The organism is Paraburkholderia sp. J94, from assembly GCF_905220285.1.
Lineage (GTDB): Bacteria > Pseudomonadota > Gammaproteobacteria > Burkholderiales > Burkholderiaceae > Paraburkholderia > Paraburkholderia tropica_A.
In genome coordinates this window covers 57,214-111,000 of sequence record NZ_CAJMZH010000018.1, presented here as the reverse complement: position 1 = coordinate 111,000, position 53,787 = coordinate 57,214, and the positions used below count along the sequence as shown (strand labels likewise).

Sequence of the window (53,787 nt, the reverse complement as noted above, 5' to 3'; positions counted from 1 at the left end):
GGCGGCCGCCATGACGCAGCCCGAGCCGCATCCCCATTGCGCGAGGATGTAGCGGCCCGCGAAGTTGACGGGGCCGCGTGCGGCTTGTGCGATCACGGTGCGATACGGGCGCGAGCGGGTGTCGAACGACAAACGCGGTGCGCCATGCTTTGCCTGTACCGTTGCGGGGCAATCTGCGAAGGCCGGGGGCTGCTGCGCGTGCGTGACGCTGGAAACAGTCAGGAGCGCGGACAGCGCCATCAAGAGTATGCGCATCGCTTAGTACCAGTGGTGAGACTGCCAGAATGTGCGGGCATGGCGCGCCGAGTGGTAGCGCCCGTAAATGTAGTGGATTCCGCCCTGGCATTCTTCGACGGCGTTCCCGAAAGAGGCTTCGCCGCGCGGATTCAGATCGTATTGCGCCTGAAGCAGTTGAAACAGGCCGCGCGCCGTCGATGCGCCGTTCCTCGCGTTGACCCTGCCGCCCGATTCCTGGGCCATGATCCAGAGTAAGTCGTTGAAGTCCGACGGCGATACGCCTTCACGGTCCATTGCTTCGCGCAAGGCCACTCGTGAGGGGAGCGGAATGGAATCGGCCGATTTCTCAACCCATCCATGCTTTTTCGATTTCACCGGGCGGTGCGAGTGGGTATGTGCACTGGGCATCTGGACAACTCCGTGATGAGTGGAGTCGCTAACCTGGCACGATCGCGTTTCGAACGGTCTGTGCGCAATCAACCTGCATGAGGTTCTGCTTGCGAGCGGAGCGAAGGGAAAAGGCGGGAGGGGAAAAACAAAAAAGGGTTACACGCGAATGCGTTGTAACCCTTGCTTGCTTCTGACGAATAAGCGTAAAGCTTATTGGTTGCGGGGACAGGATTTGAACCTGTGACCTTCGGGTTATGAGCCCGACGAGCTGCCAGACTGCTCCACCCCGCGTCCGTCAGAGAAAGCTATTATGAAGGCACATCGGCTTGCTGTCAACAGCAAATAACGAAAAGCCTGCTAAACGATTGCAGAAAGTTTGCGTCGCCTCGTCGGCGGATCGGCGAGAGGGCGCATCCAGACAAGTCCAGGTGCCTTCAGGCACAGCCGGCGCCCCAAACCGCCAGGCTAGAATCAGGGCTCAATTCCCTCTGCCTGACACGCCACACATGGACATCGCACACGATCTGCAATCGGTTGCCGCGCAAGAGCGCGCGCTGGTGTTTCCCCGTTTCGACGCCGATCGCGCCTGGCAGCTCGGCGCCTATTTGCGCGAGCTTGCCGTCGCGCGTTCGCACGCGGTCGCCATCGACGTGCGCACGTTCGGCCACACGCTGTTCTTCTGCGCGCTGGCCGGCACTTCGCCCGATAACGCCGATTGGGTGCGCCGCAAGTCGCGCGTCGTCGAGCACTTCCGCCGCAGTTCGTATGCGATCGGCCTGCGCATGCAGCAATCGGGCACGACGCTCGCCGAAAAGCACGGTCTGCCGCTCGCCGAATTCGCGACGCACGGCGGCGCGTTTCCGCTGACTGTGGACGGCGTGGGCGTGATCGGTTCGGTGACTGTCTCGGGGCTGCCGCAGCGCATGGATCATGAACTCGTCGTCGAGGCGCTGTGCGCGCAGCTCGGCGCCGACTACAGCCAGCTCGCGCTCGCGAAGGCCTGATGCGATGCGCTCGTCTCCCTGGTTTCTGCTCGCGATCGCCATCGTCGCCGAAGTGATCGCCACGTCCGCGCTGCGCGCCTCGAACGGTTTTTCGCGGCTCGTGCCGTCGGCCGTGGTGGTGGTGGGGTATGGCGTGTCGTTCTACTGCCTCTCGCTCACGCTCAAGAGCTTGCCCGTGGGCATCGTCTATGCGGTCTGGTCGGGCGTCGGCATCGTGCTGATCACGCTCGTCGCGATGCTGTTCTTCAAGCAGGTGCCCGATTTGCCCGCGCTGCTCGGCCTCGGTCTGATCGTGTCCGGCGTGCTCGTGCTGAATCTGTTTTCGAAGATGCAGGCGCACTGATCCGCGCTTTTTTTCCCATCGCGCGCCGCTCAGACTTCGGGCGGCTCGATGCGGATCCCACATCCCGCCACGGTCGCGCGGCTCGTTTCGCCTTCGAGCGTGGCGGCGTCCTCCCAGACGCTGATCGCGCGCGCCACGTCGATGCCGTGCTGCTGCGCGTAGCTGAACCAGCGGTTCGCCGCCTGCGGTTCGGGGATCTCGTGGTCGTCCACGAAGTATCGGCCGTTCAGATGCGGTGTCATGTGTAAGCTCGCCTGCTTGCGAAAATGAAAGGGCGCGAGCGGCGGGGCGCTTGCGCCGACACCGCAAATCGCGCGGATTTTTCGCGATTCTCGCACGCGTACCGTGCATCCAGGCGTCGAATCTGCTGTGCCGCGAGTAACATGAAGCGCTCTTCCGTTTTCCGCCGGAGCGGGTTTTCTTCTGCAAAATCGTCGAGCGGGGCCGCATATGGATATTCGATTTCCCGGTGACGCGCCAGTCTGGCGCGACGCCAATCTCACCGTGGTGTTTCCCGCGCTGGTCGACGGCGCGCGCGTGCCGTGCGCGATCTCCGTCGAGGCGCTCGAGGACCATTTCGGCGCGAACGCCGCCGTTCGCGGCGCGTGGATCGAGGCCTTCGACGCGGGCCGTCCGCGCATCGAAGCCGTGGCGCGCGCGCATCTCGAACTGAGCAACGGCACGCCCGTGCTACTTAAAAGCGGGCATTTCCCGCCGGGCAGTCTGTTGTCCTGATCGTTTTCCCGCATCGTCTCACGTGCCGCGAATCGGGCAGATGGCCCTCACCGAACCGAAACATCGCCGCGCCGCCGCGCAGCGCCTCGAACTGCGCGAACGCATTCTCGACGCCGCGCGCCGCATCGTGTTGCGCGAGGGCGTCGCTGCGCTGTCGATGCGCAAGATCGCCGAGGCGATCGGCTATTCGCCCGCGTCGCTCTATCTGCATTTCGCGAGCCGGGACGATATCGTCCGCGCGCTGGGCCGCGAAGGCTACGCGAAATTGCTGGCCCATCTCGCGCACCTCGCGCCGCGTATCGACCCTCGCGACGATCCGCATAACGACGATCCGCGCGCGCGTCTGCAGGCGCTCGCGCACGGCTATGTGAGTTACGGCTGCGGGCATCCGCAGGCGTACCGGCTGATGTTCATCGAGCCGGATCATGCGCCCGCGCGCGATTCGAGCCGCGATGCGCCGGCGGCTGGCGACGCCGATCCGCACGTCGAGCGCGCCGCGTCCGTTTTTGCGGTGCCGCTTCGGGCCTTGACCGAAGGCGCGCATCCCCATGTCGATCCCGCGCCGCTCGCGAGCGCGCTCTGGGCGATGCTGCACGGCGTGGTCGCGCTCGCGTCGCGCGATCCGGCGTTCGCGAGCGAGGCGTGGCGCAGGCAAACGGTCGATGCGGCGCTCGACGCCTGGTTCGGTCCGCAGGTTGCGGCGGGTGCGCGTCATCGCGATGGCGCTGATGTTCCGGAAGGCGCCGATAATTCCGACACCCCCGAAACGCCAGTCGCCGCGCCAGCCCGCAAGCCGACGAAAACCGGCGCGCCGTGATAGCCTCGCGAGGCGCAGTCGCGTGCCCGCGCGCCTCATTTCATCGTGCTTTCCGTGTTGCCGATCGCCATGTCCCAGCCCGCCTCGTCGTCGTCCCGTGATTTCGCCGATAACGATCGACACGTGCTCACGCGCGTCGCGAACCGCATCGGCTATATCGAACTCGACCGCCCGCAGGCGCTCAACGCGCTCACGACCGCGATGGTCGACGCCATGCAGGACGCGCTCGACCACTGGCGCGACGATCCGAACGTGCTCGCGGTCGTCGTGCGCACGGCGCATCCGCGCGCGTTCTGTGCGGGCGGCGATATCCGCTTTCTCTACGAGTCGTATCGCGCGGGCGATCAGGCCGCGCTCGACACATTCTTCATCGACGAATATCGGCTCGATCACGCGATCTTCAGCTATCCGAAGCCCTATATCGCGCTGCTCAACGGCGTCGTGATGGGCGGCGGCATGGGCATTTCGCAGGGCGCGCATCGCACGGGCGGCCTGCGCCTCGTCGGCGCGGCCACGCGCATGGCGATGCCTGAAACGCGCATCGGCCTGTTTCCCGATGTGGGCGTGAGCTGGATGCTCGCGCGCACGCCGGGCGCACTCGGCCGCTACCTCGCCGTGACGGGCGAGACGATCGACGCGGCCAGCGCGCTCTACGCGGGGCTCGCCGATGTGTTTCTCGACGAATCCGCGTGGCCCGCGCTGCTCGACACCTTGCAGAGCGAGACTTTCGTGACGGGCGCCGAGGTGGTCGAGCGGATCCGGCGCGCGGCGCTGCCCGCGCAGGAGGCGCAGCGGCGGGCGGCGGAATCGGCGCTGGCGAGCGCGCGTGCCTGGATCGACCGGCATTTCTCGCAGCCGGACGTGGCCGCGATCCTTGCCTCGCTCGAAGCGGTCAAGGACGCGAACACAGAAGCAGGAAAGGGCGCCGAAAGCGAATGGGCCGAGCAGACGATCGGGGCGATGCGCGAGCGCTCGCCGTTATCGATGGCGGTATCGCTGGAAGCGGTGTCGCGCGCCGAAGGGTCGATGGCCGACGTGCTGCGCCGCGATCTCGATCTGACGCGTTCGAGTTTCGCGCGCGGCGACGTGATGGAAGGCATCCGCGCGCGCATCATCGACAAGGACAATCATCCGCAATGGCGTTTCGGGCGTATCGAGGACGTGCGGGCCGCGGAGGTAAACGCGATGTTCGAGAGCCCGTGGAGTGTGACGGATCATCCGTTGCGCGCGTTGCCGGATTGAGGCCGGCACGCACGCAGCGTTGCCGTGAGACGCGCGGCGCGCGAGGCGCCGCTGACTTCACATACGTCGTATGAGGCTCAGTCCTCGTCGGTTTCGCTCATGAAAGCGCGCATGAACACGAGCGCGCCCCATCCCCAGACCGCATTCGACGCAAAGCCGGTGGCGAGGCGCGGCAGCATGTTGCCGCTCGGCCAGATGCCGCGCAGCGGATCGATTGCGAACACCATCGCGGCGGTCAGCACGAGGCCGCCGAACACGAAGGCCTGCACCCACGGTGCGGGCCGCGACGGCGAGACGCGCAGCAGCCACGCCATCAGGATCGCCCACAACGCGCTCAAGATCGCATTGACGAGGAACTCGGGCAGGCCGAGCGGCGCGAACGGCTCGGTCGAGAAGCCGGTGATGTCGACGACCTGCGCCGCGTGCAGCAGCGCGAGGGTGGCTTCGCGGAAGAACAGCGACGCGAGAAAGCCGGAGACGAACGGCAAAATCAGTTTTTGCATGTGAACGGGCGAGAGTGGCTGAGGCCGCGCGCGGCGCGCATGGGGCGCGCACCGGTGACGCCGGGCACGAATAAGGAACCCATAAGGAACCCGTAAGGGCGCGCCGGACGGCCTGAATCGTTGTCGCGCCATTATATCGGCGCGCGCCGCGCGTCCGTATGCCGCGTACGCTAAAGCGTCGCGTAAAGCACGAAAGTGGAAAACCTAAGCTCAAAAAAATCGTTCGCAACCCCAGGGCCGATCCCTAGACTGAGTTCCCATGTAGACGGCGCGGCCGTCGTAATCCCTTTCGACTCACGTCTCGAACGATTAGCAGGAGCTTCGCATGAATGTGTTCTGGTTCATCCCGACCCACGGTGACAGCCGCTATCTCGGCACCACCGCCGGCGCGCGCGCAACGGATCTCGCTTACTTCCAGCAGGTTGCGGTGGCGGCCGATTCGCTCGGCTACGAAGGCGTGCTGCTGCCGACGGGACGTTCGTGCGAAGACGCGTGGGTCGTGGCATCGAGCCTGATCGCGGCCACGCGGCGCCTGAAGTTTCTCGTCGCCGTGCGTCCGGGCCTGTCGTCGCCGGGGCTGGCGGCGCGCATGGCCGCCACGTTCGACCGTCTGTCGAACGGGCGTCTGCTGATCAATGTGGTGACGGGCGGCGACACGGCCGAGCTCGAAGGCGATGGCGTGTTCGTCGATCACGACACGCGCTATGAGATCACCGACGAATATCTGCATATCTGGCGCAAGCTGCTCGAAGCCTCGCATACCAATGAGGCGATCGATTTCGAGGGCAAGCATCTGCAATCGAAGGGCGGCAAGGCGCTTTATCCGCCGGTCCAGCATCCGCATCCGCCGCTGTGGTTCGGCGGCTCGTCGCCGGCCGCGCACGAGATCGCGGGCGAGCACATCGACACCTATCTGACGTGGGGCGAGCCGCCCGAGGCAGTCGCGAAGAAGATCGCCGACATTCGTGCGCGCGCGGCGGAGAAGGGCCGCACGATCCGCTTCGGCATTCGCCTGCACGTGATCGTGCGCGAGACCGAAGAGGAAGCGTGGGCGGCCGCCGACAAGCTCATCAGCCATCTCGACGACGAGACCGTGGCGCGCGCCCAGGCCGCGTTCGGCCGCATGGATTCGGAAGGGCAGCGCCGCATGGCTGCGCTGCACGGCGGCAAGCGCGGCTCGCGCAAGGAACTCGAGGTCTACCCGAACCTGTGGGCGGGCGTCGGCCTCGTGCGCGGCGGCGCGGGCACGGCGCTGGTCGGCAATCCCGAACAGGTCGCGGCGCGCATGAAGGAATATGCGGATCTCGGTATCGAGACCTTCATTCTTTCTGGTTACCCGCATCTTGAGGAATCCTACCGTTTCGCCGAGCTGGTGTTCCCGCTGCTGCCGGGCCGCCAGGCGAAGCAGGTGGACGGTCCGCTGTCGGGTCCGTTCGGCGAGGTCGTCGGCAATCACTATCTGCCGAAGGCGAGCCAGAGCTGAGGCTCGATTCCCGCGTGTTTGACCCGCGCCGCGCGGCGGCGCGATGCAACAAGGAGGACCTTCCGATGACTCAATCTGCTGCAAGCGCCGCGGTTTCCGCGAGCGTGGCGCCGCGCGGCGCGCGCGCCAATACGGCGCTGCTGCGCAAGGCGTTCGCGCGTCTCGCGCCGTGGCTCCTGCCGCTCGCAATCCTCGCGGCCTGGGAACTGGCCGCGCGCGTTGGCGTGCTGTCGACGCGTGTGCTGCCCGAACCGCTCGCCGTCGTGAAGGCCGCATGGTCGCTGATCGAGTCGGGCGAGATGTGGCAGGACGTGCGCGTGAGTACGTGGCGCGCGGTCTCGGGTTTCGCGATCGGAGGCGGCATCGGGCTCGCGCTCGGGCTGGCCACGGGCTTGTTCAAGCCGGTCGAAACCGCGCTCGATTCGACCATCCAGATGATCCGCAACATTCCCGCGCTCGCGATGATTCCGCTCGTGATCCTCTGGTTCGGTATCGAAGAGGAAGCGAAGGTGTTTCTCGTCGCGCTGGGCGTGTTCTTTCCGGTGTACGTGAACACGTTTCATGGCATCCGCTCGGTCGACCAGAATCTCGTCGAGATGGCGCGCAGTTATGGCCTCAAGGGTTTCGCGCTGTATCGCGAAGTGATTCTGCCCGGCGCGCTGCCGTCGATTCTCGTCGGCGTGCGCTTCGCGCTCGGCCTGATGTGGGTCACGCTGATCGTCGCCGAAACCATTTCCGCGCAGTCGGGCATCGGCTACATGACGATGAACGCGCGTGAGTTCCTGCAAACCGATGTGGTGGTGGTCGGCATTCTGCTCTACGCGGCGCTCGGCAAGCTCGCCGACTGGCTCGCCAAATGGCTCGAGCGCGTGGCGCTGCGCTGGCACCCCGCCTATCAACGAGGAAGCGACGCATGAACGCAAGTACCTTGACGTCCGGTCTGAGCGGTATCGCGGGCCGCGATCTCGAAGCGGAGATCGAACAGCCGCGCGTGCAGGCGCGCGAGGCGAACGAAACGACGCGTGAATTGGCGCGTCACCATGAGCGAGAAGCCGTGGCGACGGCGCGCACGCAGGCGCAGCCGCATGATCCGTCGGTCGAACTGCGCGGTGTGGGCAAGCGCTACGGCGATCGCGTCGTGCTCGACGATTTCAATCTCTCCATCGAGCGCGGCAGCTTCGTCGCGATCGTGGGCCGCAGCGGTTGCGGCAAGTCCACGCTGCTGCGCCTCGTCGCCGGGCTGGAGCAGCCCGACGCGGGCCAGCTGACGCGCCGCGGCGAAGCGGGCGCGGCGCTCGACACGCGCATCATGTTTCAGGACGCGCGCCTGCTGCCGTGGAAGACGGTGCTGCAAAACGTGATGCTGGGCCTCGGGCGCGGCGCTCGCGACGATGCCCGCGCGGTGCTCGACGAAGTCGGCCTGCTCGCGCGCGCCGACGAATGGCCGGCGCGGCTGTCGGGCGGTCAACGTCAGCGTGTGGCACTGGCGCGTGCGCTGGTGCATCGGCCGAGCCTGCTGCTGCTCGACGAGCCGCTCGGCGCACTCGACGCGCTCACGCGCATCGAAATGCACGCGCTGATCGAGCGTCTGTGGCGCGAACATCGCTTCACGGCGCTGCTGGTCACGCACGACGTGCACGAAGCCGTGGCGCTCGGCGACCGCATTTTGCTGGTCGAGCAGGGGCGTATCGCGCTCGATCAGACTGTGCCGCTCGAACGTCCGCGTGCCCGCGCCGATGCGCGCTTCGCGGCGCTCGAGGAAAGCGTGCTGCAACGCGTGCTCGGCAGTACGCCGGGCGCGGCGGCGCAGACGCCGCATGCGAACACGCGGCCGTTCGGACTGCATCCGACCGATGTGCGCTGGGCGCTTTGATCGCGTTGCATCCGCTGAATCCGTTGAATTTGTCGAATCTTTCGAATCGTTTGAACCTCAACCCCCCGTCTTTTCAGAACGAACTTTTGGAGTCGAACTCATGAGCATTTCCGCCATCAACGTGCGCAACCAGTTCCGCGGCAAAGTGAAGGAAATTATTCGCGGATCGGTGGTGTCCGAAGTCGACGTCGACACGCCGTTCGGCGTGGTGACCTCGGTGATCACGACGCGCTCGATCGACGAACTCGACCTCAAGGTGGGCTCGGAAGTCGTCGCGCTGGTGAAGTCGACGGAGGTGTCGATCGCGCGTCTTTGAACGATCGGTGTACGACCTGTGAGCAACCCGTGAGCGCCCCGCGCGGGCGTCCGTGCCGCGGCGCCCCGTCGAGGCGGAAGTGCTAGGATGGATCGGCCAGCCACGACGGAGAACGATCATGGAGCCGAAGGGCATCGACATGGGCGACTACGAGGAGCGCTACAACGGCTACGACATCGAAGTGGCCGTCGAGCAGATCCTCACGGGCGTGAAGGCGCACTATCGCGTGCTCAAGGACGGCGCCGTGCGCCAGGATTGGCAGCTCGTCCATATCGAGCGGCTCTGGCCGACCGAGCATGCCGCCGCCGAAGCGGGTTTCGCCGCCGCGCGCGCCTGGATCGATAGCGGGGCCGTGGCGTAACGGCGTCCGCCGATCTCTCGATTTCCCGATCGCATAAAGCGGACGCGCAAAAAAATGCCGCGCCCGCAGGACGGGCACGGCCGAGAAGAAGTCAGGGCGACCAGCAACGCGAGCGATACTGGGGAGAGGGCCCTTGCCTTCGATCAGGCTAAAAAGTACCAAAACGCCGGTTCGCTGTATATAGAGAGATATTTCGAATCATTACTATCGGCGAGTCTTGGCCGATTGATCGTGGGCGCCTGTCTAGCTGTCTATCTTTCTGCCTGACGGGCGAATTCCGGCTTGCCTGCTCCGATGCCGCACAGCGACTAAGATGGGCGGATCTGACGGAGAGCCGCCCATGTGCACGAACTACGCCGCCGCGCGCCGTGATCGACTGTTTCGGCATTTCGGCGTCGAGCCGCCAGACAGCCCGTGGCGCGACGAGATCTACAAGGACTATGCCGCGCCGATCATCCGCCGTATCGACGGCGCGGCGCAGGCGAGTCTCGCGACCTTCGGCATGGTGCCGCGCAAGCATATTCCGCCCGGCGTGCGCGTGTTCGACACGATGAACGCGCGCTCGGAATCTGTGGGAGAAAAGCGCTCGTTCAGCGGGGCTTGGAAGCGGCTGCAACTGTGTCTCGTGCCGTGCGAGGCGTTTTTCGAGCCGAACTACGAGAGCGGCAAGGCGGTGCGCTGGCGCATCGGTCTTGCATCGGGTGAGCCGTTCGCGATCGCGGGGCTGTGGCGCGAATGGGAGGAAGAGACGGGCAAGGTGTTTTCGTTCACGATGCTCACGGTCAATGCCGATCCGCATCCGCTGTTGAGTCGCTTTCACAAGCCCGGTGATGAAAAGCGCGCGGTCGTGATCGTGCCGCCGGGCGAGTATGAAAACTGGTTGGGAAGCCGCTCGATGGACGAGGCGCGGTCGTTTTTTACGCTCTATCCCGCGCAGTCGATGATGGCTGAACCGTTTCCTGCGCCGCCGCGTGTGGCGAAATCGGATGAGGGTGGGGTGGATTCGAAACCCGAAGCTGGTCTTGGCGACGCGGCTTCACACTGATGGGATAGGGCGTAGGCGCCGCGGTATTTTCAGCTCTTGCTGTGGCGCTTAATCAATATTTGCTTAGTATGGCGAATAAAACTGCGCAGAGTGTGCTGAAGATGGCGCACCGAAATGCCTTGAGATCCGGACGACAAATGCACTCCGTGCAGCATCGCGAACTGCTGTTGTCGGGCATTGCTATGCCGCTACGCAGGAGGATTACATGGCGGTGAATGTACTGAACGCTGCCTCTAGCCTTCTCGGGTGTTTCTGTCACGGTGCTGTGGTTAAATCCGTCGCGCTTTCGCCGAGAGAGTCGATAAAACAGGCGAGTTCGGCCGAAAAATCACAAGAATCATTACTAATCGCCGGGGAGATGATGGAGAGGATTGACCAGATGGGAACGGCCTACGAGGCGTGGGTTACTGCCCGCGAAAAGGTGGCAAAGGAACTGCCGCCGCTGATCCTTGATAACCCGAATGACGATTTGATACGTGCATTGATCGCGCAGGAGGTCGTCGCTCATCGGCACTTCATTGCTGCGCGCGATCGGAAAAACGGCGCGTAAGCTGCGTGTGGAGCGCGCTCAGCGGTGACTTTGCGCGTGACGCGGAAGAGGTCATGCAGGTGCGCGAACTCGTCCCGGCAAGTAGTTGAGATGCCGCCCGGAAACTTGACGGGCAAATGCTGGCACGTTTCGCCGCAACCTCTGTTGATTTGTTCTCGTCGACAAATACCCTCGGTGGCGACGGCCTGTCATTTGTCGTCGAGTGAACGCAAAAACGCCCGCAACGGTGTGCGGGCTCAATTCCGAAGTTCTGATGCTCGTTCCGAGTTTCGAGTCTTAAAAGCAAAAAGCCCAGTTCGATGAACTGGGCTTTTTGCTTGAATTCTTGGGGTGGCTGATGGGACTCGAACCCACGACGACAGGAATCACAATCCTGGACTCTACCAACTGAGCTACAGCCACCACTGTTACTGCGTTCTTGCTGCTTTCCTGCTAGCGCTGCTTTGTGAGCGGCGTCAATCAAGAAGCAAGATTATATACATACCCTAATGGGCTTGCCTAGCCCCTTTATTCAAATATTTTCAGAAGAAAGTTCGACGGAGGCGTCGAGCGGGGCGCGCAGATGCGAACGCGCCTCTTCGAAGATCGCGAGATCGCCTTTCTGCAGCTTGCGGCTGTCCGACAGAATGCGGCGCCAGCCGCGCGCACCCGCTTCGCCGCGATAGAGGCCGAGCGCGTGACGCACGATCGCGCCGAGATACGTGCCGCGCTTCATCTCCGCCGCGCAATACTCGATAAGCTTCGCTTCGACTTCGTCGCGCGTCAGTGCCGGACTGCTCGCGCCGTAGAAGCGCGCATCGACATCCGCGAGCACGTAGGGGTTGTGATAAGCCTCGCGGCCAAGCATCACGCCGTCCACGTGTTCGAGATGCGTCGCCACTTCATCGAGCGTCTTGATGCCGCCATTGATGATGATTTCGAGATTCGGGAAGTCGCGCTTCAGGCGGTACGCGTAGTCGTACTTGAGCGGCGGGATTTCGCGGTTCTCCTTCGGGCTCAGGCCCTTGAGGATCGCGTTGCGCGCATGGACGATGAACACCTCGCAGCCCGCGTCGGCGATCGTGCCGACGAAATCGCGCACGAATGCGTAGTCCTCGACTGCATCCACGCCGATGCGGTGCTTGACCGTCACCGGCACCGACACCGCGTCGCGCATCGCCTTCACGCAATCGGCCACGAGTTGCGGCTCGTTCATCAGGCAGGCGCCGAACGCGCCGCGCTGCACGCGCTCCGACGGGCAGCCGCAGTTCAGATTGATCTCGTCGTAACCCCATTGCTCGCCGAGCTTCGCCGCACGCGCGAGGTCGTCGGGTTCGCTGCCGCCGAGTTGCAGCGCGACCGGCGCCTCGTCGGGCGTGAAGGCCAGGTGGCGCGGCACGTCGCCGTGGAGCAGGGCGCCGGTCGTCACCATCTCTGTATACAGCCACGTGTGCCGGGAAATGAATCGATGCAGCGAGCGGCAATGGCGGTCGGTCCAGTCCATCATCGGCGCGACGGAGACGCGGCGGGGGCTGGCAATGGGGGTGGCGGACATGGCAGATGAGGGCGCGACGGGCGCGGCAGGCGTGAATCAACCTTCTATTTTATCGCATGCCATGAGCCGCGCTGCCGCCGATTTTGCGGTGCGGCAGCCGAGGTTCAAGCGGAAAAATCAGGGCCGCAGTGACGTCTTCTTGTCATATAGCAAGCATATTGCATGTATGGAAGCGCTTCCATTGTTCCCTTTAGTCTGAAAGACCCTTTGCGCGTTATGTAATCCCATCGCCCAATGTTGCGTCGCAGAAATTTTTTTGGGACGGCTTTTTAGGGTCTGTTCGTCGCTCAGCCAAGCCTGGTTTGGCTCACAGCATTGTTTCCAGAAGCGGAATAGTCAATTCGGTTTATCGCGATTATTTTCCGATAGTAGGTGTATACACTGAGTCTCACTGACGCGGCTCATGGGTCTGACCTCCCAGGCGCGGCGCCATCCCCGAACCGCAATTGAACCTGATTCTGGAGTCCACCATGAAGACCAAACTCATCGCAGCGCTGCTGGTCGCAGCTTCCGCTTCTGTTGCCGCTCCGGCGTTCGCCAGCGGCTACGGCCCGGCACCTTTCTATCGTCCGAACGTCGGCGCACCGGCTTCGCAGCAAGGCCAGAGCGCGCAGACCGTCGCGGCCGAGCGTGCGCAGCAGCAAGGCGTCGACGCTGCCTACGGCGGCGTGACCGGTTCGGCGTCGCAGTCGGGCGCTCACGGCTCGCAAGCTTCGCAAGCGCAATAAGGGCTGTTCGGCCTGTCAGCTTTACGCTGTGGGCCGATTTGCTCCGGTCGCCCGCCTGACGGGCGGCACGAACGCCGGGTGTCTTCACGACGCCCGGCGTTTTGTTTTTAGGGTGTCGGAAAGCGTGTCGGAAAAAGCGTCGAAACGCGGGTCAGAAAGCCCGCTTCGATCGGAAAGGCGGCGTCAGGACGCGGCGCGCACGCGCTGGTCGATGGCTTCGCGGATGCGGTCGAAGGCGGCGTCGAACGCGTTGTCCTGGGTGGGGAAGCGGCCGGATGCGATGCCGTCGACCGGCACGTCGGCGTGATTGTCGTCGGTGAGGCTGTGGATCTTCTGGGTCGTGACGAGAAAGCCCACGTCGTGATCGCCGTCCACACCGGCGGTCATGTCGAAGCCCATGTACTCGTAGCTGCGTCGGTTTTCCATGCCGTGTCCTCCTCGGGCGCACGTGTCGATTCTGGCACGTCCGCGCCATTCGAGCGCTCAGCGAGACAAGGCGGGGCAGGCGCGCGACGTGCGGACGTGCTCGGGCCGGCCTCGCCGGGCGCTGTACTACTATGAATCGCGAGGTGTGCGCGCCTGGCGGATTCGCGCGCGGCCGAGGCCGGGCCATCCTCGACGGTATTCGACAGGATTCGACAGGCTAACCAGGAGGTGAACAATGCAGAAACGCTTCGTGCTTCTCGCTGCGCTGGCTTTGCCGGCCATGCTGGCTTCGGTATCGACGTTCGCGCAGCAGCCGCCGCCCCGTCCGGGCCCGAACGAGTATCACGGCGGGCCGCCGCCGAACCGTCCGCCGCCCGATGCGCCGCCGCCGCACGAGTGGCGCAAGGGCGACCGCCTGCCGCCCGAGTATCGCGATCGCCAATATGTGATCGACGACTGGCGCCAGTACCAGCTCAAACCGCCGCCGCGCGGCTATCACTGGGTTGGCGTGAGCGGCCAGTACTATCTGGTGCGCAACTCGAGCTGGGCCGTGGAGCGCGTCGGGCCATAACGGCGACGGGTCTTTGCGGCCCGCGCGATCCGAGCCGGACCGGTTCTGCCGATCCGGCTTTTTCGTTGGGGCGACCACCGCACGAATTCAGCGCTTCCTGAAAAATTTCGGCCGGCGTGATAGTTTCGCCGTTCTCCCGCAACCTGATGATGGAAACGCTTCGATGGAATACCGCACACTCGGCGATACGAACGTCAAGGTGAGCCTGATTGGCCTCGGCACGATGACGTGGGGCGAACAGAACACCGAGCAAGACGCGCACGAACAGATCGACTACGCGCTCGACCAGGGCGTCACGCTGATCGACGCCGCGGAGATGTATCCGGTCCCGCCGCGTCCCGAAACGCAAGGGCAGACCGAGCGCTTCATCGGCACCTGGCTCGCGCAGCACCGCGCGCGCCGCGAGAACATCGTGCTCGCGACCAAGATGGCGGGGCCGGCGCGCCAGCCGCACAATCCGCGTCATATTCGTGGCGAAGGCAATCAGTTCGACCGCAAGAATCTGACCGAAGCGCTCGACGGCAGCCTCCAGCGCCTGCAGACCGATTACGTCGATCTGTACCAGCTGCACTGGCCCGACCGCAGCACGATGACCTTCGGCCGCCCCAACTATCCGTGGATCGACGACGCCTACACGGTGCCGATCGAGGAAACGCTCGCGGTGCTCGCCGATTTCGTGAAAGCGGGCAAGGTGCGCCATATCGGCGTGTCGAACGAGACGCCCTGGGGCGTCGCCCAGTTTCTGCGCGCCGCCGAAAAGCTCGGCCTGCCGCGCATCGTCAGCATCCAGAATCCGTATAGCCTCGTGAATCGCACGTTCGAAGGCGGGCTGTCGGAGTTCACGCATCGCGACGGCATCGGCCTGCTCGCGTATTCGCCGCTCGCGTTCGGCTGGCTCTCGGGCAAGTACGAGGGCGGGGCGCGGCCCGAGGGCGCGCGCATCACGAAGTTCGAGCGCTTCCAGCGTTACAGCAAGCCGCACGCGATCGCGGCCACCTCGCGCTATGTCGCGCTCGCGAAGGAACACGGCCTGTCGCCCGCGCAGTTCGCGCTCGCGTTCGTGAACAGCCGCCCGTTCGTGACGAGCAATCTGATCGGCGCGACGTCGATGGCGCAGCTCAAGGAGAACATCGGCAGCGTCGATGTGAAGCTCTCGGCGGACGTGCTCGCGCAGATCGACGCCCTGCACGAGCTTCAGCCGAATCCGGCGCCGTGATCGCTCGCCGACTCCGTCGCTAACTTCAGGCGGGCCACGCGTTCATCCCGCAAACGCGGGCGCAACCCGCCGACCTCGCGCCTCCTGACCCGCGAATCGTCCAACGCCAACATTGGCGATTCGCGAGTCATGCACTACGATGCTGCGCACGCCCGCCGCGCCCCGAGATCGGGGCCGCGGGGACCGATCAGGGCAGGGATCGTCCGATCCGCTCCGAGCCGGTTTCAGCTGCTTTTTCCCGTTTCACTATTCACACGCCCTTCGCGGAGTCACACCATAATGACCAGCGCACCCGACGCGCCTTCGCCACGTCCGCCCCAACTGCCGTCCGCGGCGCCTGGCTGGGGCTGGCCCGTTTTCCTTCTGCTGGCGGTCGCCGGTCTGTTCTACGTGAAGTGGTTCCCGTACTACCACCGCGCGTTCACGGCCGAGGCCACGCATTCGATCGGCAAGTCGATCCTGATGGGCGGCGAGGCCAGCGCGCCGGTGCCGTCGCTGGCCGCCGCGCTCGACTACGCTTTCGCCTACGGCAAGGCGATCTGGCAGGCGATGGTGCTGGGCCTGCTGCTCGGCTCGGGCGTACAGGCGCTGCTGCCGGTGCAGTGGGTCGCGCGCGTGCTCGGCCGACGCGGCTTCGGCAGCGTGGCGGCGGGCGGTCTGCTCGCGGTTCCCGGCATGATGTGCACGTGCTGCGCGGCGCCCGTCGTGGCGGGCCTGCGCGCGCGTAACGCGTCGACGGGTGGCGCGATCGCCTTTTGGCTCGGCAATTCGGTGCTCAATCCGGCGACGCTCGTGTTCATGGGTTTCGTGCTCGGCTGGCAGTGGAGCGCGCTGCGTCTCGCGCTGGGCCTGCTGATGGTGTTCGGCCTCGGCTGGCTCGCCAACCGCCTGGTCACGCCCGACGAGGCGCGCGCCGCCGACGACAACCTCACGCAGCTCGCGCGTCAGCAGGCCGAAGGCGGCAACGCGCTGGTGCGCTGGGCGCGGATCTTCCTGCGCATGGCCGTGCGGCTCGTGCCCGAATACATCGTGCTGGTGCTGCTGCTGGGCGCGGCGCGCGCGTGGCTGTTTCCGCACATCGGCCCCGATGTCACGAGCAGTCTCGGCTGGATCGTCGCCTTCGCGCTGGCGGGCATGCTGTTCGTGATCCCGACTGCGGGCGAGGTGCCGATCATTCAGGCGATGCTCGCGCTCGGCATGGGCGTGGGTCCGGCCGGCGCGCTGCTGATGACGCTGCCGCCCGTGAGCGTGCCGTCGTTCGCGATGCTCGCGCGCTCGTTCCGTCCGCGCGTGCTCGCGCTGGTCGGCACGGTGGTCGTGCTGTTCGGCATCGTGGCGGGGCTGGCGGCGGTCGCGCTGGGTTTCTGAGGCGCTAGCAGGCGGCGCTGCGGCATGCAATGACGCGCGCCGCGCCGCTTTATCGACGCCGAACTCGCGACGCCGAACTCGCGACACCGTGCCCGCGACGCCGTGCCCGAAAAATCGGGGTCGGCTGCGGTCAAAACGTCGCGGGCGCAATGCTACGATGTCGTCATTAGGATCACGCATCAACGACGGGCGGCGGCGGCGCCGTCCGCACAGACGAGGGCTTCGGCCCGGGAACCGGCATGGCACAGCAAAAAACCAATCCCAAACTCGAACAGGCGCTGACGCGCGGCGACCTCGCCATCCGTCAGGCCAATTCGGCGCGCGCGACGGCCGTGTTGCGCGCGCTCGGCAAGATGATCATCGAGGCATCGGCGACCATCGGTGTCGAGGCGAACGCCACGATCCCCGACGGCGATCGCATTTACGATCCCGCCGACGGTCTCTGGCCGCAGCAGCTGTTGATCTCGCTCGACGGTCCGGTCGAGGACTCCGATCCCGAGGAAATCCGCACGGTGCGCCTGCTCGCGCAGACGCAGGCGACGATGTTCCGCGTGGAATGGCATCGCGCCGACGGCAAGATCGGGCGTCAGGAAGGCGGCCCGTTCGCGACGGTCGCGTTTATTTCCGACGTCGACATTCCCTGGGGCGACGACGAAGAGTGATGCCGCCGCGTGCGCCCGAGCGCACGCGAACGTGACTGGGAAGACGCGCGCAGCACGCCGCGCGTCGCTCAGCGCATCATGCGTCGACGGAACAGGATCGACGCGACACCGAACGGCACCAGCACGTAGAACACCAGCACGGCCAGATGCAGCGCCGCGTGCTCGACGGGACGCCCGAGCATGGCCGGGCGAATCAGTTCGACGGCGTGCGCGAGCGGCAGCATCAGCGTGATGTGTTGCGCGGCCGCGGGCAGTTGCGCGATCGGGAAGAACACGCCCGAGAGCAGCAGCATCGGCGTGAGCACGAGCGTCTGATAGAACATGAAGAAGTCGTAGGACGGCGCGAGCGCGGTGACGATCATTGCGCAGCTCGCGAACGCGAGGCCCGCGAGCGCGATCACGGGCAGCGCGAGCAGCATCGACGGAAAGCTCGCATAGCCGAGCAGACCCGCCACGATCATGATGGCCGCGCCCGAGAGCATCGACTTGCTGGCGGCCCACATCACCTCACCGAGCACCACGTCGCCGAGCGAGAGCGGCGTGTGCATGATCGCCTCCCACGTGCGCTGCACGTGCATGCGCGAAAAGCCCGAGTACATCGACTCGAAGCTTGCCGACATCATCACCGACGACGACACCGTGCCCGCCGCGAGAAAGGCGATGTACGAAACGCCGTCGACGTGACCGACCATCAGCCCGAGACCGAAGCCCAGGCCGAACAGATAGATCATCGGATCGGCGAGATTGCCGAACATCGACGCGAGCGCGAGCTTGCGCCACACGAGATAGTTGCGGCGCCACACGGCGATCCAGTGCGTCGCGTTCGAGGGCAGGGCCGCGCGCGGCTCGCGCAGGGGCGGCTGGGCGCGTTGCGTGTCGGGCGGGGTGTGCGTGCGTGTCTGCATGGTGTCGGTCGTGGGCGGCTCAGTCCTGCATCTCGCGGCCCGTGAGCCGCAGGAAAACGTCTTCGAGATTCGCGGGCCGGTGCAGATAGCGCAGGTCCGAACGGTGGCGCAGCCGCGCATGCACGGGCGCCGGGTCGTCGACATAGCAGAACAGCGTTTCGCCGCTGATTTCGGTGCGCTTCGCGAAGGGCGCGAGTTCGTCGCGTAGCACGCCCGGTTCCGGGCCGTAGACTTCGATCACGTCGCAGCCGATTTCGGTTTCGATCAGCGCTTTCGGCGCGCCCTCGGCGATCTTGCGGCCTTCCTCGATCACGCAGACGCGATTGCACAATCGTTCGGCCTCCTCCATGAAATGCGTCGTGAGGAGAATGGTCTTGCCGCGCGCGAGCAGCGAGCGCAGCCGCTCCCAGATCAGATGGCGCGCCTGCGGGTCGAGGCCCGTGGTGGGTTCGTCCATCACGAGCACGTCGGGATCGTTGACGAGCGCGCGCGCGAGCGTGAGACGCCGGCGCATGCCGCCGGACAGTTCGCCGACGCGCGCGTCGGCCTTGCTTTCGAGGCGCGCGAATTCGAGCAGCGGCGCAACGAGATCCTGCGTCTGGCGCGACGAGAGCCCGAAGTAGCGGCCGAACACGAGCAGGTTCTCGCGCACGGTGAAATCGGGATCGAGATTGTCGAACTGCGGCACGACGCCGACGCGGGCCCGCGCATGTCGCGCGCGAGCGGGGACGGGTTCGCCGCACAGGCTGATGCGGCCCGCATCCGGCGACACGATGCCGAGCAGCATGCGCAGCGTGGTGGTTTTGCCCGCGCCGTTCGGACCGAGCAGTCCGAAACATTCGCCGGGGACGACGTCGAACGACAGGCCGTTGACGACCGTCCTGTCTCCATAGTGTTTGATGACCTGCTCGAATTCGATGGCGGGCATGGTTGAGCGATGTCGGTGAGCGCGCAGGTGGTGCACGCGCAAGGCGGCCTATTCTACTAGAGCATGGCGCGCGCGCAGGGCTGGCACATTGCTGACGCATCGCGGCGCGCGCGGCTGGTGCATGCCGCACTCACGCGCGGGCGCGATGCATCACGCAAGGGACGTCCGGTGTGTTTTGCGTGCACGCGCGCATGCCGTGTCAATCGCTGACGCGGCAATCATTGCCATCGTGCGCAAATCCGGTGCCAGCGTGCGTTGTAGGCCAATGAGGTGCCGAAGTGGTGCGGATGTGCGCTGCTGCGCACCTGTCGCTAACCTGGCGTTTTCCAGGCCTTGCATGTCGAATTGCGGCGCACCATGATGCAGGTACGACCTGCGTTTTCGCGTGGGTTTTGGGGGAATCGATCATGGCGAGCTACAAGAAAATCCTGCTCTGTTACGACGGCTCGCGCGAAGGCCGCAAGGCGCTGCGTTGCGGGGCCGATCTGGCCTTGGATCTGCAAGCCGAGACGCATCTGCTCTCGGTGGTGGACATGCGCTCGACCATCGCCCAGAGCGCGGGCCTGTTGACCGATGTGGCGTGCGGCCGCTTCGAGGAAACGGCGCGCGAGATTCTCCAGGAAGGCGTCGACTGGCTCACCGAGCGCGGCGTGCGCGCGCAGGGCCATTTCGCCTTCGGTCATCCGATCGACGAGATCGCGAATCTCGCCAACGAACTGAATGCCGATCTCGTGGTGGTGGGGCATCGCTGCCGCACGGGGCTGTCGCGCTGGTGGATGGGCGCGGGCAATACGCCGCTGCTCGATCGCGTGTCGTGCAGCATTCTCGTGGCGTGTTCGTCGCCTGCTGAAGACAAGCAGCAGCAAGCGGCCGCTTAGCGGCGCGCGCGTTTGCGCGATGTTTGCTTCGTTTTTTGCGTCGCTTGTCTGCTAGTCGTGCTCAACCCGCGCCGGACCGGCCTGCGCTTCGCGCGTGGTCTGTCCGGCGCGTGGTGATTTCAAGGCCGACGATCACGATGGTCCTGCTGATCCCGCCGGGACGCGCGATCGATCAATCCGGCGCGTTCGCGCCGCTTCCCGAATCGGGTTCGTTCAATTCCACCGCCGCGAGCTTCCACGAGAACAGGCCATGCCGTTGCAAGATCGCGGCATAGCGCTCGCTGTGCGCGCTGCGTTGCCATGTCACCGCGAATTCGTTGAGGCTGCGATAACCCGCGGCGGCTTGCGCGCGCGACTGAGGTTGCGCGGATTCCGCCGGTGCGTTCGGAGTCGCGGGCGTTGCGTTTTGCGGCGTGCTTTGCGGCGCGCCCTGTGAAGGCGACGCAGGCGAAGAAGCCGGCGGCGGCGCGGCAGGCTGCTCGCCGGGCTTACCGGTGGGCGGCATGCCGTTGAGCAGCGCGGCTACGCCTTCGGGCGTGGCGTAGGCGTCGACGAGCGGCCCGATCAACGCCGAACCGATCACCGCGCCAAACAGCAGCAGCGGATTACTGCTGTGCTCGGCCTGAATGCGCCGCTGCAGCATTTCCCCGGCTTGTTGTTTGAGACTCGCGCGCAACGCCGGGTAATCGACATATTCGCTCAAAGCGGCCGCGTCGCGCGCGTCGGCGGCCTGTTTGAGGTGGTTGAGCGCGATATACGGCGAGGCGTAGCCGTACCCGAGCGCGGCCACGACGGCCACCGCCGCAACGGCGATGGTGACGGGCTTCTTCCAGTTCGAGGGTTGGCTGGCGGTGTTACGTGCGGAGTTGCGTGAAGCGTTGGGCGTATTCGTGTCGGTCATCGGGGGCAGGTGCGCCGCGCGAGCGGTGCGATCATGGAATCAGAGCTTCGATCTGAATGTTGACCGCGCTCGCGCCAAAACGATCCCCACACCTGCAAGAACCTCCGCCGACACGTCATTTCCCATTGCCTGACTTCGTGCCTTACTTCGCGAGCGCCGCCGCAGGCAGATCGCTTTGCTGCTCGGCGATGCAGCGGTCGAGTGCGCGGCACACCGCGTCCATCGTGCCGACCATGATGAGGCGTGACGGGCCGTGATAGACACGCACCGGCGCGCGGCGGTCCGGCTGTTCCGTATTTAGCGTGCTGTTGAGCGACACGCGCGCGAAAGCCGGCTGCGCCGAGGGCAGGGGCGGCAGTTCGGGCGTTTCCAGCTTCTCGAAAAGCGAGCCATTGAGCGCGGCCGCCGAGGCGCGCGCGTCACGCATTGCGCACGAGGCGATTCCGCGCAGATGGCGCAGACGGCCGAATTGACGGAAGGGCAACAGGCGGGCAAGGCGTTCCATGACTCTCTCCAGAGAAGTGCGCTAACAGGCGCAAAACCGGCGCTGAACGGCGCGCGGATGGATTCTTAGAATTCGGTGGGACGGATCAGACCCACGGCAATGCCTTCGAGCGCGAAGTCGGCGCTGCCGGCCTCGACGAAGATGTTGTCGTAGTCGGGGTTCTCCGCGATCAGCTCGATGCCGTTGGGCTGGCGCTTCAGACGCTTCACGGTCACGTCGTCGCCGAGACGCGCAACGATGATCTGGCCGTCTTTCGCTTCCGCCTTCTTCTGCACGGCGAGCAGGTCGCCGTCGAGGATGCCGGCGTCGCGCATCGAGAGGCCGCGCACCTTCAGCAGATAGTCGGGGCGGCTCGAGAACAGCGCCGGGTCGCAGGCGTAGTTCTGGGAGATATGTTCCTGCGCGAGGATCGGGCTGCCTGCCGCGACGCGGCCGACCAGCGGCAGCGAGAGCTGCATGATGCTGGCGTGCGGCAGCGTGAACTGGTGCGGCAGGTCGTCGGGGCCGGGCATCAGACGGATGCCACGCGAGGCGCCCGCCGCCAGCTCGATCACACCCTTGCGCGCCAGCGCGCGCAGATGTTCTTCCGCCGAGTTGGCCGAGCTGAAGCCCAGTTCGGCGGCAATCTCGGCGCGCGTGGGCGGAAAGCCGGTGCGCTCGATCGCGCGGCGGATCAGATCGAAAACCTGCTGCTGTCGTGCGGTGAGTTTGGTCATGTCGACACTGTATGTTTGAACAGGTAACTGTATTTTTATACAGTATTCGCCGCTTTTCAAGTGTTACTTGAACTTTGTCGTTTGGGTGCCGCCACAGCAGCGTTTCCGGGCGATCCGACGGACGAAAACGTGCTCCAACGTCCGATTCCTCCGCCCTTACCACTTTTGCGTATTAAAGAATGAAAAAACATCATTTTTAATAATGTAAGCGGATCGCTAGACTGGCCTCCATCGATCGCAGCACCACACGACAAAACGGAGAAAGTGGATGAATCAAGGCAATACGGGGCGCGCAGGCTGGCTGACAACGCTGGCGGCAAAACTGGTCATCGGCGTTGCACCGCTCGTCGGCATGGTGGCGATGGCGCCGGCTGCGCACGCAGATACGTCGCTGCTGAACGTTTCCTACGATCCGACGCGCGAGCTGTATCAGGAGATCAACGAAGCCTTCATCAAGCAGTGGAAGGGCAAGACGGGCGAGACGCTCACCATCAAGCAGTCGCACGGCGGCTCGGGCGCGCAGGCGCGCTCGGTGCTCGACGGTCTGCAAGCCGACGTCGTGACGCTGGCGCTGGCCTGGGACATCGACGCGCTCGCCAACAAGGGCATCGTCGCGAAGGACTGGCAAAAGCGCCTGCCCGACAACGCCTCGCCGTACACCTCGACCATCGTGTTTCTGGTGCGCAAGGGCAATCCCAAGCACATCAAGGACTGGGATGACCTGACGAAGCCGGGCGTGTCGATCGTCACGCCGAATCCGAAGACCTCGGGCGGCGCGCGCTGGAACTACCTCGCGGCCTGGGCCTACGCCGAACATCAGCCGGGCGGCAACGACCAGAAGGCCAAGGAGTTCGTGACGAAGCTTTACAAGAATGCGGGCGTGCTCGATTCGGGCGCGCGCGGCGCGACCACGAGCTTCGTGCAGCGCGGCATCGGCGACGTGCTGATCGCCTGGGAAAACGAGGCCTTCCTGTCGCTCAAGGAATTCGGTCCGGACAAGTTCGAGATCGTGGTGCCGTCGGTGAGCATTCTGGCCGAGCCGCCTGTCGCCGTGGTCGACAAGGTCGTGGACAAGAAGGGCACGCGCAAGCAGGCCGAGGCGTATCTGCAGTTCCTCTATAGCGAGGAAGGCCAGGAAATCGCCGCGAAGAACTTCTACCGTCCGCGTTCGGACAAGGTGCCGGCGGCGCTCACGGCGAAGTTCCCGAAGCTCAAGCTCTACACGGTGGACGACACCTTCGGCGGCTGGACCAATGCGCAGAAGACGCATTTCGCGGATGGCGGCGTGTTCGACTCGATCTACCAGCCGCAATAAGCGAAGCCGCAGTTAAGTAACAGCAGCACCGACGTAACGATAAAAACAAGGCGCGCCCAACGAGGCGCGCCTTTCGGCGCAAGACAACGCGCAACCCATGTGAAGAGATACAGCATGACGACGTTCCGATTACGCAAGCCAGGCGCGCTGCCGGGATTCGGCGTGACGCTCGGCATCACCGTGGCTTATCTGAGCCTCGTGGTGCTGATCCCGCTCGCCGCCACCTTTCTGAAGACCGCCACGCTCGACTGGGCGCAGTTCGTGCGCGCCGTGTGGTCGCCGCGCGTGATCGCGTCGTACCGCCTGACGTTTACCGCCGCGCTCGGCGGCGCGCTCATCAACGCGGTGTTCGGCTTTCTGCTCGCGTGGGTGCTGGTGCGCTACACGTTCCCGTTCAAGCGCGTGATCGATGCGCTCGTCGATCTGCCGTTCGCGCTGCCGACTTCCGTGGCGGGCATTTCGCTCGCGGCCGTGTACGCGGGCAACGGCTGGATCGGTCAATATCTTCAGCCGCTCGGCCTCAAGATCGCGTTCACGCCGCTCGGCGTGCTGGTCGCGCTGACCTTTATCGGCTTGCCCTTCGTGGTGCGCACGGTGCAGCCCGTGCTCGAAGAGTTCGAGCGCGAGCAGGAAGAGGCGGCCGCGTGCCTCGGCGCGTCGCGCTGGCTGACGTTCCGCCGCGTCGTGCTGCCCGCTGCGTTTCCCGCGCTGCTGACCGGTTTCGCGCTGTCGTTCGCGCGCGCGCTGGGCGAGTACGGTTCGGTCATCTTCATCGCGGGCAACGTGCCGATGAAGTCGGAAATCACCTCGCTGCTGATCATCACGAAGCTCGAGCAATACGACTACGCAGGCGCGACGGCGCTGGCCGTGGTGATGCTCTGCGTGTCGTTCGTGATGCTGCTGCTGATCAATACGTTGCAGTGGTACCTGCAACGCCGCACGAGCCGCGGTGGCGGCGCGCCGCGTGCGCCGAATGCCACTGCCACCACGCAGACTACGCAAGCCGTCGCCGGAGGTGCGCAATGAGCACGAATGCACGCCGTATTCCGGCAGGCCGTCCGAACCCCGTGACCGAAGCGCCGTGGGTGCGCTGGCTGCTCACGGGCATCGCGCTGGCCTTTCTCGCACTGTTCCTTGTGGTGCCGCTCGTCGCGGTGTTCTGGCAGGCGCTCTCGAAGGGCATCGGCTTCTATTTCGAATCGCTCGCCGATCCCGACGCGCTCGCCGCCATCAAGCTCACGCTGATCACGGCCGCGATCGCGGTGCCGCTCAATCTGGGCTTCGGTCTCGCCGCGTCGTGGGCGATCGCGAAGTTCGATTTTCGCGGCAAGGCGCTGCTGACCACGCTGATCGACTTGCCGTTCTCGGTCTCGCCGGTGATCTCGGGTCTCGTCTACGTGCTGATGTTCGGCGCGCAAGGCTGGTTCGGTCCGTGGCTCGAAGACCATAACGTGCAGATCATCTTCGCGGTGCCGGGCATCGTGCTCGCGACGATTTTCGTGACGTTCCCGTTCGTCGCGCGCGAGCTGATTCCGCTGATGCAGGCGCAAGGCACCGACGAAGAAGAAGCCGCGCACGTGCTGGGCGCGTCGGGCTGGCAGATGTTCCGCCGCGTGACGCTGCCGAATATCCGCTGGGGCCTGCTGTACGGCGTGATTCTCTGTAACGCGCGCGCGATGGGCGAGTTCGGCGCGGTCTCGGTGGTCTCGGGCCACATTCGCGGCCAGACCGACACGATGCCGCTGCACGTCGAGATTCTCTACAACGAATACAACTTCGCGGCGGCCTTTGCCGTGGCGTCGCTGCTCGCGCTGCTTGCGCTCGTGACGCTGGGCCTCAAGCTGCTCGCGGAACGCCATATGTCCGCCGAACTGCGCGACGACGACGTGCCGGCCTTCGCCGGTCCGCCGCCCGCATCGACGGCCACTCATACGCATTCGCAACCCGCGCCCCGCACCGGCGCCGCGCGTCAATCGCTGCAACAGGAGCTGTAATCATGGGCATCACCGTCAGCAATCTGCACAAGCGCTTCGGCGACTTCACCGCACTCGATAACGTCTCGCTCGACTTTCCGGCCGGCGAACTGGTCGCCTTGCTCGGACCGTCGGGCTGCGGCAAGACCACGCTGCTGCGCGTGATCGCGGGCCTCGAATACGCCGATGAAGGTCAGGTCGTGCTGCAAGGCCAGGACGTGGGCGAGGTGGGCGCGCGCGAGCGTCAGGTGGGCTTCGTGTTCCAGCATTACGCGCTGTTCCGTCACATGACGGTGTTCGAGAACGTGGCGTTCGGCCTGCGCGTGAAGCCGCGCAACGAGCGTCCGTCGGAAGCCGTGATTCGCGAGAAGGTGCATGAACTGCTCAAGCTCGTGCAGCTCGACTGGCTCGCGCAGCGCTATCCGTCCGAGCTGTCGGGCGGCCAGCGTCAGCGTATCGCGCTGGCGCGCGCGCTCGCCGTGGAGCCGAAGGTGCTGCTGCTCGACGAGCCGTTCGGCGCGCTCGATGCGAAGGTGCGCAAGGAACTGCGCGGATGGCTGCGCCGTCTGCACGACGATCTGCATATCTCGACCATCTTCGTCACGCACGATCAGGAAGAGGCGCTCGAAGTGGCCGATCGCATCGTCGTGATGAATCACGGTCACGTGGAGCAGGTGGGCAGCCCGCAGGACGTCTACGATCATCCGCAGACGGCCTTCGTCTACGAGTTCCTCGGCGCGGCGAACCGTCTGCGCGGCAGCGTGAACGCAAGCGGTTTCGTCGCCGATGGCGCGGCGCAGCCGATCTCGGTGCAGGCGGGCTTCGAAGGTCCGGCGCTCGCCTATGTGCGTCCGCACGATCTGGTGCTGCATCGCGACGCGGCGCAGCATCGCGACGGCATCGTCGTCGACGTGCGGCGCGTGGTGACGCTGGGCGGGTCGGTGCGCGTGGAGCTTGAAAGCCGCACGGGCGGCGCGCTCGAAGCGCAACTCGACCGCGAGGCCTGGCGCGCGCTCGATCTTTCGGTCGGCGACGGCGTGACGGCGGTACCGCGCGGTTTGCGCGTATTCCCGGCGCAATGAGCGGCGCAATAAGCTGAATCAGCATAATCGGCGCAACGATGCGCGGCGTGCCGCGCATCCACTACACTAAAAAACGTCAATAAACGGTCGGCAGTCGGAGAGAAGAACATGAATTTTCAGCAGTTGCGTTTCGTGCGCGAGGCCGTGCGGCAGAACATGAACCTGACCGAAGTGGCGAACGTGCTCTACACGTCGCAGTCGGGCGTCTCGAAGCAGATCAAGGATCTGGAGGACGAGCTGGGCGTCGACATCTTCATTCGACGCGGCAAGCGCCTCACCGGTCTCACGGAGCCGGGCAAGGCCGTGCATCAGCTGATCGAGCGCATGCTGCTCGACGCGGAGAACCTGCGCCGCGTGGCGCGCCAGTTCGCCGATCAGGACAGCGGCCACCTCGTCGTGGCGACGACCCACACGCAGGCGCGCTATGCGCTGCCGAAGGTCGTGCACCAGTTCCGCGAAGTGTTTCCGAAGGTGCATCTGGCGCTGCGTCAGGGCAATCCGCAGCAGATCGCGCAGATGATCATCAACGGCGAGGCCGATATCGGCATCTCGACCGAGGCGCTCGATCGCTTCCCCGATATCGTGACGTTCCCGTGCTATTCGTGGCATCACGTGGTGGTCGTGCCGAAGACGCACCCGCTCGTGGGCCGCGAGAATCTCACGCTCGAAGACGTCTCCGAATATCCGATCATCACCTATGACCAGGACTTCACGGGCCGCTCGCACATCGACCAGGCGTTCGCGAAAGCGGGCGTGGTGCCCGACGTGGTGCTGACCGCCATCGACGCGGACGTGATCAAGACCTATGTCGAACTCGGCATGGGCGTGGGCGTGGTGGCGGCGATGGCCTACGACCCGAAGCGCGACAGCGAACTCGTGGCGCTCGACACGCAGCATCTGTTCGAGGCGAGCACGACGCGCGTGGGTCTGCGCAAGGGCGCGTTCCTGCGTCAGTACGCGTACAGGCTGATCGAGATGTTCGCGCCGCAACTGACCGAGCAGCAGATCGCGAGCCAGTTGCGCGAAGTGGTCTGAGGATCGGAATCGCGCGCGTTCGCCGATCATGAACGGGCGTGCGCGAAGTCCGGGTATTGGGTCCGGCTATTGGACCCGGCTATTGGACCCGATGGCGGCGCCGGGCGGATCGCTTAAAATCGCCGCCATGACTACCTCCTCTTCCTCCCAGAACGCGGCCGGCGCTTCGGCGCTGCCGCGCATCGCGGTGCTCGCCACGGGCGGCACCATCGCCGGCTCCGCGCCCGACGCGGCCAACACGGCGGGCTATCAGGCCGGCGTGATCGGCGTCGCGCAGCTGCTGGCCGCCGTGCCGGGCCTCGACGCCGTCGCGCAGATCCATGCCGAGCAGGTCGCAAGCGTCGACAGCAAGGACATGTCCTTCGCGCTCTGGGCCACGCTCGCGCAGCGCGTGAACGCCTTGCTCGCCAGCGACGACATCGACGGCGTGGTGATCACGCACGGCACCGACACGCTCGAAGAAACCGCGTATCTGCTGCATCTGACCGTGAAAAACGCCAAGCCGGTGATTCTCACGGCGGCGATGCGGCCTGCGTCCGCGCTCTCGGCGGACGGTCCGCTCAATCTGCTCAACGCCGTGACGGTCGCCGCGAGCGGCCAGGCGAGCGGTCAGGGCGTGCTCGTCGCGTTCAACAACCGCATGCATTGCGCGCGCGATGTCGCGAAGATCAGCACCTATGCGGTCGATGCGTTCCAGTCGCCCGAGATCGGCGCGCTAGGCTGGGTGCAGGACGGTCGTGTGGACTTCCAGCGCCGCGCGTTGCGTCCGCATACGCTCGATACGCCGTTCGCGGTTGTCGACGAAACAGCCGCGCAGTGGCCGCAGGTCGAAATCGTCACGAGCTATGCGGGCGTGTCGCGCATCGCCGTGGACGCGCTCGTGAGCGCGGGTGTGCGCGGCATCGTCGTGGCGGGCACGGGCAACGGCTCGATTCACGCGACGCTCCAGCAGGCGCTCGCCGATGCGGCGGCGCAAGGCGTGGCCGTGGTGCGCGCGTCGCGCGTGGGCTCGGGGCACGTGATGCACAACGGCGCGGCGAAGGACGACGCGCTCGGCTTCGTTTCGGCGGGCACGCTGAGCCCGTACAAAGCGCGTGTGCTGCTGATGCTCGCGCTCGCGGCGGGCGACACGCAGAAGGATGCCTTGCAGCGCGTGTTCGATACGTATTGATCACAGCGGATGGCGGCGCTGCGCTGACTCGCGCACCATGAAAAACGGGCCTTGCGGATCGCTCCGCAAGGCCCGTTTCTTTTTCAGCCGCGTGGCTTATTGCAGCGGCGGAATCACGAGCACCTGACCCGGATAGATCTTGTCCGGGCTCGTGAGCATCGGCGTGTTCGCCTGGAAGATGACGTCGTTCTTCGCGCCGCTGCCGTAGTACTTTTCGGCGATCTTCCAGAGGTTGTCGCCCGAGACCACCGTGTGATGCTGCGCTTCGGGCGCGGGATTCGTGACGGTCAACTGGTCGTCGACCTTGTCGACGTTCTGCACGTTGCCCGCGGCCACGAGGATCTTTTCCTTGGTGGGCTGATCGGCGGCGTTGCCCGTGACGGTCACGGTGTGCGAGACGCCGTCGTAGGTCACGCCGAGATTGTCGGCGTCGAGGCCCTGCGAGCGGATATAGGCCGCGATCGCGTCGCCGGCCTTCTGGTTCAGGTCCGCGAGATTCGCTGCCGGTGCGGCGGCGGGTTCGGCGGCTTGCGCCGGCGCGGAGGCCGAGCCGAACAGTTTTTCGCCGGCTTCCTTGATGAAATTGATAATGCCCATCGATCAGACTCCTCACGTGCTGGGGGTTGATTGAGTGACCACGCAGCCAGTTGCGCGTTGACCTGCGCGTTCACCTTGCGCTGCCGGCGTGACACACGAATGAAAGCACGATTCTAGAAACGCGGATGCGAAAGCGTCCAGCGCGAGGAGGTAAAAGATTGTGAAACGCGGCGCGGGCGTTGCGCGCGCGCAGGGGCGAGGGCCGCGTGCAAGGGCAGGGCGCGGCCATCCGACAGGCGGACACCCGGTGACGACGTCTGACCGACCAAGGCTTCCCCGTCGTCGCCGAGTGCCGCTTTCGGACCCCACTGGCCGCCCTCAGCCCAGAGCGGCCCCGATTTGCCTCGCAGCGGTTGCCGCCGCCACGAAGCGCCCCACCGATGGCTGTCGCGCGCGATGTTGTTGCGTCGATGATGTCGTTTCGACGTTATCGCGTTGACGTTGTCGTGTCTTTCGCGCCAGCCTGAATGCGTATGCGTGCTTCCGCAGGTGTTTCTTATCGTTCTTGCTCGTTCTTTTTTGTTCGACGGGCGATGCGCACGTAGGCTCCGCACGCATCGCCTGCCGGTTCACGTCGACTTCATCGTTCCCCTGTTGCGGAACCTGTGCCGTCACGCGTCGCTCAGGCCGCCTTCGCCTGCGCTTCCGGTGCCTGCGCGATTTCGAAGTTCGCCATGATTTCGAGCGCACGGATCATCGCCGAGTGATCCCAGGCCTTGCCGCCGTTTGCCGCGCACACGCTGAACAGTTGCTGCGCGCTCGCCGTGTGCGGCAGCGCGATGCCCAGCTTACGCGCGCCGTCGATCGCGAGGTTCAGATCCTTCTGGTGCAGCTCGATGCGGAAGCCCGGGTTGAACGTGCGCTTCGTCATGCGCTCGCCATGCACTTCGAGAATGCGCGACGACGCGAAACCGCCCATCAGCGCCTTGCGCACGCGCTCGGGATCGGCGCCCGAACGCGCGGCGAACAGCAGCGCCTCGGCCACGGCCTCGATGTTCAGCGCGACGATGATCTGGTTCGCGACCTTGGTCGTCTGGCCCGCGCCGTTGTCGCCGACGAGCGAGATGTTCTTGCCCATGATCTCGAACAGCGGCTTGGCCTGGTTGAAGGCCTTCTCCGGGCCGCCGACCATGATCGACAGCGTGGCGTCGCGCGCGCCGACTTCGCCGCCCGAGACCGGCGCGTCGAGATAATCGCAGCCGAGCGCGTTGATCTGCTTCGCGAACTGCTGCGTTTCGAGCGGCGAGATCGAGCTCATGTCGATCACGAGCTTGCCGGCCGAGAGACCCTTGGCCACGCCGTCGTCGGCGAACAGCACGTTCTGCACGTCGGGCGTGTCCGGCACCATCACGATGATCACGTCCGAAACCTGCGCGACGGCGGTCGAGTCGGCGACCACGGTCGTCTGCGTGCGCAGATCGTCGGGCACCGGATACTTGCCGTTGACGGCGAGCGTGTGGCCGCCCTTCAGAAGGTTGCGCGCCATGTGCGCGCCCATGATGCCGAGGCCGATAAAACCAATCTTTGCCATCTGTGTTGTCTCCAGTTGAGTCGAATGCGGTTCGATGTGTCGATGTATGTGCGGTGCGAGATCAGGCGCAATCGGGCGAAATCAGGCCAGTTCGGCGGCGCGTTGCTGCGCGCTGCGCAGCCAGCCGAGACCGTCGACGGTGGCCGCTTTCGGCTTGTATTCGCAACCGACGTAGCCCTCGTAGCCGAGCGTATCGAGCAGATCGAACAGGAACGGATAGTGGATCTCGCCCGTGCCCGGCTCGTTGCGGCCCGGGTTGTCGGCGAGCTGGATGTGGGCGATCTTCGCGAACTGCTTCTTGATGGTCGCGGCGAGTTCGCCTTCCATGCGCTGCATGTGATAGATGTCGTATTGCAGGAACAGATTGTCCGAGCCGACTTGCTCGATCACGTCCAGGCCTTCGGCCGAGCGGTTCAGCGCGAAGCCCGGAATGTCGTAGCTGTTGCACGGCTCGACCAGCAGACGGATGCCTTCGCGCTTGAGTTCGCCCGCTGCGTAGCGCAGGTTCTCGACGATGGTCGCGAGCGCGGTGTCGCGGTCGATGCCCGCCGTCGGAATGCCGACGAGGCAATTCAGTTGCGGCACGCGCAGCGCCTTCGCGTATTCGATCGCGCGTCCTACGCCTTCCTTGAATTCGCCCTTGCGATCGGGCAGGCAGGCGATGCCGCGTTCACCGGCTTCCCAGTTGCCGGCCGGCAGGTTGTGCAGCACGAGCTTGAGATCGTGCTCGTTCAGGCGTTCGGCCAGTTCGGCGGCCTTGTACGGATACGGAAACAGGAATTCCACGGCGTCGAAGCCCGCCTCGGCGGCCGCGGCAAAGCGGTCGAGAAACGGCACTTCGTTGAACAGCATGGTGAGGTTCGCGGCGAATTTCGGCATGTGTGTCTCGCGGGTCGGTCAGGGTGGGAGCGTCCGCTTTTCGCGCATCAGGGCTGAGCGCGAAAAGCGGGTGGAAGCACTACGTCAGCACTAAGGAAGCGCAGCGAAAATCAAACGTCCATTCATCAGGATTGCAGAGCAACTGCCGTCGGCGCGTGCTCCGGCTTCTCGGCGAGTTCCTCGAACTCGTTGATCGCGTCGATCTCGGTGCCCATTGCAATATTGGTCACGCGTTCGAGAATCACTTCGACGACCACCGGCACGCTGAACTCCGCGGCCATCGATTGCGCCTGCTTGAGCGCCGGAGCGATCTCCTCGGGCTTGAACACGCGCAGCGCCTTGCAGCCGAGGCCTTCGACCACGGTCTTGTGATCGACGCCATAGCCGTTCACTTCCGGCGCGTTGATGTTCTCGAACGCAAGCTGCACGCAGAAGTCCATGTCGAACTGGCGCTGCGCCTGGCGGATCAGGCCCAGATACGAGTTGTTCACCAGCACGTGCACGTAGGGCAGCTTGAACTGCGCGCCCACGGCCAGTTCCTCGATCATGAACTGGAAGTCGTAGTCGCCCGAGAGCGCCACGATGGGGCGCGTCGGATCGGCCGCGCGCACGCCCAGCGCCGCCGGAATCGTCCAGCCGAGCGGGCCCGCCTGGCCGCAGTTGATCCAGTTGCGCGCCTTGTAGACGTGCAGGAACTGCGCGCCCGCGATCTGCGAGAGACCGATCGTGCTCACGTAGCAGGTATCGCGGCCGAACGCCTTGTTCATTTCCTCGTAGACGCGCTGCGGCTTGATCGGCGCGTTGTCGAAGTGCGTCTTGCGATGCATCGTGGCCTTGCGCTGCTGGCAGTCGGCCACCCATGCGCTGCGGTCCTTGAGCTTGCCCGCGGCCTTCCATTCCTTGGCGACTTCGACGAACAGTTCGAGCGCGGCCTTCGCGTCCGAGACGATGCCGAGATCCGGGCCGAACACGCGGCCGATCTGCGTCGGTTCGATGTCGACGTGCACGAACTTGCGGCCCTTCGTGTAGACCTCGACGCTGCCCGTATGACGGTTGGCCCAGCGGTTGCCGATGCCGAGCACGAAGTCGGAGGCGAGCATCGTCGCGTTGCCGTAGCGATGCGAGGTTTGCAGGCCGACCATGCCTGCCATCAGCGGATGGTCGTCGGCGATGGCGCCCCACGACATCAGCGTCGGAATCACAGGCACGCCCACGGTTTCCGCGAACTGCACGAGCAGGTCTTCGGCCGCCGCGTTGAGCACGCCGCCGCCCGAGACGATCAGCGGTTTCTCGCTCGCGTTGAGCAGTTCGAGCGCGGCTTCGATCTGCTTGCGCGACGCCTTCGGCTTGTAGACCGGCAGCGGCTCGTACAGGTCGATGTCGAATTCGATTTCGGCGAGCTGCACGTCGATCGGCAGATCGACCAGCACCGGACCCGGACGGCCCGATCGCATCAGATGGAAGGCCTGCTGGAACACGCGCGGCACCAGCGCCGGCTCGCGCACGGTCACCGCCCACTTGGTGACGGGCTTGGCGATCGACTCGATGTCGACGGCCTGGAAGTCTTCCTTGTACAGACGCGCGCGCGGCGCCTGACCCGTGATCGCGAGGATCGGAATCGAGTCGGCCTGGGCGGAGTAGAGGCCCGTGATCATGTCGGTGCCCGCCGGACCCGAGGTGCCGATGCACACGCCGATGTTGCCCGGCGCGGCGCGCGTGTAGCCTTCGGCCATGTGCGAGGCGCCCTCGACGTGGCGCGCCAGCACGTGCGTGATGCCGCCGGCTTTCTTGAGCGCCGAATAGAACGGATTGATGGCGGCGCCCGGCACGCCGAAAGCGGTGTCGATGCCTTCTTTTTCGAGCACCAGCACGGCGGCGTCGACGGCTCTCATTTTGGCCATGAAATGTCTCCTCAATGTTGCGATGACCTGAACAGGCCGATGAATACTGCGCTTGAGGATCACTGTAGGCTCGCAGGAAAGGTTTGATAAGATCAGTCCGGGTCGCTTATTCCGATACAAAAAGTATGGAATGAATCGGGAGTGGACAGGCGGCGCAGACACAACGAGGAGACAGGCGATGGACCGCTTCAAGCAGATCGAGACTTTCGTGCGCGTCGCGGAGGCGGGCAGCCTCGCGGCGGCGGCGCTGGAGGAGGGCGTGTCGCCCGTGATTCTCGGACGCCGGATCGACGCGCTCGAAAAGCGCCTCGGCGTGAAGCTCATGTACCGCTCGACGCGGCGGCTCGTGGTCAGCGAAGAGGGCGCCGCGTTCCTGGAGCGCTGCCGCGGGCTGCTGGCGGAATGGGAGCAGGCGGAAAACGAGTTGTCGGCGGGGCGGCGCGTGGTGAACGGGCATCTGATCGTTTCGGCGCCTGCCGCGTTCGGGCGCAAGCACGTCGCACCGCTCGCGCCCGCTTTTCTCGCCGACAAACCGGAGTTGCAGGTCTCGTTCAACCTGACCGACCGCGTGGTCGATCTGGTGCGCGAGGGTTACGACCTGTCGATCCGCATCGGCGGCTCGGTCGATCCGAATTTCGTCGCCGTGAAGCTGGCCTCGAACCGGCGCGTGGTGTGCGGCACGCCCGAATATTTCCGCAAGCACGGCCGGCCGAAGGCGCTCGAAGATCTGCCGGGCCACAATTGCCTCGCGTTCAACCTGCAAGGCGGGCAAAACCGCGGCTGGTATTTCCGCCGCAACGGCAAGCTCGCGACCGTGCGTGTGGGCGGCAATCTCGACTGCAACGACGGCGAGCTGCTGCACCGCTGGGTCACGGAAGGGCTCGGGCTCGGCTGGCGCTCCACGTGGGAGATCGACGCCCAGCTCGCGCGCGGCGAACTGGAGACCGTGCTCGACGACTACGCGCTGCCCGATTACGACATCCTCGCCGTGTATCCGCAGCAGCGCTATGTGCCGGCCAAGGTGCGCTATTTCATCGACTATCTGAAGGCGGTGTATTCGCGGCCCGGTTACTGGACCGAGGACTTTTAAGCGGCTGCGTCGCACCGGCCGCTCTTTCAGCCCACCACGATCACGCCGTTCATCGTCTCGTGGCCCGAGCCGCAGAAGATGTCGCAGAGAAACTGCACGGTGCCCGCGTCGCCCGCCGTGGCCGCGAGTTTGACGACGCTGCCGGGCGGCACGTCGGCGCGCACGCCGTACTGCGGAATCGAAAAGCCCATCGTCGTGTCCTGCGACGTGAGTTCGAACACCACGCTCTCGTGCGGCGCGAGCGCGATGTGATCGGGCGTGAACACGAAGCGGCGCGCGTGAACCTGGATGACGCGCGGCGCGGCCTGCGCGTCCACACGCAGCAGTGCCGTGGCGCCCACAGTCGCGGCGGCGAGCGCGAGCCAGCGGCGGCGCGCAAGGCGCGGCTCGCGCGCGCGCAAACGATGAAGTTTCAGCATGGTGGTCTCCTGGTTTCGTTCGCTTTCGTGCGATGTCGTGCGATGTGGTGCGATGTCGGGGCGTTCAGCCGATCTGGCGGATCGGCACCTCGGTGAGCGCAAAGGCGCCCGGCGCGCCATTCACGTCGACGCTGCGCCAGCCGAGTCCCTTGTACGGCGCGGCCGCGTCCCACGGCACCGGCAGACGCTTGGGCTGCGACATCGGCGCGGGCAGCGCGAACATCAGCGAGCGCGCGGCGTGATGCGAGACCGAGCCCGTCATCGTGTGGTTCTCCTGATGAATGTGGCCGTAGAACACCGTGACATTCGCGTGCTTCTGCAACAGCGCGATGGCCTGCGCGCCGTCGCGCGTGGCCCAGTCCCATTGCGGCGCGAGATCGAACAGCGGCCGATGCGTGAAGACGACGATGCGCGCGTCCTCGCGCTGGCGGCCGAGATCGTCGGCGAGCCAGGCGAGTTGCGCGTCGCCGATGCGGCCCGCCGGGTCCGAGACGTTATCGAGCACGATGAAATGCACGCCGCGATGGTCGAAGGTGTAGTGCGTCGCGCCGAAGATCTCGCGAAACGCCTCGCCGTTGTCGAGACTCGCATCGTGCTCGCCGGGCATCAGATAGAGCGGCTTCACGCGCAGGCCCGCGACGATCTGCTGGAACTCGCGCATGCGCGCGCGGCGCACGGCGGGGTCGTCGGTGGTGTGCGTGAGGTCGCCCGTGAAGACGACGAAATCGGGCGTGGCGGGCAGCGCGTTGACGGCGGCGATGGCCTTGGGCAGCGTGCCTTTCGCGTCCGGGTTGATGGCCGGGCCTTCGAAGCCCCAATGGGCGTCGGAGAGCTGGACGAAGAAGAAGTCGGCGTGGCCGGCCGCCTGGCCCGCGGCCCAGCCGGGCAGGGCCGAGGCGAACACGGCGCCGCCGCCGAGCGCGGCCAGCTTCAGGAAATGACGCCGCGAGAGCGGCGCGGGGGTGGTCGGCATGACGGTCTCCTCGTGGATGGACGCGCGCGGGGTTGTCGGGCTGCAGGGCAATTGCGTTTGCGCGTGACTGTCTTACCGGTTTCAGCCCGCTTCCATTCCCGATTTATTTTTGATTTCGCGGCCGATTCGCGGGAATAAACTGCCTGTGGAGCCGGTAATGCGGATGTGAGGCGGAGGTGTCGCGGCCGGCGGAATGAACCTGCGGACACGGTGCAGTCGAGGTGTGGCGGGTTGTGGCTAGTTGTGGCTAGTTGTGGTCGAAGCGCACGGCCGACACATGGCCGCAGTGCGGGCAAGACGATGAGCGTGGCGCACGAGGGGACGAGGTGGGCGAAACCGCGAACGGGCAGCACGACGAGGCGCAGCGCAGCAGCCAGGAAATGGCGGCGCGCAGCGGGCGTTTTCAGGCGCTCGCGCTGCCGCATCTCGATGCCGCGTACAACCTCGCGCGCTGGCTGTCGCGCAATCCCGGCGACGCCGAGGACATCGTGCAGGAAGCGTTTCTGCGCGCGTTCCGTTTCTTCGACACATTTCGCGGCGAGCAGGCGCGCCCCTGGCTGCTCGCGATCGTGCGGCGGGTCTGGTACGACGAGTGGCGTCGGCGCGCGGGCGCCGAGGAAGTGGCGCCGTTCGACGAGTTGCGCGACGACACGCCGCCCGACGGCTGGGACACCGGCAGCATCGACCCGGAAACGCTCGCGATCCGCGCCGAGGACACGCGCCGCGTGCAGGACGCGCTGCAGCGTCTGCCGGTCGAGTATCGCGAAGTGCTGGTGCTGCGCGAACTGGAGGAAATGGGCTATCGCGAGATCGCCACGGTCATCGACGTGCCGGTGGGCACGGTGATGTCGCGGCTCGCGCGCGGCCGCAAACGGCTCGCGGCGATACTGGCGGCCCAGCAAGGGCGGGGCGCGTCGGTGGGCGCGCAGTGCGGGCCGAAATCCGCGTCGACATCCGGGCCACAGCCCGACGCCGCCGCGCACGACCGCAAGACCGATTTCGGGGGCAGCAGCAAAGCGTCGGGACCATCCGGCCGGGGGCCAGACGGCCGGTTCCGCGAGGAGCCGGCCGTCGACGGCGGACATCCCGAGCCGTCGACTTCGCCCGTTGCGGGGCCTCTCATGGGCACCCGCGCGGCTTCTACTCATGTCACGCCGACGACGGAGGCGCCAGATGAACTGTGATGAAGCGCGCCCGCTGCTCGATGCGAGCGTCGACCGGGAACTGTCCGCCGCCGACGAATGGCGCGTGCGCGAGCATCTGAGCGGCTGTGCGCCATGCCGCGACGCGGCGGACGTCGTTCAGGTGATTTCGCGAACGGCGCGCGCCGCGCCTTACCATCGCGCGCCGCCGGATCTGGCCGCGCGCATCGTGGCGGCGTTGCCGCCGCTCGACGCGCCGAACCCGGAACCCGCGCCGCGCATGGTCGCCGACGATGACGCTCGCGCCACGAAACCCGCCCGCGCCGAGGATGGCAAAAAGGCAGGGTTCGCAGGATGGCGGTGGCCGTCTTTCGGCGGATTCGGTGGATTCGGTGCATTTGGCGGATCCGGCGCAGCGGGCGGCGCGCCGGCCACGGGCGCGCGCGCGCCGGCCTTCGCGTGGTCCGCGCTGGGCGTGCTCGCGCTGGGCGCATTGGGTCTGGTCGCGGCGCTGCATCTGCGTGAGCCTGCGGCAACCGGCGCGTTCGTCGACGAACTCGTGGCGAGCCACGTGCGTGCGCAGATCTCGGGCCGCGACCTCGACGTGATCTCGACCGACCGCCATACGGTGAAGCCGTGGTTCAACGGCCGCATCGACTATGCGCCGCCGGTGGAGGATCTCGCCGCGCAGGGTTTTCCGCTCGTGGGCGGCCGGCTCGACTATGTGGGGCGCGAGCGCGTCGCGGTGCTCGTGTACCGGTTCCGCAAGCACGTGATCGATGTCTATGTGTTCCCGCCGGGCACGTCCGGGCCGCAGGCGGACGCCGCCGCGCCGCCGCGCGACGACGGCTACGCGCTCGCGCATTGGCAGGCGGGCGGCATGACGTGGTGGGCCGTGACCGATGCGGGGCCGGATGCGCTCGTCGGCCTGCGCGCCGCGCTCGACGCACGGCTCGCGGGCGGCGGAAGCGGGGGCTAGGGCGCGTTTTGCGGTGGTCCGCGCGGCTCCCGCGTGGTCCGGCATGGTCCAACTCACCGCGCCAACCGCGCAAGTCCTTGAAAACACGCCCGAATCAGATCGCCGATGCATGATGGCGGTTGCGCACGTAGCCCGATCGCGCTACAATCTTCGGCTTCTCACTTGCCGCACCGGTTCCGACGCCCGGGTGGCTTTAATCCACAAGGAGTGAATATGCGTCATTACGAAATCGTCTTCATCGTGCACCCCGATCAAAGCGAGCAAGTGCCCGCAATGATCGAGCGTTACAAGAGCACGATCACGTCGCACGGTGGCCAGATCCACCGTATCGAAGACTGGGGCCGTCGCCAACTGGCCTACATGATCGAGAAACTCGCGAAGGCTCACTACGTCTGCATGAACATCGAATGCGACCAGACCACGCTCGACGAACTGGAACACGCGTTCAAGTTCAACGACGCTGTTCTGCGTCACCTCATCGTCAAGATGAAGAAGGCCGAAGCAGGCCCGTCGCCGATGATGAAGGAAGTGCAGCGCGAAGAAGCCAAGAAGGCGGCTGCTCAGCCGACCGAAGCGCAGGCTTAATACACAAGCCATCAGGATTCGAGCTCTCTTGCTTAAGCACACTGCGTGAACAGGCTGCAACTCACGGCTAGCGTCGTCGAACGCGAACCGGTGCGGTATACCCCCGCCGGCGTTCCGATTGCCAGCGTCACGTTGCAGCACCGCACGGAGGTCGTCGAAGCGGGTATTCCCCGATTCGTCGAACTCACGATGCCCGCGGTGGCGGCCGGCAAGGCCTGCGGTCTGGTCGAAAGCTGCGAGATGGGCGTGGAAGCGCTCTTCACCGGTTTTCTGGCGAAAAAGCACCGTAATGCGCGAACCCTGGTGTTTCACATCACCGAAATGCAAGGTACAGGAAAGGACTAATCATGCCCCGCCCGACTGGTAAGAAATTCGACAAGCGTCGTCAACAACAAAACCCGCTCTTCAAGCGCAAGAAGTTCTGCCGCTTCACGGCTGCTGGCGTCGATCAGATCGACTACAAGGACATCGAAACGCTGAAGGACTTCATCGGCGAAAACGGCAAGATCACGCCGGCTCGTCTGACGGGTACGAAGGCCCACTATCAGCGTCAGCTGGACACGGCTATCAAGCGCGCGCGTTTCCTCGCGCTGATGCCGTACACCGACCAGCACAAGGCCTAATAAGACGACGCTACAAGGAGCAATTGAATGCAGATCATTCTTCTGGAAAAAGTCGTCAACCTGGGCAACCTCGGCGACATCGTCAAGGTGAAGGACGGTTACGCACGTAACTTCCTGATCCCGAACAAGAAGGCTCGCCGCGCAACGAAGGACGCAATCGCTGAATTCGAAGTTCGCCGCGCTGAACTCGAAAAGGCCGCCGCTGAAAAGCTGGCAGCTGCACAAGGCGAAGGCGAAAAGCTGAGCGGCCTGACCGTTCAGATCGGCCAGAAGGCCGGCGTCGACGGCCGTCTGTTCGGTTCGGTCACGAACGCGGACATCGCCGAAGCGCTCACGAAGCAAGGCTTCGCAGTGGAAAAGATGCAAGTGCGTCTGCCGGAAGGCCCGCTGAAGATCGTTGGCGACCATTCGGTGCAAGTTGCACTGCACACGGACGTGCTCGTCGACATCACGGTGTCGGTGCAAGGCGAACACGCCTAAGCACGCATGCGGTCCTCACGGGCCGCGTGTTCGCGCCGTTCTACGTCGCAAAGAACAAGAAAGGCAGGAGCCGCAGGGCTTCTGCCTTTTTTGTTGCGCGCTCATTGCCTTCGCTTGTTGCACACGCTTTTTGCACTTTTTGAAGCTTGTGAGCGCCCGCCCGCTGTCCGATAATTGCCCTCCATGAACGCTCCGAAAGATCCCCAACTCGAGTCGCTGAAAGTCCCGCCGCATTCGATCGAAGCCGAACAATCGGTGCTCGGCGGCCTGCTGCTGGATAACGGCGCCTGGGACCGGATTGCCGACTTCCTCTCGCAAAGCGACTTCTACCGCTACGATCACCGCCTGATCTTCGAGCATATCGGCCGTCTGATCTCGTCCGCGCGACCCGCCGACGTGGTGACCGTGTTCGAATCGCTCGGCACCTCGGGCAAGGCCGAGGACGTGGGCGGTCTCGCTTACCTCAACGCGCTTGCGCAGAACACGCCGAGCGCCGCGAACATCCGCCGCTACGCGGAAATCGTGCGCGATCGCGCGGTGCTGCGCCGCCTCGTGTCGGTCGCCGACGAAATTTCCTCCGACGCCTTCAACCCGCAGGGCAAGGAAGTGCGCCAGCTGCTCGACGAGGCCGAGGCCAAGGTGTTCTCGATCGCCGAAGACGGCGCGCGCGGCACGCAGGGCTTCCTCGAAATCGGGCCGCTGCTCACGCAGGTCGTGGAGCGCATCGACACGCTCTATCACACGGCCAATCCGAGCGACGTGACGGGCACGCCCACGGGCTTCATGGACCTCGACCGCATGACTTCGGGCATGCACGGCGGCGAACTGATCATCGTGGCAGGCCGTCCGTCGATGGGTAAGACCGCGTTCTCGATGAACGTCGGCGAATACGTGGCCGTGGAATACGGCCTGCCGGTCGCGGTGTTCTCGATGGAAATGCCGGGCACGCAGCTCATCATGCGTATGCTCGGGTCGGTGGGGCGCCTCGACCAGCACCGCATGCGTACGGGCCGCCTGACCGACGAGGATTGGCCGAAGCTCACGCACGCCGTGCAGAAAATGAGCGAGGCGCAGATCTTCATCGACGAAACCGGGGGCCTGAACCCGATGGAACTGCGCTCGCGCGCGCGGCGCCTGTCGCGCCAGTGCGGCAAGCTCGGCCTCATCATCATCGACTATCTGCAGCTGATGAGCGGCTCGGGCAGCGGCGAAAACCGCGCGACCGAAATTTCGGAAATCTCGCGTTCGCTCAAGAGCCTGGCCAAGGAACTCGACGTGCCCGTGATCGCGCTCTCGCAGCTCAATCGCGGCCTCGAACAGCGTCCGAACAAGCGTCCGGTGATGTCGGACCTGCGCGAATCGGGCGCAATCGAACAGGATGCGGACGTGATCCTGTTCATCTACCGCGACGAAGTGTACAACCCGGACAGCCCCGACAAGGGCACCGCCGAGATCATCATCGGCAAGCAGCGTAACGGTCCGATTGGTCCCGTTCGGCTCACGTTCCATGGTCAATACACGAAGTTCGACAACTTTGCCGGCGCGCAAACCTTCTACGGCAGCGAGTAAGAGCGCAGTCTGAACTGTCAAGACGCGGCGGGCGGCTTATGCGCAATAGTGGCGCAAATGCCGCTGCCGTGTCCGTCGACAAGTGCGGCGCTTTCCTCCTGACGTTACAATATTGCCGTTTTATGACGGCTATCTTGCCGTTTTGTGACGGCAATCCGAGACCAATTACCGGGATCCCAATGTTCGGTCGATTCATGCCCACCGAGGGCAAGTTCTTCGAAATCTTCAATGCGCACGCGAAGTGCATCGTTTCCGCTGGCCGTGAGCTCGAGCTCCTGATCGACAATCTGGCGGACGCAGAAGTCCACAAACAGAACGTGCAGAGCGCCGAAAAGGCCGCCGACAAGCTCACGCACGAGTGCATCGACCTGTTGCACAAGACCTTCATCACGCCGCTCGACCGCGACGAGATCCACAAGCTCATCACGACGATGGACGACTGCCTCGACCTCATGGAAGACGTCGCCACCGCCATTTCGCTGTACGACGTGCAGGCCGTGACGGCCGAGGCGAGCGAGCTCGCGCACGTGGTCACGGCGTCGGCCGAGCGCGTGCAGGCAGCGGTGGCGCTGCTCTCCGACATGAAGCAGGCGCGCGATATCCTGAAGGCGTGCGAAGACATCGACCGCCTCGAGTCGGACGCCGACCGCCTGCTGCGCGGCGCGATCTCGAAACTCTTCCGCGAGGAAGACGACGTCAAGAACCTGATCAAGCTGAAGGCAATCTACGAATTGCTCGAGGCGATCACCGACAAGTGCGAGGATGTCGCGAACATCATCGAAGGCATCGTGCTAGAGAACGCCTGAGCAAATCACGATGCATTCGATACAACTCGCGCTATGGGTGGTCGCGACCCTCGTCGCCATCGCGCTCATTTTCGACTTCATGAATGGCTTTCACGATGCGGCGAATTCCATCGCCACCGTCGTGTCCACGGGCGTCCTCAAACCGCAGCAGGCGGTGGCGTTCGCAGCCATGTTCAACGTGATCGCCTATTTCGTCTTCCACCTGAAGGTGGCGCAGACAGTGGGCAAGGGCACCATCGACCCCGACATCGTCGACCACTACGTGGTGTTCGGCGCGCTGATAGGCGCGATCGGCTGGAACGTGCTGACGTGGTACTACGGCATTCCGTCGAGCTCGTCGCACGCGCTGATCGGCGGTCTCGTGGGCGCGGCGCTCGCCAAGTCGGGCTGGCACTCGCTGAACTTCGACGGCCTGATGAAGACCGTGGCGTTCATTTTCATTTCGCCTCTGCTCGGTTTCATTCTCGGCTCGTTGTTCATGCTGCTGGTGTCGTGGCTGTATTTCCGCACGCCACCAAGCAAGGTGGACCGACGATTCCGGCGCTTCCAGCTGGTCTCGGCGGGCCTCTATAGCCTCGGCCACGGCGGCAACGACGCGCAGAAGACCATCGGCATCATCTGGATGCTGCTGATCGCGACCGGTTACTCGGCGATCGGCTCGGATGCGCCGCCCATCTGGGTGATCGGCGGCTGCTATCTGTCGATGGGTATCGGCACGCTGTTCGGCGGCTGGCGCATTGTGCGCACGATGGGCCAGAAGATCACCAAGCTCAAGCCCGTGGGCGGTTTCTGCGCGGAAGCGGGCGGGGCGCTCACGCTGTTCACGGCTTCGTGGCTCGGTATTCCCGTGTCCACCACGCACACCATTACCGGCGCGATCGTCGGCGTGGGCGCGACGCAAAAGCTCAGCGCCGTGCGCTGGGGCGTGGCAGGCAACATCGTGTGGGCCTGGGTGCTGACCATTCCGGCTTCGGCCACGCTCGCCGCGGCGGGCTGGTGGATCGGCCATCGGCTGATGTAAGAGCCGACTTGAGAGGCTGCGGCCTCCGTGTTGCAAAACGGCGCCTTCGGGCGCCGTTTTTTTTATGCGCGCCGCGCCGCCTCAGATCACGGGCGTGGTGCAGCCGTCCATCGGCACGATTGCGCCCGTGACGTAGCTCGCTCGGCGGCTGGCGAGAAAGAGCGCCACGTCGGCGATTTCCTCGGGTTTGGCGTAGCGCCCGAGTGGCACCTTGGCCTCGCCGCGTGCGAGGGTTTCCTCGGCGCTGACACCTTCGCGGCCCGCTTCGAGTTTCACCGCTTCCTGAAGCCGTTCCGTGAGCGTGGCGCCCGGATTGATCGCGTTGATGCGGATGCCGTAGCGCGCGTGATAGTGCGCGAGGCCGACGGTCGCGAGCATGAGCGCCGCGTTGGCCGCGCCGCCCGCGATATGGATGTCGCTCGCGTACTTGCCGCCCATGCCGATGATATTGACGATCGCGCCCGGCTCCAGCGTCTTGCCCGCCTTGATCCGCTCCACCATGCGGCGCAGCACTTCCTGCTGCGGGTAGATGTACGGAAAGTACTTGGCTTCCATGGTGGCCTTGAAGGCCTCGGCGTCGAGCAATTCGGGGTCGTAGCGGCGGGCGGCGCCCGCGCTGTTGATCAGGATGTCGATGGGGCCGACGGCCGTGGAGACTTCCTCGACCACGTCGGCGGCGCTGTGCGCCTCGTGCAGGTCGGCGCGCGTGAGATGCACGTGCAGGCCTTCGCTCGCCAGCTGCTCGCGGGCGCGCGCGAGATTGGCCGGCTCGCGCGAGACGATCGCGACTTTCGCGCCCTCCTGGGCGAACGCGCGGGCGCAGGCCAGCCCGATACCCTTGCTGCCGCCCGTGACCAGAACCACCTTGTTGCGGAGTCCGAGATCCATCGCTGCCTCGCTGCGGAAAAGTCCAAAAACAGTACCAAAACGATAGCAGACGCGGCGGGCGCACGGAACCGCCGGAAGCAGACGTTGGCCTTCCGGCCAGGGCGATTCGGGCTGAGGGCCGCGTCGGCCGTTGGCGTATGCCTAGTACGCGCCGTTGGCGAAACGCGCGATCGGATCGTCGCTCGATTGCGTGGGGGCGGGTGATGCGGCGCCCGCAGTCGAGGCGCGCATGATCTGGACCGGCGCCTGCGCGGCTTGCATGGGCTGCACCGGCTGGATGGCCGTGGAGCCGGCCTGCGCAGCCTGGCGTTCGGCGGCGGACGCACGCGGCGGCGGGGGCTCGAAGGCATCCGCGGCGGCGTCGATGGCGTCCGGCACATTGGCGCTCGGCGCAGCGGCGACCGCGCCCGCGTCGCGCGCCTGCATTTGGGCGGCGCCCATCGCGGCGGGCGGCGGCTCGAAGGCATCGGCGGAGGCAGCGGCTGGTTGCGGCGATGCCACGGGTATCGCTGCCGTGTTCGTGTAAGCGCCTGGCGGCGCGGTCGTCAGGCGTCGCTGATCGGCCGCCGCAGCGCTCACGCGCGCCGCAGGCGCGGCAACCGCCACGCTCGCGGTCGGCGTGACCGGCGCGGGCGCGGCGGCTTCATAGGTCGGCGTATCGAACGGCGTGCTCGGCGCGCGTTTGGGCGGCGCCATGCGGCGGATGCCGTCGAAATGCTTCGCCCAGTACGGATTGGTCAGATAGTCGAGCCGCACCGTGCCGCCCGTCGACGGCGCGTTCACGAAGCGCAGGTTGCCGACGTAAATGCCCACGTGCGAATGCGGTCGTCCGGTGGTGTTGAAGAACACGAGGTCGCCGGCCGCGATTTCGTCGGGTTCGATCGACTCGCCGCGCTGGCTCATGTCCGCCGTGGTGCGCGGCAGGTCCACCGACGCGGCGCGCGCGAACACGTATTTCACGAGACCGCTGCAATCGAAGCCGCTATCGGGCGTATTGCCGCCCCAGCGGTAGGGAATGCCGACGAGACCCATCGCCTGGATCGAGATTTCCTCGCGGCCGATGCTGTGGTCGACGAAATTGGGGAAGCCGGGCGGCTTGGTGCGCCACGCGTAGCCGCCGCTCGATCCGCTGCCGCGCGACACCTTCTGCGGCGCGCTCGAACACGCCGCAAGGAACATCACGATCAGCAACGGAAGCCAGAGTCGACGCATGAAAAGCGGATGGCGAACGACGCGCGTCCGCCATTGGGGAAAACCGGTAATGGTCGGATGGTAGCCCGTCGCACAGGGCTTCGGCAAGAAATCTTGAGGAATTACTTGAAGTTCGCGCGCGATCTGTTGCGGCTTCGGCACGCCGCATTGCCCCGAAATCCGCGCGCCAGCGGGCATTGCGCAAGAAAAAAGGACCGTATCCGGCGTTCCGAATACGGTCCTTTCAGGTACGGCGTGAAGCGTGCGGCGCGGGCGGGAACCCGTGCCGCAGGGCGTTTTACAGAATGTCCGACGCGTAATCGGCCAGGCGCGAACGCTCGCCGCGCGCCAGCGTCACGTGGCCGCTATGCGCCCAGCCCTTGAAGCGGTCGACCACGTAGGTCAGGCCCGAGCTGCCTTCGGTCAGATACGGCGTGTCGATCTGCGCGATGTTGCCGAGGCACACGATCTTCGTGCCAGGGCCCGCGCGCGTCACGAGCGTCTTCATCTGCTTCGGCGTGAGGTTCTGCGCCTCGTCGATGATCAGATACTTGTCGACGAAGGTGCGGCCGCGCATGAAGTTCATGCTCTTGACCTTCAGGCGCGAGCGGATCAGCTCCTGGGTCGCGGCGCGGCCCCATTCGCCGGCGGCGTCGTCGGTCTTCTGGAGCACTTCGAGGTTGTCGTCGAAGGCGCCCATCCACGGCTGCATCTTTTCCTCTTCCGTGCCCGGCAGGAAGCCGATGTCCTCGCCAACCGGCACCGTCGCGCGCGTCACGATGATCTCGTTGTAGCGCTTGTCGTCGAGCACCTGCGCGAGGCCCGCCGCGAGCGCGACGAGCGTCTTGCCGGTACCGGCCTGACCGAGCAGCGTGACGAAGTCGATCTCGGGATTCATCAGCAGGTTCAGCGCGAAATTCTGCTCGCGGTTGCGTGCCGTGATGCCCCACACGTTGTTCTTGTGGTGGCCGTAGTCACGCAGCGTTTGCAGCAGCGCCGTCTTGCCGTTGAGCTCGCGCACGATCGCGTGGAACGCGGGCTCGCCGTTCTGCGGCTCGAGATAGACGAACTCGTTGACGAGCATCGACGCGCACTCGGGCCCCGTCACGCGGTAGTACGTGGTGCCGGTCTTGGTGTCCTGCCAGGACTCCATGCCCTTGGCGTGCTTCGCCCAGAAGTCCTGCGACAGCGCGCGGATGCCCGAGTACAGCAGGTCCTTGTCTTCGAGAACCTGGTCGTTGAAGTAGTCTTCAGCGGGCAGGCCGAGCGCGTGCGCCTTGATCCGCATGTTGATGTCTTTCGACACCAGCACGACGAGGCGATCCGGCCGGTCGCGTTGCAGCGCGCGCACCACGCCGAGGATCTGGTTGTCGGCCTTGCCTTCGGGCAGGCCATCGACCGGATCGATGTGCGTGAGCGTCGTCTGGAAGTACAGGCGGCCGAGCGCCTCGCGGCTGCCGAGGCGCGCGAGCGAAATGCCTTCCGAGATCGTGCCCGCGTTCGCCACGAGCTGATCGAGCGTGCGGCTGACCTGACGCGCGTTGCGCGCGACTTCCGACATGCCTTTCTTGTGGTTGTCGAGTTCTTCCAACGTCATCATCGGCAGATAGACGTCGTGCTCCTCGAAACGGAACAGGCAGGTCGGGTCGTGCATCAGCACGTTGGTGTCGAGCACGAACATCTTCTGCACTTCGACGGTTTCTTCCGGGTGCACGCGTTTTTTCGTGCTGCCGCGCGTGGCCGGCGCAGCCGTGCCGCCCGAAGCCTTGGCCGCGGGCTGTTTGCCGCTGCGCGCGACGGGCGCTTCGGCGGCCGGCGTGGCATTGGCCTGGAGCGGCTGCAGCAGCGCGGCGGTCTGTTTGCGTTTTCGTGCGGGGGCCGGCGCGACGGGTTCGAGCGCGGCGAGTTCGGCGCTGGCGGAAGGCAGCGGCACGGTACGCAGCGTGGTCGCGGCGTTCGCCGCTTCGGTCATCGGTTCGGCGACGCTTGCCGCACCATAGGCGGCGACGTCGTTGGCAAGTTCCGAGGCAACGTCGGCGGCGTCGTTTTCACCCGCTGCTTTGCGGGTGCTGCGCGAGGTCTTCGCGCGCGCCTTGTATTCCTCGGGCGGCAGCAGGTTGCCGAGCTTGCTGGGGGGAGTAGGCAAAGGCATGGTGTCCCTCGAAAAATTCGGGTCGAGTGGTCGCGGGGTTACCCAGTAAGGTGCGCTTTCGGGCGGTGCGTGCGAACAGCCGGGTAGGCCGCCGCCGTGACCGCGCAGGGTGCGCGCTCAGGTCTGAAAATGCCGGTTCGCCTGTTTTTCGATCGGCTCCTTGACGTTGACGCGCACCGGGTCGCTACGCCGGCACGGCGTGGAGGGAGTGAGTTTCAACAGAAAGGCCAACAAAAAAGCCGCCGCCCCGACTGACGAGGCAAGCGGCTTGACTGCTGTGCTGACACGCTGCCCCGGAAGCGCATTTCCGGCCACGGCGTGACCGGTTGCGAGACCGCTGCAATGCATCAAAAAATGGGTTGGACAGGCACTCATTGCAGCCCAATATAACGCGCCTCAAAGCGCTTGTACAGCCTCCAGAACTTCCTCGACGTGGCCCGGAACCTTGAGGCCACGCCACTCGCGGCGCAGCACGCCGTCGGCGTCGATGAGGAAGGTGGAGCGCTCGATTCCACGCACTTCTTTGCCATACATTTTCTTCATTTTGATGACGCCGAAGAGCGAGCAGAGCGCTTCATCGCCATCCGATACCAAGGTAAACGGCAGTTCGAGCTTGGCCTTGAAGTTATCGTGCGAACGCACGCTGTCGCGCGAGACGCCCACGATGGTGGCGCCGGCCTTCTTGAACTTCGCGAACAGGTCGCGGAACTCCATGCCTTCGCGCGTGCAGCCCGGCGTGTTGTCTTTCGGATAGAAGTAGAGGACGACCTTCTTGCCCTTGAGGCTCGACAGCGTGAAGTCGCCGCCCGTGGCGGGCGCAGTGAAGTCGGGAACGGGTTGGTCGACAGCGATGGTCACGTCAGGCACGTGGCTCTCCCTTTTTTATTGGCTGGCGCGGGGGCGGCGCGGGCGCCGGTCGGCCGGGACGGTGTGTGCCGCTCGCGGCGCCGTGCTGGCGGCATGGGCTGCGTGCGCGAAGGAAGCGCGGTGGCGCGGGCGGCGGGGTTCAGTCGGGCTGGACGATCAGCTGGCCGGAACGGCCCGCGATCTCGCCCCAGGTGACAGGGTACGATGGCAGCGAATCCGGGTCCAGCGTCGCATGGTAGTCGCCCATCGTGGCAAACGTGTGGCCCTGCGCGCGCCAGCCCGCGAGCAGTTGTTCGAACACCGGCGCGAGCTTCTGGCCTTCGAGCTCGGCGTGCAGCGTGAACACCTGATCGTGCGGATTGTTTTCCGTGAGCTTGAGCATCCACGCGGCCACGGTGTCCGTGTCCACGCCGTCGACGCCCAGCACTTCGTCGAGCGTGGGCAGCGTGGTGGGCATCTGCACGTGGTTGAGCGTGCGGCCGTTCACGACCGGACGATAGGGCGAATGGCCGCGTCCGTCCGAGGCGTACTGCATGCCCCAGGCGTCGATCTGCTCGAACGCCGACTCGTTCATCTGCCAGCCTGCCGCGCCGTGCGTGACGGGCGGTGTGCCGAAGATGCGCGTGAAGCGGTCGTGACTCTTCTGCATCTGACGCGCGGTCCATTGCGCGTCGCGCGTACGCACGTTGTCCTGCCAGTACACGTGATCCCACGTGTGGATGCCGCACTCGAAACCGGCTTCGTGAATCGCGCGCATCTGCGCCGCCGCTTCCACGCCGATGTCGGGGCCGGGCAGCAGCACGCCGTACATCAGCTGCCTGATGCCGTAATGCTCGACCACCGAGGTGCGCGAGACCTTCTTCAGAAAGCCCGGGCGGAACACGCGGCGCAGCGCCCAGCCCGTATGGTCCGGGCCGAGGCTGAACAGGAAGGTCGCGCGCGCCTTGTAGCGGTCGAAGATGCGCGCGAGATTCGGCACGCCTTCACGCGTGCCGCGCAGCGTGTCGACGTCGATCTTGAGAACGATGCGGGCCAAGTGGCGTAGTCCCCGGCGTTACGCTTGCTGCTGTTCGACGAGCGCGCGCGCTTCGCCGACATGGCCGCGATACGCTTCGAAGATCTTGCGCAGCGCTTCGTCGAAGGTCGACGTCGGCGCCCAGCCGAGTTCCTGCATCGTGTTGTCGATCTTCGGCACGCGGTTCTGCACGTCCTGGTAGCCCGCGCCGTAGTACGCGCCCGACGAGGTCTCGACGAGCTGCACCTTCTTCGCCGTTTCCGCGTATTCCGGGAATTCGGCGGCGAGCGCCAGCATCTTGTGCGCGAGTTCGCGCACCGAGAAGTTGTTGGTCGGGTTGCCGATGTTGAAGATCTTGCCCGAGGCGACGCCGTCCTTGTTCTCGATGATCTTCATCAGCGCTGCGATGCCGTCGTCGATGTCGGTGAACGCACGCTTTTGCGCGCCGCCGTCGACGAGGCTGATGTTCTCGCCGCGCACGATGTGGCCGAGGAACTGCGTCACGACGCGCGACGAACCTTCCTTCGGCGTGTAGATCGAGTCGAGGCCCGGGCCGATCCAGTTGAACGGACGGAACAGCGTGAAGTTCAGGCCTTCCATGCCGTAGCCCCAGATCACGCGGTCCATGAGCTGCTTCGAGCACGCGTAGATCCAGCGCGGCTTGTTGATCGGGCCGTAGGTGAGGGCCGACGCGTCCGGGTCGAACTGCTCGTCCGAGCACATGCCGTAGACCTCGGAGGTCGACGGGAAGACGAGGTGCTTGCGGTACTTGACCGCAGAACGCACGATCGGCAGGTTCGCCTCGAAGTCGAGTTCGAACACGCGCAGCGGCTGCTGCACGTAGGTGGCCGGCGTGGCGATGGCGACCAGCGGCAGGATCACGTCGCACTTCTTGACGTGATACTCGACCCACTCCTTGTTGATCGTGATGTCGCCTTCGAAGAAGTGCATGCGCTCATGCTTGACCAGATCGCCGAGGCGGTCCGTCTGCATGTCCATGCCGAACACTTCCCAGTCCGTGGTCTCGAGGATGCGCTTGGAGAGGTGATGGCCGATGAAGCCATTGACACCCAGGATCAGAACTTTTTTCATGGACGGGGGACAGATGAAATGAGGTCGGAGAACGCGGCGGACGTGACGACGGTCTCTTGACCGCCGTGTTCCAGATTCGGTGCGTGCCGCAGTTCGTGAATCGCGATGGCGCGGCCGTCGCCGCAAAGGGCGAAAAGCGCATTATCGCTTACGTGGATGCCGGCGGGCAATCCGGCGAGGGCGCGAGCCCGTTCGGCGTCTTGCGTGCCGGGGCGCACGAGCCGCGCGCGCGCGATCACGAAGCGATGCGCGCCGATGTCCGTGAACGCGCCCGGGTACGGCGGCGCGACCGCGCGGATCAGGTTGTAGACGTCCTGCGCGCTCTGCGAGAAGTCGAGCCGGCCGTCTTCGGGCTTGCGCCCGCCGAAATAGCTGCCTTGCGAGAGGTCGTTCGGCAGATGCGGCGCTTCGCCCGCGATCAAGGCGGGCAGCACGCGCCAGAGCGTCTGCTCGGCGGCCACCGTCACCTTGTCGAAGACCATCGCGGCCGTGTCGTCGGGCAGGATCGGCACCGGCGTCTGCGCGATGATCGCGCCCGCGTCGGGCTTCGCGGCCATTTCGTGCAGCGTCGCGCCGGTTTCGGTTTCGCCCTTGATCACCGCCCAGTTGGTCGGCACGCGGCCGCGGTACTTCGGCAGCAGCGAGCCGTGCATGTTGTAGGCGCCGCGCGCGGCGAGCGCGAGCAGGTCCACCGGCAGCATGTGGCGGTAGTAGAACGAGAAGATGAAGTCGGGCTTCGCGGCGGCAATCGCGGCGCGCAGCTCGGGACTCTTCGGATCGGCGGGCGTGATGACGTCGATGCCGTGTTCTTCGGCCACCGACTTCACGCTGCCGAACCAGATGTTCTCGGTCGGGCTGTCTTCGTGCGTGACGACGAGCGCCACGTCGACGCCGCGCGCAAGCAGCACCTGCAGGCAGCGCACGCCCACGTTGTGATACGCGAAGACGACAGCGCGTGCTTTCATGACTGGGCTCCGTGGCGCGCGTCCTGGTCGTCGCGCGATGCGTCACGCGAGTCGCCGTTCTGGTTCGCGGCGCCGCCGAGGTTCAGCGAAGCCTGCACGCCTTGCACGATGTCCTGACGCGGCACGTCGACCACTTCGCGGCCGTTGCGCGCTTCGAGAATCGTCTGCACCAGATAGCGCGGACGCGCACGCACCTGCTGATAAATACGGCCGATGTACTCGCCGAGCAGGCCGAGCGCGAAGATGATCACGCCGAGCAGGAAGAACGTGATCGCGAACAGCGTGAACACGCCTTGCACTTCCGCGCCGATGATGAAGCGGCGGATCAGCAGCAGCACGAACAGGCCCGCCGAGCCCAGCGAGAGAATCACGCCGATGAACGACAGCCATTGCAGCGGCACGACCGAGAAGCCCGTGACGAGGTCGAAGTTCAGGCGGATCAGGCTGTAGAGCGAGTACTTCGACTCGCCCGCGAAGCGTTCTTCGTGCGCGACGTCGACTTCGACCGGGTTCTGCGCGAAGGTGTACGCGAGCGCCGGAATGAAGGTGTTGATTTCGCCGCAACGGTTGATCGTGTCGACGATATGGCGGTTGTAGGCGCGCAGCATGCAGCCCTGATCCGTCATCTTGATGCGCGTGATGCGCTCGCGCAGCCGGTTCATGGCCTGCGAAGCCTTGCGGCGCCACAGGCTGTCCTGGCGCTGCATGCGGATCGTGCCCACGTAGTCGTAGCCTTCGCGCATCTTCTCGACCAGCTTGCCGATTTCCTCGGGCGGATTCTGCAGGTCGGCGTCGAGCGTGATGACGATCTCGCCGCGCGACTGCTCGAAGCCCGCGAGGATCGCCATGTGCTGGCCGTAGTTGCCGTTGAGCAGGATCGCGCGCGTGGTGTCGGGACGCGCGCGGAACTGCTCCGCGAGCATCGCGGCGGAGCGGTCGCGGCTGCCGTCGTTGATGAAGATGACTTCGTACGAGGTGCCGAGCTTGTCGAGCGCCGGGTACAGGCGCGCGAACAGCGCGGCCAGTCCGGCCTCCTCGTTGTAGACCGGAATGATGACCGAGACTTCCGGCGCTTCCGGCGTCAAGGTGCGTTGTTCCGTTTGACTCATGTGTGCGTCTTTTCCGTTGGGGTAATCCGTGTTGCACGACAGTGTACGGCGGGCCGGCGGGGCGCGATTGACCGAACAGCGCCCACTCCGTGCGTGTACTTCCTGGCGGTGCTTACTTCTGTGCTGACTTCGCGAACTGCGTGCAGATGTCGTTGACGGCGCGGCATACGCGCGCGACGTCGGCTTCCGTCATCAGCGTGAAGAGGGGCAGCGTGACCGTGGTCTCGCCGAACCGCTCCGCGTGCGGGAACATGCCCGCACGGAAACCGCGCTCGCGATAAAGCGTGAACAGATGGATGGCCGGGTAGTGCACGCCCGAACCGATCCCGCGCTCCTTGAGCTGTTCCATGAATTCCGCGCGCGTGAGCGTGAGCTGTTCGAGCGGCAGGGTGATCTGGAACATGTGCCAGTTGCTGTTCGCGAAGTCGGCGTGCGGCAGGCCCATGCCCAGCTTCACGGCGGCGCCGCCCTCGAAGCCCGCGAAATACGCCTTCGCGAGATTGCGGCGCTGCAGCGTGAAACGCTCGATGTGCTTGAGCTGGCCGAGGCCCACGCGCGCGGCCACGTCCGTCAGATTGTACTTGCCGCCGAGCACGTCGCAGTCCATGCCGTCGAGGCCCGTGCGCGTGATGCCTTGCAGGCGGTATTTGCGCGCGAGTTCGGCTTCGTCCTCGTTGTTGAGCACGAGCGCGCCGCCTTCGATCGCCGTGAGGTTCTTGTTCGCGTGGAAGCTGAACGAGACGATGTCGCCGAGTTCGCCGATGCGCTTGCCGTTCCAGCTCGCGCCGAACGCCTGGGCCGCGTCCTCGATCACGCGCAGCTTGTGCTGGCGGGCGATCGCATAGAGGCGGTCCATGTCGACGGGCAGGCCCGACAGGAACACCGGAATGATCGCCTTGGTGCGCGGCGTGATGGCGGCTTCGAGCTTGTCGAGGTCGATGTTGCGCGTGAGCGGGTCGATGTCGGCGAACACGGGCGTCGCGCCCACTTCGTAGATCACGTTGCTCGTGGACACCCACGAGGCCGGCGTGGTGATGACTTCGTCGCCGGGGCCGACGCCCGCGATGCGCAGACCGATCTCCAGCGTGGCCGTGCCCGAG

The 53,787-nt window shown here is 65.3% G+C and carries 60 protein-coding genes and 2 tRNA genes (2 of these 62 cut by a window edge); 34 read left to right on the top strand and 28 right to left on the bottom strand.

Translation table 11 applies throughout. The features are described from left to right. From U4Y88_RS31410 to U4Y88_RS31400, 3 genes are all read right to left on the bottom strand, one after another. Positions 1-240, bottom strand: the start of a protein-coding gene (locus tag U4Y88_RS31410) for a hypothetical protein (protein WP_321788688.1). The gene continues 258 nt to the left of window position 1, outside the view; the window shows 240 of its 498 coding nt (coding positions 1-240); its start codon is at positions 238-240; its stop codon lies off the left edge, out of view. Between the two features lie 18 nt (positions 241-258). Then, positions 259-645, bottom strand: a complete 387-nt coding sequence (locus U4Y88_RS31405; protein ID WP_321788686.1) for a hypothetical protein — start codon at positions 643-645, stop codon at positions 259-261. A gap of 196 nt (positions 646-841) precedes the next feature. Further along, positions 842-918: transfer RNA gene (locus U4Y88_RS31400), tRNA-Met, on the bottom strand. Between the two features lie 215 nt (positions 919-1,133). Here U4Y88_RS31400 and U4Y88_RS31395 point away from each other — a divergent pair. Beyond that, positions 1,134-1,631: a heme-degrading domain-containing protein gene (locus U4Y88_RS31395; protein ID WP_310630366.1), complete on the top strand. Its 498-nt coding sequence runs from the start codon at positions 1,134-1,136 to the stop codon at positions 1,629-1,631. Positions 1,632-1,635: 4 nt separating this feature from the next. Continuing rightward, complete coding sequence (locus tag U4Y88_RS31390; protein WP_224006990.1) at positions 1,636-1,974, top strand: DMT family transporter; 339 nt, start codon at positions 1,636-1,638, stop codon at positions 1,972-1,974. 29 nt (positions 1,975-2,003) lie between these two features. Here U4Y88_RS31390 and U4Y88_RS31385 read toward each other — a convergent pair whose 3' ends face one another. Then, entirely contained in the window at positions 2,004-2,216 is a 213-nt protein-coding gene (locus tag U4Y88_RS31385; protein ID WP_224006993.1) for a hypothetical protein, read from the bottom strand. A 208-nt stretch (positions 2,217-2,424) separates the two neighbouring features. Here U4Y88_RS31385 and U4Y88_RS31380 point away from each other — a divergent pair, with 208 nt between their 5' ends. From U4Y88_RS31380 to U4Y88_RS31370, 3 genes are all read left to right on the top strand, one after another. Then, positions 2,425-2,709 (top strand): DUF1488 domain-containing protein, encoded by a 285-nt coding sequence (locus tag U4Y88_RS31380; protein WP_224006996.1) that lies wholly within the window; start codon positions 2,425-2,427, stop codon positions 2,707-2,709. A 40-nt stretch (positions 2,710-2,749) separates the two neighbouring features. After that, positions 2,750-3,526, top strand: a complete 777-nt coding sequence (locus U4Y88_RS31375) for a TetR/AcrR family transcriptional regulator (protein WP_321788684.1) — start codon at positions 2,750-2,752, stop codon at positions 3,524-3,526. A 69-nt stretch (positions 3,527-3,595) separates the two neighbouring features. Next, complete coding sequence (locus tag U4Y88_RS31370) at positions 3,596-4,768, top strand: enoyl-CoA hydratase/isomerase family protein (RefSeq protein WP_224007002.1); 1,173 nt, start codon at positions 3,596-3,598, stop codon at positions 4,766-4,768. Between the two features lie 77 nt (positions 4,769-4,845). On the opposite strand, the gene U4Y88_RS31365 is transcribed toward U4Y88_RS31370, so the two are convergent. Continuing rightward, the gene (locus U4Y88_RS31365; protein WP_224007006.1) at positions 4,846-5,271 is read right to left on the bottom strand and encodes a hypothetical protein; all 426 of its coding nucleotides are present in this window, start codon (positions 5,269-5,271) and stop codon (positions 4,846-4,848) included. A 325-nt stretch (positions 5,272-5,596) separates the two neighbouring features. Between U4Y88_RS31365 and ssuD the strand changes: the two genes are divergently transcribed. From ssuD to U4Y88_RS31330, 7 genes are all read left to right on the top strand, one after another. Next, positions 5,597-6,754, top strand: a complete 1,158-nt coding sequence (gene ssuD, locus U4Y88_RS31360; RefSeq protein WP_224007009.1) for an FMNH2-dependent alkanesulfonate monooxygenase — start codon at positions 5,597-5,599, stop codon at positions 6,752-6,754. Positions 6,755-6,819: 65 nt separating this feature from the next. Continuing rightward, complete coding sequence (gene ssuC / locus U4Y88_RS31355; RefSeq protein WP_224007012.1) at positions 6,820-7,671, top strand: aliphatic sulfonate ABC transporter permease SsuC; 852 nt, start codon at positions 6,820-6,822, stop codon at positions 7,669-7,671. Further along, the gene (locus U4Y88_RS31350) at positions 7,668-8,627 is read left to right on the top strand and encodes an ATP-binding cassette domain-containing protein (RefSeq protein WP_224007015.1); all 960 of its coding nucleotides are present in this window, start codon (positions 7,668-7,670) and stop codon (positions 8,625-8,627) included. Before ssuC ends, U4Y88_RS31350 begins: the two co-directional genes overlap by 4 nt. A gap of 100 nt (positions 8,628-8,727) precedes the next feature. After that, complete coding sequence (locus U4Y88_RS31345) at positions 8,728-8,943, top strand: TOBE domain-containing protein (RefSeq protein WP_224007018.1); 216 nt, start codon at positions 8,728-8,730, stop codon at positions 8,941-8,943. Positions 8,944-9,061: 118 nt separating this feature from the next. Beyond that, positions 9,062-9,304 (top strand): hypothetical protein, encoded by a 243-nt coding sequence (locus U4Y88_RS31340; protein ID WP_321788682.1) that lies wholly within the window; start codon positions 9,062-9,064, stop codon positions 9,302-9,304. 340 nt (positions 9,305-9,644) lie between these two features. Then, complete coding sequence (locus tag U4Y88_RS31335; protein WP_321788680.1) at positions 9,645-10,349, top strand: SOS response-associated peptidase; 705 nt, start codon at positions 9,645-9,647, stop codon at positions 10,347-10,349. A gap of 205 nt (positions 10,350-10,554) precedes the next feature. Next, positions 10,555-10,899, top strand: coding sequence for a hypothetical protein (locus U4Y88_RS31330; RefSeq protein ID WP_321788678.1), 345 nt, complete (start codon positions 10,555-10,557; stop codon positions 10,897-10,899). A gap of 326 nt (positions 10,900-11,225) precedes the next feature. Here the strand turns inward: U4Y88_RS31330 and U4Y88_RS31325 are convergent. Together U4Y88_RS31325 and dusA are read right to left on the bottom strand one after the other, a co-directional pair. Continuing rightward, positions 11,226-11,301, bottom strand: a tRNA-His gene (locus U4Y88_RS31325). Between the two features lie 109 nt (positions 11,302-11,410). Further along, positions 11,411-12,433, bottom strand: a complete 1,023-nt coding sequence (dusA, locus tag U4Y88_RS31320; RefSeq protein ID WP_321788676.1) for a tRNA dihydrouridine(20/20a) synthase DusA — start codon at positions 12,431-12,433, stop codon at positions 11,411-11,413. A gap of 470 nt (positions 12,434-12,903) precedes the next feature. On the opposite strand from dusA, the gene U4Y88_RS31315 reads away from it, so the two are divergent. Beyond that, positions 12,904-13,161 (top strand): hypothetical protein, encoded by a 258-nt coding sequence (locus U4Y88_RS31315; RefSeq protein WP_224007192.1) that lies wholly within the window; start codon positions 12,904-12,906, stop codon positions 13,159-13,161. Positions 13,162-13,344: 183 nt separating this feature from the next. On the opposite strand, the gene U4Y88_RS31310 is transcribed toward U4Y88_RS31315, so the two are convergent. Further along, positions 13,345-13,587 (bottom strand): hypothetical protein, encoded by a 243-nt coding sequence (locus U4Y88_RS31310; RefSeq protein WP_224007195.1) that lies wholly within the window; start codon positions 13,585-13,587, stop codon positions 13,345-13,347. A gap of 235 nt (positions 13,588-13,822) precedes the next feature. Between U4Y88_RS31310 and U4Y88_RS31305 the strand changes: the two genes are divergently transcribed. The 4 genes from U4Y88_RS31305 (at position 13,823) to U4Y88_RS31290 (ending at position 17,404) form a co-directional block, all read left to right on the top strand. Continuing rightward, positions 13,823-14,158 carry an RcnB family protein gene (locus U4Y88_RS31305; RefSeq protein ID WP_224007198.1) on the top strand — a complete coding sequence of 112 codons (336 nt, stop codon included), beginning with the start codon at positions 13,823-13,825 and terminating at the stop codon, positions 14,156-14,158. A 163-nt stretch (positions 14,159-14,321) separates the two neighbouring features. Then, positions 14,322-15,374 carry an NADP(H)-dependent aldo-keto reductase gene (locus tag U4Y88_RS31300; RefSeq protein ID WP_224007201.1) on the top strand — a complete coding sequence of 351 codons (1,053 nt, stop codon included), beginning with the start codon at positions 14,322-14,324 and terminating at the stop codon, positions 15,372-15,374. 279 nt (positions 15,375-15,653) lie between these two features. After that, entirely contained in the window at positions 15,654-16,742 is a 1,089-nt protein-coding gene (locus U4Y88_RS31295) for a permease (RefSeq protein ID WP_224007204.1), read from the top strand. A gap of 239 nt (positions 16,743-16,981) precedes the next feature. After that, positions 16,982-17,404 (top strand): hypothetical protein, encoded by a 423-nt coding sequence (locus tag U4Y88_RS31290; protein WP_224007207.1) that lies wholly within the window; start codon positions 16,982-16,984, stop codon positions 17,402-17,404. 68 nt (positions 17,405-17,472) lie between these two features. Here the strand turns inward: U4Y88_RS31290 and U4Y88_RS31285 are convergent, their stop codons facing one another. Both U4Y88_RS31285 and nodI read right to left on the bottom strand, forming a co-directional pair. Then, entirely contained in the window at positions 17,473-18,309 is an 837-nt protein-coding gene (locus U4Y88_RS31285) for an ABC transporter permease (protein ID WP_310634455.1), read from the bottom strand. 19 nt (positions 18,310-18,328) lie between these two features. Next, positions 18,329-19,264, bottom strand: coding sequence for a nodulation factor ABC transporter ATP-binding protein NodI (gene nodI, locus U4Y88_RS31280; protein WP_321788738.1), 936 nt, complete (start codon positions 19,262-19,264; stop codon positions 18,329-18,331). Between the two features lie 380 nt (positions 19,265-19,644). On the opposite strand from nodI, the gene U4Y88_RS31275 reads away from it, so the two are divergent. Next, positions 19,645-20,115, top strand: a complete 471-nt coding sequence (locus tag U4Y88_RS31275; protein ID WP_224007213.1) for a universal stress protein — start codon at positions 19,645-19,647, stop codon at positions 20,113-20,115. 172 nt (positions 20,116-20,287) lie between these two features. On the opposite strand, the gene U4Y88_RS31270 is transcribed toward U4Y88_RS31275, so the two are convergent. The 3 genes from U4Y88_RS31270 to lexA all read right to left on the bottom strand — a co-directional run bounded on the left by U4Y88_RS31270 (position 20,288) and on the right by lexA (position 22,237). Then, complete coding sequence (locus U4Y88_RS31270) at positions 20,288-21,016, bottom strand: DUF2939 domain-containing protein (RefSeq protein ID WP_321788674.1); 729 nt, start codon at positions 21,014-21,016, stop codon at positions 20,288-20,290. 142 nt (positions 21,017-21,158) lie between these two features. Continuing rightward, positions 21,159-21,521 carry a hypothetical protein gene (locus tag U4Y88_RS31265; RefSeq protein WP_224007219.1) on the bottom strand — a complete coding sequence of 121 codons (363 nt, stop codon included), beginning with the start codon at positions 21,519-21,521 and terminating at the stop codon, positions 21,159-21,161. 65 nt (positions 21,522-21,586) lie between these two features. Continuing rightward, positions 21,587-22,237, bottom strand: a complete 651-nt coding sequence (gene lexA / locus U4Y88_RS31260; RefSeq protein WP_224007222.1) for a transcriptional repressor LexA — start codon at positions 22,235-22,237, stop codon at positions 21,587-21,589. A 268-nt stretch (positions 22,238-22,505) separates the two neighbouring features. Here lexA and U4Y88_RS31255 point away from each other — a divergent pair, with 268 nt between their 5' ends. From U4Y88_RS31255 to U4Y88_RS31230, 6 genes are all read left to right on the top strand, one after another. Next, complete coding sequence (locus U4Y88_RS31255) at positions 22,506-23,552, top strand: sulfate ABC transporter substrate-binding protein (protein ID WP_224007225.1); 1,047 nt, start codon at positions 22,506-22,508, stop codon at positions 23,550-23,552. Positions 23,553-23,666: 114 nt separating this feature from the next. After that, a complete protein-coding gene (cysT, locus tag U4Y88_RS31250) occupies positions 23,667-24,578 on the top strand; it encodes a sulfate ABC transporter permease subunit CysT (protein WP_321788672.1) in 912 nt (303 codons plus the stop codon). After that, the gene (gene cysW / locus U4Y88_RS31245) at positions 24,575-25,546 is read left to right on the top strand and encodes a sulfate ABC transporter permease subunit CysW (RefSeq protein WP_224007231.1); all 972 of its coding nucleotides are present in this window, start codon (positions 24,575-24,577) and stop codon (positions 25,544-25,546) included. Before cysT ends, cysW begins: the two co-directional genes overlap by 4 nt. 2 nt (positions 25,547-25,548) lie before the next feature. Beyond that, positions 25,549-26,607 (top strand): sulfate/molybdate ABC transporter ATP-binding protein, encoded by a 1,059-nt coding sequence (locus U4Y88_RS31240; protein ID WP_224007234.1) that lies wholly within the window; start codon positions 25,549-25,551, stop codon positions 26,605-26,607. A 108-nt stretch (positions 26,608-26,715) separates the two neighbouring features. After that, on the top strand, positions 26,716-27,642 hold the full coding sequence (locus tag U4Y88_RS31235) for a CysB family HTH-type transcriptional regulator (RefSeq protein WP_310631616.1): 927 nt from the start codon (positions 26,716-26,718) through the stop codon (positions 27,640-27,642). Positions 27,643-27,769: 127 nt separating this feature from the next. Continuing rightward, positions 27,770-28,813: an asparaginase gene (locus U4Y88_RS31230; protein ID WP_321788670.1), complete on the top strand. Its 1,044-nt coding sequence runs from the start codon at positions 27,770-27,772 to the stop codon at positions 28,811-28,813. A gap of 96 nt (positions 28,814-28,909) precedes the next feature. Here U4Y88_RS31230 and lysM read toward each other — a convergent pair whose 3' ends face one another. The 4 genes from lysM to gcl form a co-directional block, all read right to left on the bottom strand. Further along, complete coding sequence (lysM, locus tag U4Y88_RS31225; RefSeq protein ID WP_321788669.1) at positions 28,910-29,410, bottom strand: peptidoglycan-binding protein LysM; 501 nt, start codon at positions 29,408-29,410, stop codon at positions 28,910-28,912. Between the two features lie 622 nt (positions 29,411-30,032). Continuing rightward, positions 30,033-30,956, bottom strand: coding sequence for a 2-hydroxy-3-oxopropionate reductase (locus U4Y88_RS31220; RefSeq protein WP_356788760.1), 924 nt, complete (start codon positions 30,954-30,956; stop codon positions 30,033-30,035). Between the two features lie 66 nt (positions 30,957-31,022). Then, complete coding sequence (gene hyi, locus U4Y88_RS31215; RefSeq protein ID WP_310631618.1) at positions 31,023-31,820, bottom strand: hydroxypyruvate isomerase; 798 nt, start codon at positions 31,818-31,820, stop codon at positions 31,023-31,025. A gap of 125 nt (positions 31,821-31,945) precedes the next feature. Further along, positions 31,946-33,721, bottom strand: coding sequence for a glyoxylate carboligase (gene gcl, locus U4Y88_RS31210; protein WP_224007246.1), 1,776 nt, complete (start codon positions 33,719-33,721; stop codon positions 31,946-31,948). A gap of 178 nt (positions 33,722-33,899) precedes the next feature. On the opposite strand from gcl, the gene U4Y88_RS31205 reads away from it, so the two are divergent. Next, positions 33,900-34,811 (top strand): substrate binding domain-containing protein, encoded by a 912-nt coding sequence (locus tag U4Y88_RS31205; protein WP_224007247.1) that lies wholly within the window; start codon positions 33,900-33,902, stop codon positions 34,809-34,811. A gap of 26 nt (positions 34,812-34,837) precedes the next feature. Here U4Y88_RS31205 and U4Y88_RS31200 read toward each other — a convergent pair whose 3' ends face one another. Both U4Y88_RS31200 and U4Y88_RS31195 read right to left on the bottom strand, forming a co-directional pair. Further along, on the bottom strand, positions 34,838-35,230 hold the full coding sequence (locus tag U4Y88_RS31200) for a cupredoxin domain-containing protein (protein ID WP_310631620.1): 393 nt from the start codon (positions 35,228-35,230) through the stop codon (positions 34,838-34,840). 64 nt (positions 35,231-35,294) lie between these two features. Further along, positions 35,295-36,203, bottom strand: a complete 909-nt coding sequence (locus U4Y88_RS31195) for a metallophosphoesterase (protein ID WP_321788667.1) — start codon at positions 36,201-36,203, stop codon at positions 35,295-35,297. 380 nt (positions 36,204-36,583) lie between these two features. Between U4Y88_RS31195 and U4Y88_RS31190 the strand changes: the two genes are divergently transcribed. The 9 genes from U4Y88_RS31190 (at position 36,584) to U4Y88_RS31150 (ending at position 43,408) form a co-directional block, all read left to right on the top strand. Then, on the top strand, positions 36,584-37,387 hold the full coding sequence (locus tag U4Y88_RS31190; protein WP_415774524.1) for an RNA polymerase sigma factor: 804 nt from the start codon (positions 36,584-36,586) through the stop codon (positions 37,385-37,387). Continuing rightward, complete coding sequence (locus U4Y88_RS31185) at positions 37,377-38,324, top strand: zf-HC2 domain-containing protein (RefSeq protein ID WP_321788663.1); 948 nt, start codon at positions 37,377-37,379, stop codon at positions 38,322-38,324. The genes U4Y88_RS31190 and U4Y88_RS31185 overlap by 11 nt, the downstream gene beginning before the upstream one ends. 213 nt (positions 38,325-38,537) lie before the next feature. Further along, positions 38,538-38,909, top strand: a complete 372-nt coding sequence (rpsF, locus tag U4Y88_RS31180; protein WP_224007253.1) for a 30S ribosomal protein S6 — start codon at positions 38,538-38,540, stop codon at positions 38,907-38,909. A gap of 45 nt (positions 38,910-38,954) precedes the next feature. Continuing rightward, positions 38,955-39,254, top strand: coding sequence for a primosomal replication protein N (gene priB, locus U4Y88_RS31175; RefSeq protein ID WP_028204898.1), 300 nt, complete (start codon positions 38,955-38,957; stop codon positions 39,252-39,254). A gap of 2 nt (positions 39,255-39,256) precedes the next feature. Beyond that, positions 39,257-39,532, top strand: a complete 276-nt coding sequence (gene rpsR / locus U4Y88_RS31170) for a 30S ribosomal protein S18 (protein WP_028216787.1) — start codon at positions 39,257-39,259, stop codon at positions 39,530-39,532. Positions 39,533-39,559: 27 nt separating this feature from the next. Continuing rightward, positions 39,560-40,012, top strand: a complete 453-nt coding sequence (gene rplI / locus U4Y88_RS31165; protein ID WP_224007255.1) for a 50S ribosomal protein L9 — start codon at positions 39,560-39,562, stop codon at positions 40,010-40,012. Between the two features lie 183 nt (positions 40,013-40,195). Beyond that, on the top strand, positions 40,196-41,581 hold the full coding sequence (locus U4Y88_RS31160) for a replicative DNA helicase (RefSeq protein WP_224007257.1): 1,386 nt from the start codon (positions 40,196-40,198) through the stop codon (positions 41,579-41,581). A 179-nt stretch (positions 41,582-41,760) separates the two neighbouring features. Next, on the top strand, positions 41,761-42,387 hold the full coding sequence (locus tag U4Y88_RS31155; protein ID WP_065060081.1) for a DUF47 domain-containing protein: 627 nt from the start codon (positions 41,761-41,763) through the stop codon (positions 42,385-42,387). Between the two features lie 10 nt (positions 42,388-42,397). Then, positions 42,398-43,408, top strand: a complete 1,011-nt coding sequence (locus U4Y88_RS31150; RefSeq protein ID WP_224007259.1) for an inorganic phosphate transporter — start codon at positions 42,398-42,400, stop codon at positions 43,406-43,408. A gap of 81 nt (positions 43,409-43,489) precedes the next feature. Here U4Y88_RS31150 and U4Y88_RS31145 read toward each other — a convergent pair whose 3' ends face one another. The 9 genes from U4Y88_RS31145 to U4Y88_RS31105 form a co-directional block, all read right to left on the bottom strand. Beyond that, positions 43,490-44,296, bottom strand: a complete 807-nt coding sequence (locus U4Y88_RS31145) for an SDR family NAD(P)-dependent oxidoreductase (protein ID WP_310632829.1) — start codon at positions 44,294-44,296, stop codon at positions 43,490-43,492. 141 nt (positions 44,297-44,437) lie between these two features. Continuing rightward, positions 44,438-45,508, bottom strand: a complete 1,071-nt coding sequence (locus U4Y88_RS31140; protein ID WP_321788661.1) for an NlpC/P60 family protein — start codon at positions 45,506-45,508, stop codon at positions 44,438-44,440. A 277-nt stretch (positions 45,509-45,785) separates the two neighbouring features. Then, entirely contained in the window at positions 45,786-47,639 is a 1,854-nt protein-coding gene (locus U4Y88_RS31135; protein ID WP_224007265.1) for a PhoH family protein, read from the bottom strand. A gap of 396 nt (positions 47,640-48,035) precedes the next feature. Further along, complete coding sequence (locus tag U4Y88_RS31130; RefSeq protein ID WP_065060077.1) at positions 48,036-48,497, bottom strand: peroxiredoxin; 462 nt, start codon at positions 48,495-48,497, stop codon at positions 48,036-48,038. Between the two features lie 148 nt (positions 48,498-48,645). Continuing rightward, positions 48,646-49,542, bottom strand: a complete 897-nt coding sequence (locus U4Y88_RS31125; RefSeq protein WP_310632827.1) for a polysaccharide deacetylase family protein — start codon at positions 49,540-49,542, stop codon at positions 48,646-48,648. Between the two features lie 18 nt (positions 49,543-49,560). Continuing rightward, positions 49,561-50,613: a bifunctional UDP-4-keto-pentose/UDP-xylose synthase gene (locus U4Y88_RS31120; RefSeq protein WP_224007269.1), complete on the bottom strand. Its 1,053-nt coding sequence runs from the start codon at positions 50,611-50,613 to the stop codon at positions 49,561-49,563. Then, positions 50,610-51,578, bottom strand: a complete 969-nt coding sequence (locus U4Y88_RS31115; RefSeq protein WP_224007271.1) for a formyltransferase — start codon at positions 51,576-51,578, stop codon at positions 50,610-50,612. Before U4Y88_RS31115 ends, U4Y88_RS31120 begins: the two co-directional genes overlap by 4 nt. Further along, positions 51,575-52,687 (bottom strand): glycosyltransferase, encoded by a 1,113-nt coding sequence (locus U4Y88_RS31110; protein ID WP_310632826.1) that lies wholly within the window; start codon positions 52,685-52,687, stop codon positions 51,575-51,577. The genes U4Y88_RS31115 and U4Y88_RS31110 overlap by 4 nt, the downstream gene beginning before the upstream one ends. Before the next feature lie 112 nt (positions 52,688-52,799). Then, on the bottom strand, positions 52,800-53,787 hold the 3' portion of the coding sequence (locus U4Y88_RS31105; protein WP_224007276.1) for a DegT/DnrJ/EryC1/StrS family aminotransferase. Its footprint extends 188 nt past the window's final position; the window shows 988 of its 1,176 coding nt (coding positions 189-1,176); its start codon lies off the right edge, out of view; it ends in the stop codon at positions 52,800-52,802.

Bases quoted from the DNA above. Each gene is read 5' to 3' on its own strand.
- U4Y88_RS31200 (WP_310631620.1), bottom strand. From the start codon at position 35,230: ATGCTGAAACTTCATCGTTTGCGCGCGCGCGAGCCGCGCCTTGCGCGC.
- U4Y88_RS31240 (WP_224007234.1), top strand. From the start codon at position 25,549: ATGGGCATCACCGTCAGCAATCTGCACAAGCGCTTCGGCGACTTCACC.
- U4Y88_RS31405 (WP_321788686.1), bottom strand. From the start codon at position 645: ATGCCCAGTGCACATACCCACTCGCACCGCCCGGTGAAATCGAAAAAG.
- U4Y88_RS31205 (WP_224007247.1), top strand. From the start codon at position 33,900: ATGGACCGCTTCAAGCAGATCGAGACTTTCGTGCGCGTCGCGGAGGCG.
- lexA (WP_224007222.1), bottom strand. From the start codon at position 22,237: ATGACCAAACTCACCGCACGACAGCAGCAGGTTTTCGATCTGATCCGC.
- U4Y88_RS31255 (WP_224007225.1), top strand. From the start codon at position 22,506: ATGAATCAAGGCAATACGGGGCGCGCAGGCTGGCTGACAACGCTGGCG.
- rpsR (WP_028216787.1), top strand. From the start codon at position 39,257: ATGCCCCGCCCGACTGGTAAGAAATTCGACAAGCGTCGTCAACAACAA.
- U4Y88_RS31190 (WP_415774524.1), top strand. From the start codon at position 36,584: ATGGCGGCGCGCAGCGGGCGTTTTCAGGCGCTCGCGCTGCCGCATCTC.
- cysW (WP_224007231.1), top strand. From the start codon at position 24,575: ATGAGCACGAATGCACGCCGTATTCCGGCAGGCCGTCCGAACCCCGTG.
- U4Y88_RS31335 (WP_321788680.1), top strand. From the start codon at position 9,645: ATGTGCACGAACTACGCCGCCGCGCGCCGTGATCGACTGTTTCGGCAT.
- U4Y88_RS31290 (WP_224007207.1), top strand. From the start codon at position 16,982: ATGGCACAGCAAAAAACCAATCCCAAACTCGAACAGGCGCTGACGCGC.
- U4Y88_RS31185 (WP_321788663.1), top strand. From the start codon at position 37,377: ATGAACTGTGATGAAGCGCGCCCGCTGCTCGATGCGAGCGTCGACCGG.
- U4Y88_RS31230 (WP_321788670.1), top strand. From the start codon at position 27,770: ATGACTACCTCCTCTTCCTCCCAGAACGCGGCCGGCGCTTCGGCGCTG.
- U4Y88_RS31310 (WP_224007195.1), bottom strand. From the start codon at position 13,587: ATGGAAAACCGACGCAGCTACGAGTACATGGGCTTCGACATGACCGCC.
- dusA (WP_321788676.1), bottom strand. From the start codon at position 12,433: ATGTCCGCCACCCCCATTGCCAGCCCCCGCCGCGTCTCCGTCGCGCCG.
- ssuC (WP_224007012.1), top strand. From the start codon at position 6,820: ATGACTCAATCTGCTGCAAGCGCCGCGGTTTCCGCGAGCGTGGCGCCG.
- U4Y88_RS31365 (WP_224007006.1), bottom strand. From the start codon at position 5,271: ATGCAAAAACTGATTTTGCCGTTCGTCTCCGGCTTTCTCGCGTCGCTG.
- lysM (WP_321788669.1), bottom strand. From the start codon at position 29,410: ATGGGCATTATCAATTTCATCAAGGAAGCCGGCGAAAAACTGTTCGGC.
- U4Y88_RS31235 (WP_310631616.1), top strand. From the start codon at position 26,716: ATGAATTTTCAGCAGTTGCGTTTCGTGCGCGAGGCCGTGCGGCAGAAC.
- U4Y88_RS31110 (WP_310632826.1), bottom strand. From the start codon at position 52,687: ATGAGTCAAACGGAACAACGCACCTTGACGCCGGAAGCGCCGGAAGTC.
- rplI (WP_224007255.1), top strand. From the start codon at position 39,560: ATGCAGATCATTCTTCTGGAAAAAGTCGTCAACCTGGGCAACCTCGGC.
- U4Y88_RS31330 (WP_321788678.1), top strand. From the start codon at position 10,555: ATGGCGGTGAATGTACTGAACGCTGCCTCTAGCCTTCTCGGGTGTTTC.
- rpsF (WP_224007253.1), top strand. From the start codon at position 38,538: ATGCGTCATTACGAAATCGTCTTCATCGTGCACCCCGATCAAAGCGAG.
- U4Y88_RS31395 (WP_310630366.1), top strand. From the start codon at position 1,134: ATGGACATCGCACACGATCTGCAATCGGTTGCCGCGCAAGAGCGCGCG.
- U4Y88_RS31140 (WP_321788661.1), bottom strand. From the start codon at position 45,508: ATGCGTCGACTCTGGCTTCCGTTGCTGATCGTGATGTTCCTTGCGGCG.
- U4Y88_RS31385 (WP_224006993.1), bottom strand. From the start codon at position 2,216: ATGACACCGCATCTGAACGGCCGATACTTCGTGGACGACCACGAGATC.
- U4Y88_RS31390 (WP_224006990.1), top strand. From the start codon at position 1,636: ATGCGCTCGTCTCCCTGGTTTCTGCTCGCGATCGCCATCGTCGCCGAA.
- U4Y88_RS31160 (WP_224007257.1), top strand. From the start codon at position 40,196: ATGAACGCTCCGAAAGATCCCCAACTCGAGTCGCTGAAAGTCCCGCCG.
- U4Y88_RS31350 (WP_224007015.1), top strand. From the start codon at position 7,668: ATGAACGCAAGTACCTTGACGTCCGGTCTGAGCGGTATCGCGGGCCGC.
- U4Y88_RS31345 (WP_224007018.1), top strand. From the start codon at position 8,728: ATGAGCATTTCCGCCATCAACGTGCGCAACCAGTTCCGCGGCAAAGTG.
- U4Y88_RS31370 (WP_224007002.1), top strand. From the start codon at position 3,596: ATGTCCCAGCCCGCCTCGTCGTCGTCCCGTGATTTCGCCGATAACGAT.
- ssuD (WP_224007009.1), top strand. From the start codon at position 5,597: ATGAATGTGTTCTGGTTCATCCCGACCCACGGTGACAGCCGCTATCTC.
- U4Y88_RS31275 (WP_224007213.1), top strand. From the start codon at position 19,645: ATGGCGAGCTACAAGAAAATCCTGCTCTGTTACGACGGCTCGCGCGAA.
- hyi (WP_310631618.1), bottom strand. From the start codon at position 31,820: ATGCCGAAATTCGCCGCGAACCTCACCATGCTGTTCAACGAAGTGCCG.
- U4Y88_RS31135 (WP_224007265.1), bottom strand. From the start codon at position 47,639: ATGCCTTTGCCTACTCCCCCCAGCAAGCTCGGCAACCTGCTGCCGCCC.
- U4Y88_RS31115 (WP_224007271.1), bottom strand. From the start codon at position 51,578: ATGAAAGCACGCGCTGTCGTCTTCGCGTATCACAACGTGGGCGTGCGC.
- gcl (WP_224007246.1), bottom strand. From the start codon at position 33,721: ATGGCCAAAATGAGAGCCGTCGACGCCGCCGTGCTGGTGCTCGAAAAA.
- U4Y88_RS31295 (WP_224007204.1), top strand. From the start codon at position 15,654: ATGACCAGCGCACCCGACGCGCCTTCGCCACGTCCGCCCCAACTGCCG.
- cysT (WP_321788672.1), top strand. From the start codon at position 23,667: ATGACGACGTTCCGATTACGCAAGCCAGGCGCGCTGCCGGGATTCGGC.
- U4Y88_RS31375 (WP_321788684.1), top strand. From the start codon at position 2,750: ATGGCCCTCACCGAACCGAAACATCGCCGCGCCGCCGCGCAGCGCCTC.
- U4Y88_RS31195 (WP_321788667.1), bottom strand. From the start codon at position 36,203: ATGCCGACCACCCCCGCGCCGCTCTCGCGGCGTCATTTCCTGAAGCTG.
- U4Y88_RS31380 (WP_224006996.1), top strand. From the start codon at position 2,425: ATGGATATTCGATTTCCCGGTGACGCGCCAGTCTGGCGCGACGCCAAT.
- U4Y88_RS31285 (WP_310634455.1), bottom strand. From the start codon at position 18,309: ATGCAGACACGCACGCACACCCCGCCCGACACGCAACGCGCCCAGCCG.
- U4Y88_RS31155 (WP_065060081.1), top strand. From the start codon at position 41,761: ATGTTCGGTCGATTCATGCCCACCGAGGGCAAGTTCTTCGAAATCTTC.
- U4Y88_RS31300 (WP_224007201.1), top strand. From the start codon at position 14,322: ATGGAATACCGCACACTCGGCGATACGAACGTCAAGGTGAGCCTGATT.
- U4Y88_RS31315 (WP_224007192.1), top strand. From the start codon at position 12,904: ATGAAGACCAAACTCATCGCAGCGCTGCTGGTCGCAGCTTCCGCTTCT.
- U4Y88_RS31340 (WP_321788682.1), top strand. From the start codon at position 9,062: ATGGAGCCGAAGGGCATCGACATGGGCGACTACGAGGAGCGCTACAAC.
- U4Y88_RS31120 (WP_224007269.1), bottom strand. From the start codon at position 50,613: ATGAAAAAAGTTCTGATCCTGGGTGTCAATGGCTTCATCGGCCATCAC.
- U4Y88_RS31265 (WP_224007219.1), bottom strand. From the start codon at position 21,521: ATGGAACGCCTTGCCCGCCTGTTGCCCTTCCGTCAATTCGGCCGTCTG.
- U4Y88_RS31305 (WP_224007198.1), top strand. From the start codon at position 13,823: ATGCAGAAACGCTTCGTGCTTCTCGCTGCGCTGGCTTTGCCGGCCATG.
- U4Y88_RS31145 (WP_310632829.1), bottom strand. From the start codon at position 44,296: ATGGATCTCGGACTCCGCAACAAGGTGGTTCTGGTCACGGGCGGCAGC.
- U4Y88_RS31270 (WP_321788674.1), bottom strand. From the start codon at position 21,016: ATGACCGACACGAATACGCCCAACGCTTCACGCAACTCCGCACGTAAC.
- U4Y88_RS31150 (WP_224007259.1), top strand. From the start codon at position 42,398: ATGCATTCGATACAACTCGCGCTATGGGTGGTCGCGACCCTCGTCGCC.